53 protein-coding genes, 1 tRNA gene and 1 pseudogene (2 of these 55 only partly in view) are annotated in these 57,671 nt (G+C 57.0%); 30 read left to right on the top strand and 25 right to left on the bottom strand.

Going from position 1 to position 57,671, the window contains the following annotated elements:
* The 4 genes from purK to ppiB form a co-directional block, all read right to left on the bottom strand.
* Positions 1-40 carry the 5' end (the start) of a 5-(carboxyamino)imidazole ribonucleotide synthase gene (gene purK, locus IM291_RS05095; RefSeq protein ID WP_192986278.1) on the bottom strand. 1,028 nt of this gene lie to the left of the window's left edge, so the window shows 40 of its 1,068 coding nt (coding positions 1-40); it begins with the start codon at positions 38-40; its stop codon lies beyond the left edge, outside the window.
* Positions 37-546: a 5-(carboxyamino)imidazole ribonucleotide mutase gene (gene purE, locus IM291_RS05090; protein ID WP_006809824.1), complete on the bottom strand. Its 510-nt coding sequence runs from the start codon at positions 544-546 to the stop codon at positions 37-39. Before purE ends, purK begins: the two co-directional genes overlap by 4 nt.
* A 119-nt stretch (positions 547-665) precedes the next feature.
* Positions 666-1,388, bottom strand: a complete 723-nt coding sequence (gene lpxH, locus IM291_RS05085; protein ID WP_192986276.1) for a UDP-2,3-diacylglucosamine diphosphatase — start codon at positions 1,386-1,388, stop codon at positions 666-668.
* Positions 1,389-1,391: 3 nt separating this feature from the next.
* Positions 1,392-1,886: a peptidylprolyl isomerase B gene (gene ppiB / locus IM291_RS05080; protein ID WP_000256009.1), complete on the bottom strand. Its 495-nt coding sequence runs from the start codon at positions 1,884-1,886 to the stop codon at positions 1,392-1,394.
* Between the two features lie 175 nt (positions 1,887-2,061).
* Between ppiB and cysS the strand changes: the two genes are divergently transcribed.
* Positions 2,062-3,447, top strand: a complete 1,386-nt coding sequence (cysS, locus tag IM291_RS05075) for a cysteine--tRNA ligase (RefSeq protein WP_045260709.1) — start codon at positions 2,062-2,064, stop codon at positions 3,445-3,447.
* 42 nt (positions 3,448-3,489) lie between these two features.
* Here cysS and IM291_RS05070 read toward each other — a convergent pair whose 3' ends face one another.
* The 5 genes from IM291_RS05070 to folD form a co-directional block, all read right to left on the bottom strand.
* A complete protein-coding gene (locus IM291_RS05070; RefSeq protein ID WP_028012221.1) occupies positions 3,490-4,011 on the bottom strand; it encodes a metal-dependent hydrolase in 522 nt (173 codons plus the stop codon).
* A gap of 73 nt (positions 4,012-4,084) precedes the next feature.
* Positions 4,085-5,101 carry a Mal regulon transcriptional regulator MalI gene (malI, locus tag IM291_RS05065; protein WP_192986274.1) on the bottom strand — a complete coding sequence of 339 codons (1,017 nt, stop codon included), beginning with the start codon at positions 5,099-5,101 and terminating at the stop codon, positions 4,085-4,087.
* A gap of 83 nt (positions 5,102-5,184) precedes the next feature.
* Positions 5,185-6,684: a PTS transporter subunit EIIC gene (locus IM291_RS05060; RefSeq protein WP_028012223.1), complete on the bottom strand. Its 1,500-nt coding sequence runs from the start codon at positions 6,682-6,684 to the stop codon at positions 5,185-5,187.
* Between the two features lie 223 nt (positions 6,685-6,907).
* Entirely contained in the window at positions 6,908-7,120 is a 213-nt protein-coding gene (gene ybcJ / locus IM291_RS05055) for a ribosome-associated protein YbcJ (protein WP_045356450.1), read from the bottom strand.
* 1 nt (position 7,121) lies between these two features.
* Complete coding sequence (gene folD, locus IM291_RS05050) at positions 7,122-7,988, bottom strand: bifunctional methylenetetrahydrofolate dehydrogenase/methenyltetrahydrofolate cyclohydrolase FolD (protein WP_028012225.1); 867 nt, start codon at positions 7,986-7,988, stop codon at positions 7,122-7,124.
* A 310-nt stretch (positions 7,989-8,298) separates the two neighbouring features.
* On the opposite strand from folD, the gene fimA reads away from it, so the two are divergent.
* The 6 genes from fimA to sfmF all read left to right on the top strand — a co-directional run bounded on the left by fimA (position 8,299) and on the right by sfmF (position 14,310).
* Positions 8,299-8,862, top strand: coding sequence for a type 1 fimbrial major subunit FimA (gene fimA / locus IM291_RS05045; protein WP_028012226.1), 564 nt, complete (start codon positions 8,299-8,301; stop codon positions 8,860-8,862).
* Between the two features lie 68 nt (positions 8,863-8,930).
* Positions 8,931-9,476 carry a type 1 fimbrial protein subunit FimI gene (gene fimI, locus IM291_RS05040; protein ID WP_028012227.1) on the top strand — a complete coding sequence of 182 codons (546 nt, stop codon included), beginning with the start codon at positions 8,931-8,933 and terminating at the stop codon, positions 9,474-9,476.
* A gap of 34 nt (positions 9,477-9,510) precedes the next feature.
* Complete coding sequence (gene fimC / locus IM291_RS05035; protein WP_192986272.1) at positions 9,511-10,203, top strand: type 1 fimbria chaperone FimC; 693 nt, start codon at positions 9,511-9,513, stop codon at positions 10,201-10,203.
* Positions 10,204-10,217: 14 nt separating this feature from the next.
* Positions 10,218-12,779 carry a fimbrial biogenesis usher protein gene (locus tag IM291_RS05030; RefSeq protein WP_041911034.1) on the top strand — a complete coding sequence of 854 codons (2,562 nt, stop codon included), beginning with the start codon at positions 10,218-10,220 and terminating at the stop codon, positions 12,777-12,779.
* Positions 12,772-13,779, top strand: coding sequence for a type 1 fimbria D-mannose specific adhesin FimH (fimH, locus tag IM291_RS21875; RefSeq protein WP_059355415.1), 1,008 nt, complete (start codon positions 12,772-12,774; stop codon positions 13,777-13,779). Before IM291_RS05030 ends, fimH begins: the two co-directional genes overlap by 8 nt.
* A gap of 9 nt (positions 13,780-13,788) precedes the next feature.
* Positions 13,789-14,310: a fimbria assembly protein gene (sfmF, locus tag IM291_RS21870; RefSeq protein ID WP_028012231.1), complete on the top strand. Its 522-nt coding sequence runs from the start codon at positions 13,789-13,791 to the stop codon at positions 14,308-14,310.
* A 51-nt stretch (positions 14,311-14,361) separates the two neighbouring features.
* Here sfmF and fimZ read toward each other — a convergent pair whose 3' ends face one another.
* The 3 genes from fimZ to IM291_RS05010 all read right to left on the bottom strand — a co-directional run bounded on the left by fimZ (position 14,362) and on the right by IM291_RS05010 (position 17,246).
* Positions 14,362-14,994, bottom strand: a complete 633-nt coding sequence (gene fimZ, locus IM291_RS05020) for a fimbria biosynthesis transcriptional regulator FimZ (protein ID WP_028012232.1) — start codon at positions 14,992-14,994, stop codon at positions 14,362-14,364.
* Between the two features lie 812 nt (positions 14,995-15,806).
* On the bottom strand, positions 15,807-16,523 hold the full coding sequence (locus tag IM291_RS05015; protein ID WP_028012233.1) for a response regulator transcription factor: 717 nt from the start codon (positions 16,521-16,523) through the stop codon (positions 15,807-15,809).
* Positions 16,524-16,547: 24 nt separating this feature from the next.
* The gene (locus tag IM291_RS05010; protein WP_059357448.1) at positions 16,548-17,246 is read right to left on the bottom strand and encodes an EAL domain-containing protein; all 699 of its coding nucleotides are present in this window, start codon (positions 17,244-17,246) and stop codon (positions 16,548-16,550) included.
* Positions 17,247-17,524: 278 nt separating this feature from the next.
* Here IM291_RS05010 and IM291_RS05005 point away from each other — a divergent pair.
* From IM291_RS05005 to IM291_RS04965, 8 genes are all read left to right on the top strand, one after another.
* Positions 17,525-17,601 (top strand) — tRNA-Arg (locus IM291_RS05005).
* A gap of 288 nt (positions 17,602-17,889) precedes the next feature.
* Entirely contained in the window at positions 17,890-20,073 is a 2,184-nt protein-coding gene (locus IM291_RS04995; protein WP_192986270.1) for a TonB-dependent siderophore receptor, read from the top strand.
* Positions 20,074-20,200: 127 nt separating this feature from the next.
* Positions 20,201-22,174 carry a PhoX family phosphatase gene (locus tag IM291_RS04990; RefSeq protein ID WP_192986268.1) on the top strand — a complete coding sequence of 658 codons (1,974 nt, stop codon included), beginning with the start codon at positions 20,201-20,203 and terminating at the stop codon, positions 22,172-22,174.
* 102 nt (positions 22,175-22,276) lie between these two features.
* A complete protein-coding gene (gene pheP / locus IM291_RS04985) occupies positions 22,277-23,665 on the top strand; it encodes a phenylalanine transporter (RefSeq protein WP_063438281.1) in 1,389 nt (462 codons plus the stop codon).
* 244 nt (positions 23,666-23,909) lie between these two features.
* Positions 23,910-25,145, top strand: a complete 1,236-nt coding sequence (locus IM291_RS04980) for an MFS transporter (RefSeq protein WP_136342948.1) — start codon at positions 23,910-23,912, stop codon at positions 25,143-25,145.
* Positions 25,146-25,160: 15 nt separating this feature from the next.
* On the top strand, positions 25,161-26,186 hold the full coding sequence (locus IM291_RS04975; protein WP_192986267.1) for a sugar phosphate isomerase/epimerase: 1,026 nt from the start codon (positions 25,161-25,163) through the stop codon (positions 26,184-26,186).
* Positions 26,179-27,321, top strand: a complete 1,143-nt coding sequence (locus IM291_RS04970) for a Gfo/Idh/MocA family protein (protein WP_047367644.1) — start codon at positions 26,179-26,181, stop codon at positions 27,319-27,321. Before IM291_RS04975 ends, IM291_RS04970 begins: the two co-directional genes overlap by 8 nt.
* A 75-nt stretch (positions 27,322-27,396) precedes the next feature.
* Complete coding sequence (locus tag IM291_RS04965; RefSeq protein WP_192986265.1) at positions 27,397-28,368, top strand: LacI family DNA-binding transcriptional regulator; 972 nt, start codon at positions 27,397-27,399, stop codon at positions 28,366-28,368.
* On the opposite strand, the gene IM291_RS04960 is transcribed toward IM291_RS04965, so the two are convergent.
* Together IM291_RS04960 and IM291_RS04955 are read right to left on the bottom strand one after the other, a co-directional pair.
* Positions 28,369-29,613 (bottom strand): mechanosensitive ion channel family protein, encoded by a 1,245-nt coding sequence (locus tag IM291_RS04960; protein ID WP_041911005.1) that lies wholly within the window; start codon positions 29,611-29,613, stop codon positions 28,369-28,371.
* Positions 29,614-29,678: 65 nt separating this feature from the next.
* Complete coding sequence (locus IM291_RS04955; RefSeq protein ID WP_192986263.1) at positions 29,679-31,115, bottom strand: MFS transporter; 1,437 nt, start codon at positions 31,113-31,115, stop codon at positions 29,679-29,681.
* Between the two features lie 107 nt (positions 31,116-31,222).
* Here IM291_RS04955 and IM291_RS04950 point away from each other — a divergent pair, with 107 nt between their 5' ends.
* The 4 genes from IM291_RS04950 to IM291_RS04935 all read left to right on the top strand — a co-directional run bounded on the left by IM291_RS04950 (position 31,223) and on the right by IM291_RS04935 (position 33,510).
* Positions 31,223-32,092, top strand: coding sequence for a helix-turn-helix transcriptional regulator (locus tag IM291_RS04950; RefSeq protein WP_047367648.1), 870 nt, complete (start codon positions 31,223-31,225; stop codon positions 32,090-32,092).
* Between the two features lie 139 nt (positions 32,093-32,231).
* Entirely contained in the window at positions 32,232-32,561 is a 330-nt protein-coding gene (locus IM291_RS04945; RefSeq protein ID WP_028012246.1) for a type II toxin-antitoxin system RelE/ParE family toxin, read from the top strand.
* Positions 32,542-32,829, top strand: a complete 288-nt coding sequence (locus IM291_RS04940) for a helix-turn-helix domain-containing protein (protein ID WP_028012247.1) — start codon at positions 32,542-32,544, stop codon at positions 32,827-32,829. The genes IM291_RS04945 and IM291_RS04940 overlap by 20 nt, the downstream gene beginning before the upstream one ends.
* A 78-nt stretch (positions 32,830-32,907) precedes the next feature.
* Positions 32,908-33,510, top strand: a complete 603-nt coding sequence (locus IM291_RS04935) for a hypothetical protein (protein ID WP_045260722.1) — start codon at positions 32,908-32,910, stop codon at positions 33,508-33,510.
* A 27-nt stretch (positions 33,511-33,537) separates the two neighbouring features.
* Here the strand turns inward: IM291_RS04935 and nfsB are convergent, their stop codons facing one another.
* The 3 genes from nfsB to IM291_RS04920 all read right to left on the bottom strand — a co-directional run bounded on the left by nfsB (position 33,538) and on the right by IM291_RS04920 (position 35,260).
* Positions 33,538-34,191, bottom strand: coding sequence for an oxygen-insensitive NAD(P)H nitroreductase (nfsB, locus tag IM291_RS04930; RefSeq protein WP_047367650.1), 654 nt, complete (start codon positions 34,189-34,191; stop codon positions 33,538-33,540).
* Between the two features lie 120 nt (positions 34,192-34,311).
* The gene (locus IM291_RS04925) at positions 34,312-34,680 is read right to left on the bottom strand and encodes an MmcQ/YjbR family DNA-binding protein (protein WP_136486460.1); all 369 of its coding nucleotides are present in this window, start codon (positions 34,678-34,680) and stop codon (positions 34,312-34,314) included.
* Positions 34,670-35,260 (bottom strand): TetR/AcrR family transcriptional regulator, encoded by a 591-nt coding sequence (locus IM291_RS04920; protein ID WP_028012251.1) that lies wholly within the window; start codon positions 35,258-35,260, stop codon positions 34,670-34,672. The genes IM291_RS04925 and IM291_RS04920 overlap by 11 nt, the downstream gene beginning before the upstream one ends.
* A 189-nt stretch (positions 35,261-35,449) precedes the next feature.
* Between IM291_RS04920 and IM291_RS04915 the strand changes: the two genes are divergently transcribed.
* Both IM291_RS04915 and IM291_RS04910 read left to right on the top strand, forming a co-directional pair.
* On the top strand, positions 35,450-36,553 hold the full coding sequence (locus IM291_RS04915) for a RomA family MBL fold metallo-hydrolase (RefSeq protein ID WP_192986261.1): 1,104 nt from the start codon (positions 35,450-35,452) through the stop codon (positions 36,551-36,553).
* Positions 36,554-36,585: 32 nt separating this feature from the next.
* A complete protein-coding gene (locus IM291_RS04910) occupies positions 36,586-36,927 on the top strand; it encodes a RamA family antibiotic efflux transcriptional regulator (RefSeq protein WP_028012253.1) in 342 nt (113 codons plus the stop codon).
* 56 nt (positions 36,928-36,983) lie between these two features.
* On the opposite strand, the gene IM291_RS04905 is transcribed toward IM291_RS04910, so the two are convergent.
* The gene (locus IM291_RS04905) at positions 36,984-37,232 is read right to left on the bottom strand and encodes a DUF1158 domain-containing protein (RefSeq protein ID WP_041910998.1); all 249 of its coding nucleotides are present in this window, start codon (positions 37,230-37,232) and stop codon (positions 36,984-36,986) included.
* Positions 37,233-37,720: 488 nt separating this feature from the next.
* Here IM291_RS04905 and IM291_RS04900 point away from each other — a divergent pair, with 488 nt between their 5' ends.
* The 3 genes from IM291_RS04900 (at position 37,721) to IM291_RS04890 (ending at position 44,721) form a co-directional block, all read left to right on the top strand.
* Positions 37,721-40,429, top strand: a complete 2,709-nt coding sequence (locus IM291_RS04900) for a cation-transporting P-type ATPase (protein ID WP_192986381.1) — start codon at positions 37,721-37,723, stop codon at positions 40,427-40,429.
* Positions 40,430-40,512: 83 nt separating this feature from the next.
* Positions 40,513-41,577 carry an efflux RND transporter periplasmic adaptor subunit gene (locus IM291_RS04895; RefSeq protein ID WP_028012255.1) on the top strand — a complete coding sequence of 355 codons (1,065 nt, stop codon included), beginning with the start codon at positions 40,513-40,515 and terminating at the stop codon, positions 41,575-41,577.
* Positions 41,578-41,586: 9 nt separating this feature from the next.
* Positions 41,587-44,721, top strand: coding sequence for an efflux RND transporter permease subunit (locus IM291_RS04890; protein WP_192986259.1), 3,135 nt, complete (start codon positions 41,587-41,589; stop codon positions 44,719-44,721).
* Here IM291_RS04890 and IM291_RS04885 read toward each other — a convergent pair.
* A complete protein-coding gene (locus IM291_RS04885; RefSeq protein ID WP_041910994.1) occupies positions 44,672-45,793 on the bottom strand; it encodes a YbdK family carboxylate-amine ligase in 1,122 nt (373 codons plus the stop codon). The two genes, IM291_RS04890 and IM291_RS04885, sit on opposite strands and share 50 nt — an antisense overlap.
* Positions 45,794-45,898: 105 nt before the next feature.
* Here IM291_RS04885 and IM291_RS04880 point away from each other — a divergent pair, with 105 nt between their 5' ends.
* Positions 45,899-46,789, top strand: coding sequence for an oxidoreductase (locus IM291_RS04880; protein ID WP_192986258.1), 891 nt, complete (start codon positions 45,899-45,901; stop codon positions 46,787-46,789).
* A 53-nt stretch (positions 46,790-46,842) separates the two neighbouring features.
* Here the strand turns inward: IM291_RS04880 and IM291_RS04875 are convergent, their stop codons facing one another.
* Both IM291_RS04875 and IM291_RS04870 read right to left on the bottom strand, forming a co-directional pair.
* On the bottom strand, positions 46,843-47,277 hold the full coding sequence (locus tag IM291_RS04875; RefSeq protein ID WP_192971443.1) for a hypothetical protein: 435 nt from the start codon (positions 47,275-47,277) through the stop codon (positions 46,843-46,845).
* A 278-nt stretch (positions 47,278-47,555) separates the two neighbouring features.
* Positions 47,556-48,019 (bottom strand): annotated as a pseudogene (locus IM291_RS04870) (type II toxin-antitoxin system HigA family antitoxin).
* A 111-nt stretch (positions 48,020-48,130) separates the two neighbouring features.
* Between IM291_RS04870 and IM291_RS04865 the strand changes: the two are divergent.
* A complete protein-coding gene (locus IM291_RS04865; RefSeq protein ID WP_192971442.1) occupies positions 48,131-50,098 on the top strand; it encodes an SIR2 family protein in 1,968 nt (655 codons plus the stop codon).
* Between the two features lie 628 nt (positions 50,099-50,726).
* Here the strand turns inward: IM291_RS04865 and IM291_RS04860 are convergent.
* Together IM291_RS04860 and IM291_RS04855 are read right to left on the bottom strand one after the other, a co-directional pair.
* Positions 50,727-51,182, bottom strand: a complete 456-nt coding sequence (locus IM291_RS04860) for a hypothetical protein (RefSeq protein WP_192971441.1) — start codon at positions 51,180-51,182, stop codon at positions 50,727-50,729.
* A 192-nt stretch (positions 51,183-51,374) separates the two neighbouring features.
* Positions 51,375-52,256, bottom strand: coding sequence for a LysR family transcriptional regulator (locus tag IM291_RS04855; protein ID WP_192971440.1), 882 nt, complete (start codon positions 52,254-52,256; stop codon positions 51,375-51,377).
* A 105-nt stretch (positions 52,257-52,361) separates the two neighbouring features.
* Here IM291_RS04855 and budA point away from each other — a divergent pair, with 105 nt between their 5' ends.
* From budA to IM291_RS04835, 4 genes are all read left to right on the top strand, one after another.
* Positions 52,362-53,141 carry an acetolactate decarboxylase gene (gene budA, locus IM291_RS04850; RefSeq protein ID WP_028012263.1) on the top strand — a complete coding sequence of 260 codons (780 nt, stop codon included), beginning with the start codon at positions 52,362-52,364 and terminating at the stop codon, positions 53,139-53,141.
* Between the two features lie 13 nt (positions 53,142-53,154).
* Positions 53,155-54,834 (top strand): acetolactate synthase AlsS, encoded by a 1,680-nt coding sequence (gene alsS, locus IM291_RS04845; RefSeq protein ID WP_028012264.1) that lies wholly within the window; start codon positions 53,155-53,157, stop codon positions 54,832-54,834.
* A gap of 20 nt (positions 54,835-54,854) precedes the next feature.
* Positions 54,855-55,625, top strand: coding sequence for a (S)-acetoin forming diacetyl reductase (locus IM291_RS04840; protein WP_192971439.1), 771 nt, complete (start codon positions 54,855-54,857; stop codon positions 55,623-55,625).
* Positions 55,626-55,756: 131 nt separating this feature from the next.
* Positions 55,757-56,230, top strand: a complete 474-nt coding sequence (locus IM291_RS04835; protein WP_045260739.1) for a cold-shock protein — start codon at positions 55,757-55,759, stop codon at positions 56,228-56,230.
* A gap of 43 nt (positions 56,231-56,273) precedes the next feature.
* Here the strand turns inward: IM291_RS04835 and IM291_RS04830 are convergent, their stop codons facing one another.
* Positions 56,274-56,978 (bottom strand): ABC transporter ATP-binding protein, encoded by a 705-nt coding sequence (locus IM291_RS04830; RefSeq protein WP_048998940.1) that lies wholly within the window; start codon positions 56,976-56,978, stop codon positions 56,274-56,276.
* Positions 56,965-57,671 carry the 3' portion of an ABC transporter ATP-binding protein gene (locus tag IM291_RS04825; RefSeq protein WP_192971438.1) on the bottom strand. Its footprint extends 130 nt past the window's final position, so only the last 707 of its 837 coding nucleotides appear in the window; the start codon falls outside the window, past its right edge; it ends in the stop codon at positions 56,965-56,967. Before IM291_RS04825 ends, IM291_RS04830 begins: the two co-directional genes overlap by 14 nt.

Here is a 57,671-nt window from a genome sequence, read left to right as displayed (position 1 = left end):
GGCCCAGCTGGCCGTTGCCGAGGACGCAAACCTGCTTCATGCCGCACCCCGCGGGTCCGGGTTATCCAGCACCTCGTCGGTCTGGGCTTTACGCCACTCCGCCAGGCGCTGGTGTAAATCTTTGTCGTGCGTTGCAAGAATTTGCGCGGCCAGCAGGGCGGCGTTCGCCGCGCCCGCTTTGCCAATTGCCAGCGTACCGACAGGAATACCGCGCGGCATCTGGACGATGGAGTAGAGGCTATCGACACCGCTTAACGCGGCGCTTTGAACAGGGACGCCCAGAACCGGCACCAGCGTTTTGGCGGCAATCATGCCCGGCAGATGTGCTGCGCCGCCCGCACCGGCAATAATCACCTCATACCCGTTCTCTTCGGCGCTTTCGGCGAAGCTGAACAGTTTGTCCGGCGTACGGTGTGCGGAAACCACTTCAACGTGGTGCGGAACATTCAGGATTTCAAAGATTTCGGCGGCGAACTGCATGGTAGCCCAGTCGCTTTTGGACCCCATCACGATGGCGACACGCGCCGGATTATTGCGGGAAGACATGCGTCTTAAAACTCCTGTGGTGCGAAACACACTGCTTTCGAGGGCACAGAGAATAGCATGTTATACGGGCAAGGAAAACGGTTGCGTGGCTGAGAAACAAGCGAAACGACGAGAAAACGTTAAAACGGAAAAGCGATCAGTTCGACACCGTCGGGAGTGACTTTGACCATCGAACCCTCAGTATGCCATGCGCCCAATACCACGCGATGGGCCGGTTCACCGTTGGCGCTCAGAGAATGCACGTCAGGGCGATGGGTATGACCGTGGATCAGCCACTGAACGCCATGCTTTTCCATCACGCTCACCACAGCTTGCGGGTTGACGTCCATGATGGTCAGGGATTTGCTGCTGTTGGCGGCTTTGCTGCCCGCACGCATTCTGGCGGCGATGCGGTTGCGGATAAACAGCGGCAGGGCAAGGAACACCTTCTGGATCCACGGGGTGTGGACCTTGGCGCGAAACGCCAGGTAGCCGGTATCGTCGGTGCAGAGCGTGTCGCCGTGCATGATCAGCACCTTGCGGCCATAGAGATCGAGCACCTGCTCTTCCGGCAGCAGCGTCATACCGCTTTCGCGGGCATAGCGCTTACCGAGCAGGAAATCACGGTTGCCGTGAATGAAGTAGCAGGGGACGCCGGAATCTACCAGCGTTTTAATGGCGGCAGCCATTTCACGATACAGCGGGTTAGGATCGTCGTCGCCAATCCAGGCTTCAAACAGATCGCCCAGGATGTACAGCGCGTCGGCGCTTTTCGCTTCACCGCGTAAAAAACGCAGAAAACCGGCGGTTATCGCCGGTTCTTCTGTTTGCAGATGCAGATCCGCAATAAAGAGTGTCGCCACGAATTACTCGCTGACGGTCACGCTTGTAATTACAACGTCTTCTTTAGGAACGTCCTGGTGCATGCCGCTGCGGCCGGTAGAAACGGCTTTGATCTTGTCGACCACGTCCATACCTTCAACCACTTCTGCGAACACGCAGTAGCCCCAGCCCTGCAGGCTTTCGCCGGAGAAGTTCAGGAAGTCGTTGTCCGCTACGTTGATGAAGAACTGCGCGGTGGCAGAGTGAGGCGCCTGAGTACGGGCCATTGCCAGCGTACCGCGGGTATTTTTCAGGCCGTTGTTCGCTTCGTTTTTGATCGCCTCTTTGGTCTCTTTCTGGCGCATGCCAGGCTCGAAACCGCCGCCCTGGATCATAAAGCCGTTGATCACACGGTGGAAAATAGTGTTGTTGTAGAAACCTTCGCGGCAGTAGTCCAGGAAGTTTTTAACTGTTTCAGGCGCTTTGTCATCAAAGGTCTTGATTACGATATCGCCATGATTAGTGTGGAAAGTAACCATTTTTGCATCCTGTTCCGTTATTGTGGTACGTCGACCCGCCTTCGGGTCATATATAGGGGCTTGTTATAGCATAACCACAGGACGCGATCACCTTGCATTGTGTGCTGATCCTATTCCGAATTATGGGTATTATATGGAACAAACAACTCACACACGTGTTTACATGGAATCTTCGATGTTAAAAATCTTTAATACAATGACGCGCCAGAAAGAGGAATTTAAACCTATCCATGCCGGGGAAGTCGGCATGTACGTGTGTGGTATTACGGTTTACGATCTCTGTCATATCGGCCATGGCCGTACCTTTGTTGCGTTCGACGTGGTCTCTCGCTACCTGCGCTTCCTGGGCTATAACCTGAAGTACGTGCGTAACATTACCGACATCGACGACAAAATCATCAAGCGCGCTAATGAAAACGGCGAAAGCTTTGTTGCGCTGGTGGATCGCATGATTGTTGAGATGCACAAAGATTTTGACGCCCTCAATATTCTGCGTCCGGACAGCGAGCCGCGTGCGACCCACCATATCCACGAAATTATCGAGATCACCGAAAAGCTGATCGAACGCGGTCACGCCTATGTGGCGGACAACGGCGACGTGATGTTCTCCGTCCCGACGGACCCAACCTACGGCGCGCTTTCCCGTCAGGACCTGGACCAGCTGCAGGCCGGCGCGCGCGTGGACGTGGTTGACGTGAAGCGTAACCCGATGGACTTCGTGCTGTGGAAGATGTCCAAAGAGGGCGAGCCGAGCTGGCCATCCCCGTGGGGCGAAGGCCGTCCGGGCTGGCACATTGAATGTTCCGCGATGAACTGCAAGCAGCTGGGCAATCACTTCGACATTCACGGCGGCGGTTCGGATCTGATGTTCCCGCACCACGAAAACGAAATTGCGCAGTCCACCTGCGCCCACGGCGGCGAGTACGTTAACTACTGGATGCACTCCGGGATGGTGATGGTTGACCGCGAGAAGATGTCGAAATCGCTGGGCAACTTCTTCACCGTGCGCGACGTGCTGAAGTATTACGATGCGGAAACCGTGCGCTACTTCCTGATGTCTGGCCACTATCGTAGCCAGCTGAACTACAGCGAAGAGAACCTGAAGCAGGCGCGCTCGGCGCTGGAGCGTCTGTACACCGCGCTGCGCGGCACCGACAAATCTGTGCCTGCGGCGGGCGGCGAGGCATTCGAAGCGCGCTTCGTTGAGGTGATGAACGACGACTTCAACACGCCGGAAGCCTACTCCGTGCTGTTCGACATGGCGCGTGAGGTCAACCGCCTGAAGTCAGAAGATATGGCGGCGGCGAATGCGCTGGCGTCCCATCTGCGCAAGCTCTCTTCCGTGCTTGGCCTGCTGGAGCAGGAGCCGGACGCGTTCCTGCAGAGCGGCGCGCAGGCGGACGACGGTGAAGTGGCGGAAATTGAAGCGCTGATTAAAGCGCGTCTGGAAGCGCGTCAGGCCAAAGACTGGGCGGCGGCAGATGCGGCGCGTAACCGTCTGACCGAGATGGGCATCATTCTGGAAGACGGCCCGCAGGGGACGACCTGGCGTCGTAAGTAAGTCTGTAACGCCCGGTGGCGCTAACGCTTACCGGGCCTACTTTTACCTTCTTTTCCACCACAACATCCCCATCAGCACCACCCCCGGTAGCCACACCCACAGCAGTTCCGAGATAATGACCTCATGCCCGTACGGCGTGGCGTAGCGCGATAGCGCAAACGGCGCGACCTTAATCACCTGCCACGGCGCAAAGAAGCGCTCGTCTGACCACGGCCACAGCCAGCCGACGCCTTTTCCGCCGGTGGTAACGGAATCCAGCAGGCTGTGCGACAGCAGTGAAACGGTTAAGAACAGCCAGCAGCGCGTCAGGCTGGCCCGGAACCATCGTCGGCCAATCAGCACGCAGAGTATCGGTACCGCAAAGGCAAACAGCAGCGAATGGGTAAAGCCGCGGTGGCCGAAAATATTCCCGTAGGCGACGCCGAATTTGAACGCCAGCACGTCGGCGTCCGGCAGCATGGCGAGCACGATCCCGGCAAACAGCAGGCGGGGAGGGATGACTTTCGTTCCCAGACCTAAGCCCAGGCAAAGGGGAACAGCAGCGTGAGTGATAACGGTAGGCATTGCAATTATCCATGGCAAATCACAGCAATATAGCAGCGAATCCGCTGCAGCAAACCTGTGTCAAATTCTGATTTTACGCCGACTCGCGGGCGATAAGCTGCCCGGACAGCGTAATGCGCTGGGTTTGCAGATCCGGCTCCTTCAGCTTGCGGATAATCAGCCCCGCCGCCTGTCGTCCTGTTTCATCGCTGGCCGAAGAGACATAGGTGAAGGAAGGGGAGGTGAGGTTGACGTGGAGCATATCTTCAAAACCGATCAGCGCCACCTGCTGGGTCAGGAACACGTCTTTCCCCACGGTGCGGCCCACCTGGTGAATGCCGGAAATGGAGCCGATCATCGCATCCGGGGAGTGGCAAAGCAGGGCGGTGATGGAGCTGTTTTTCTCCAGCAGCTGGCGCGTTGCCATCGCGGCGGCCTGGGTGTCGTCGCTGCAGGCCGGTGAATAATCATCGCGCCAGACCAGCCCGTTTTGCGTCATCGCGCTGCGAAAGCCGAGCAGGCGCTGCTCGCGGATAAGACAGCCCTCGCGTCCGCCAATGTAGGCGATCGCGCGGTGTCCGCGTTCGATAAGATAGCGTGCGGCAAGGTTCGCCGCCTGGCGATTATCGCGCATGACCAGATTGCATTTTTCGTCCAGCAGAGACTGCGAGACCGCCACCAGCGGCAGCGGGCACTGGCGGATCTGCTCCGGTAAAGCGGCGTTACGGGTGTCAGACGCCAGATAAATAACGCCCGCGACGCCCTGCTGCTTAAACGACAGCAGGGTCCGTTCCAGATATTCCTGGTCGTTCAGCGGCTGGCCGAGAAACACCATATAACCCTGCTTCTCCAGCTCCTGAACGATGCTCGCCATCACCTTGATGGAAAAGCTGTCACTGAAGTCGCGCAGGATCAGGCCGATAAGATTGGAGGTGTTGGCGCGGAGGTTGGCAGCGGCAACGTTATGAACATAGCCCAGCGTCGTGATGGCGGCATTGACCTTCTCGATCGTCGCCTCTGAGATTTTCCCTTTCTGACGTAGCACCAGCGACACGGTAGAGACCGAGACGCCCGCGTGCTTTGCGACATCAATGATGCTGACTTTCTTCAAAACCGCTCCCTGAAATTTACCGATTATCAGCCGGATAAAACACGTCTCCCAGCGTACAGGAGACGTGTCGTTCAGGCATCTTATTATTTGCCGATCATGGTGGACATGGTCTGGGCGATAAACTGTGCTCTGGCACCGAAAATCACCTGGATCCCGTTGTCGCCGACGAAGACCACGCCGCGTGCGCCAAGCCCGTTCAGTCCGTCCCTGTCCACCGCATCGCTCTTCGCCACTTCCAGACGCAGGCGGGTGATGCAGGAGCCGACGGAGTCAATGTTCTGCGCGCCGCCCAGCAGGCCGATGATTTCGGTGGCAAGTTCGGAATCGGACTTGTCATTCGCGCTGGCGGTCACCTCCGTACGGCCCGGCGTTTTCACGTCGAAACGACGGATCACGAAGCGGAACGTGAAGTAGTAAATCAGCGCCATCGGAATGCCGATGATAATGGCACTCAGGAAGTTGGTCTGATAGCCGTTAAACGACGGCAGGATCCCGAACGACAGGTAGTCGATAAAGCCCGCCGAGAACGATTTGGCGATATGCGCGTGCAGCAGGTACATGGTCATGTACGCCAGGCCCGCCATGATGGCGTTGAAGACGTACAGAATCGGCGCCACGAAGATAAAGGTGAACTCTACCGGCTCGGTGATCCCCGTCAGGAAGCAGGTGAGGGCAGCGGAGAAGAGAATACCGGCCGCGATTTTCTTATTCTTCGTATGCGCTTCGTGGTACATCGCCAGGCATGCAGCAGGCAGCGCGAACAGCATCAGCGGGAACTCGCCCTGCATGAACTTACCGGCGTTCTGGTAGGTGTCGCTGCTGAAGGATTTCACCCCCTCTTCGAGCATCTTGAACCAGATGGTCTGGTCACCGTGGATCACCTGGCCCGCCTGGGTGGTGTAATCCCCGAACGAATACCAGAAGGACGGATACCAGATGTGGTGCAGGCCGAGCGGGATCAGCGCGCGCTCCACCAGCCCGAAGATAAAGGTTGATGCCGCCTGGTTATCACCGTTTACGATCACGGAGAGCGCGTCGATACCGGCCTGAATATGCTGCCAGACGTACGGTAGCAGCAGCCCCATCAGGAAAGAGAGGAACGCCGTGGCGATCGCCACAAAGCGCTTCCCGGAGAAGAAGCCGAGGAACTCCGGGAGCTGCATGGTGTGGAAGCGGTTGTAGCACCAGGCTGCGAGAATGCCGCAGATAAGCCCGCCGAAGACACCCATCTGCAGCGTCGGGATGCCGACCACCATGGCATATTTTCCGCCCTGTGAGGCCATTTCCGGCGTAATGCTTAATACGGTACTGATGGTGATGTTAGTGACAAACACCGACACCGCCGCGGACAGCGCCGCGATACCGGATTCCGAGGCCAGACCGACAGCAGAGCCGATGGCAAACAGCATCGGCAGGTTATCAAAGATAACCCCGCCGGCGTTCATCATCAGCGGCAGGTGGAACTTATCGCCGAAGGCCAGCAGCAGGCCCGCAGCGGGAAGCAGTGAAATTGGCAGCATTAAGGCGCGACCAATCATCGATAACTTAGACAGCGATTTAACAAACCCTGATATCAGACTCATGCTGATTTCCCCCGAGTAGCGCTTTTTAAGCGCTGTTATTGTAAGTAGAACGTTTTAGTAGAACGTTCTACTTATCGTGGGGAAAGAGTGAAAAACGCGCAACTGAAATCTCACCTTTCAACAGATGAAATAGTGATTATTTGAAGTTGATCGATAAATAACCGTGATGGATATGGGGGGATTTTTGATCCCCTCTCCCCTTTGGGGAGAGGGTGAGGAGGACTCAGGCCGTCACGGTCACGCTCTGCCCTTCAAAGCTCACGGTCTGGCCGGCGACAATCTTGCAGCGCTTGCGGGTTTCCACCACGCCGTCGACTAAAACCCGCCCGTCGGCGATAACGATTTTCGCCTGCGCGCCGCTTTCGCTCCAGCCTTCGAGCTTGAGCAGATCGCACAGCTCAACGTGCGGGTGTTTGCCTAATGAAAATGTGGCCATCTTATGCTTCCTCTACATCGTGGTACTCTTCGCATGCCTGCAAAGTATTCTGAATCAGCGTTGCTACAGTCATCGGGCCAACGCCGCCCGGCACTGGTGTAATGTAAGAGGCGCGAGCCGCGGCATCTTCATACACCACGTCGCCGACCACTTTGCCATTTTCCAGACGGTTAATCCCGACGTCCACGACAATCGCGCCCTCTTTGATCCACTCGCCCGGAATAAAGCCCGGCTTGCCGACCGCGACGATCAGCAGATCGGCGTTTTCAACGTGGTGACGCAGGTTTTTGGTAAAGCGGTGGGTCACGGTGGTGGTGCAGCCGGCCAGCAGCAGCTCCATGCTCATCGGACGGCCCACGATATTGGATGCGCCGATGACCACGGCGTTCAGGCCGTAGGTGTCGATGTTATAACGCTCCAGCAGCGTCACGATGCCGCGCGGGGTGCACGGGCGCAGACGCGGCGCGCGCTGGCACAGGCGGCCCACGTTGTACGGATGGAAACCGTCGACGTCTTTATCCGGCGCGATACGCTCCAGCACCTTCACGTTGTCGATGCCCGCAGGCAGCGGCAGCTGAACCAGAATGCCGTCGATCTCTTTATCGGCATTCAGGGTGTCAATAAGTTCCAGCAGTTCCGCTTCGCTGGTGGTTTCCGGCAAATCGTAAGAGCGGGAGACGAACCCCACCTCTTCACACGCTTTGCGTTTGCTGCCGACATAAATTTGTGATGCCGGGTTGCTGCCAACCAGCACAACGGCCAGCCCGGGAGCGCGTTTTCCGGCGGCTTTACGCGCCTTCACTTTTTCCGCGACCTCAGAGCGCACCTGCTGCGCAATCGTTTTACCGTCAATAATCTTTGCTGCCATCAGAGAGAAGATTCCGTCTGTAACGTTTGAAAGGGGGGATTGCCTGTATTTTGTCAGAAGCGAGCGCCGCTGTCAGTCACCCTTTACGAGTTTTCATCCGTGAGGCGCAAAAACCCTTCTTAAGTGATGGTCAATTTCTTAGACGGGATTAGGATGTGACCTGGCGAAATGGCAGTGTTTTGACATATTTAAAAATTACATCCTGAGCTACTTTGTCTCCTCCGAAATAAGTTTTCAATTATGCAATTGAACGTATTTCTTATTCCCGATTTTTCGCGGGAAGGGTTATTTACATTTTAAAGGAATAGACATGAAACTCAGCAACATTGCTTCTTCTGTTATTGCAACACTGGCCCTGGTCGCGGGTGCCGCTAATGCAGCCGATCCCGTTACGCCGGTTACCGTAAATGGCGGTACCGTGCATTTTAAAGGTGAACTGGTTAATGCTGCTTGTTCAGTAAATACCGATTCTTCCGAGCAGACGGTTAATCTCGGTCAGTATCGTACCGCGAAATTCACCAAAGTGGGCGACACCACCTCTAATATTCCGTTCAACATTGAACTGAATGACTGCGATCCGCTGGTTGCGAAAACCGCTGCCGTTGCTTTCACCGGCCAGATCGACGCGACCGACAAAACCCTGCTGGCCGTGACGTCCGGTAACAACGACAACACCGCGAAAGGCGTGGGTATCGAGATCCTCGACAGCAAATCCAGCGTGCTGACCCCGGACGGTGCCACCTTCTCTGCCGCGAAAGACCTGATTAAAGGGACTAACACCCTGCAATTCACCGCGCGCTACAAATCAACGGCTGCAACCACCGAGCCAGGCCAGGCGAACGCTGACGCCACCTTCGTAATGAAATACGAATAATACCCTCGCACAGGGATGTTCAGGCCTCAGGGACGAGGCCCGTCATACGCTACTGCCAGGAACGAAGGATGACAAGGACTGGAACACTACTGCTGTTAACCCTTGCGATGGCCTGCCCGGCATCGGCGCATACCGTGGTGATCGAAGGCGGCAAGGTGCATCTTCGTGGGGAGCTGGTAAACGGCGGCTGCGCCGTGGCGCCCGACAGCCAGAATATGCGCATCGACATGGGGCAGTACCGAACCAATTCATTTTCCGGTGTGGGCAGCTTTTCAACGGTTAATGTGCCGTTCACCGTGCGGCTGCTGGACTGCAGCGTGGATGTCTCCCGCATCGTGGGGATCCAGTTTCAGGGCGTGACGCCCGCGGAAGATCCGCAGGTTTTTCTGGCGACATCGCGGCCAGGTGAAACGCCTGTCAGCAGCGGCGTAGGGCTGGCGCTTTTTGATGAGCAGCAGCGTCAGATTATCCCGAATGCGACGGCCGTCAGCTGGTTGCCCGTGAATACCAGCGAGCTCGCATTTCATTTTAGCGCCCGCTATCGCGCTATTTCCGAACACCTCGTGCCAGGCAATATTCAGTCGGATGTCTGGTTTACGTTGATTTATCCATAACACCTGCGAACACATTATTAAAGGTACGGTTTTGATGAATATGCTAATTAAACCAGGACTGCTTTTATCGTTTATTTTAATGATGGTTTCTGCTTGCGCGAATGCTTCCGGCGGTATTGCGCTGGGGGCCACGCGCGTTATTTATCCGGCGGATGCGAAGCAAACGTCGCTGGCGATCACCAACAGCAATAAACAAGAACGCTACTTAATTAACGCGTGGATCGAAAATGCCAGCGGGCAAAAGGAAAAAACCTTTGCCGTCACGCCGCCGCTGTTCGTTAGCGAGCCGGACAGCGAAAACACGCTGCGTATTATTTACGCCGGGCCCGCGCTGCCCGCCGATCGCGAATCGCTCTTTTACATGAACGTGAAGGCGATCCCGTCAGTGAACAAAGCGAAAACAGAAAACAATAACGTGCTGCAGCTGGCGATCCTTTCGCGCATCAAGCTGTTTGTGCGCCCGAATAACCTGGCGATGCAGCCGGATGAGGCGCTTTCCCAACTGCGCTTTGAGCGCGTGGGGAACCATCTTAAAGTCAGCAACGCCTCGCCGTATTACATCACTCTGGTCAACCTGAAGCTGGGCGGTCATACGCTGGAAAACCTGATGGTCGCGCCGAAAAACTCGGCTCAGCAGGTGCTGCCCGCCGGGGCCGGCGGTACGCTCTCCTGGCAGAGCGTGAATGACTACGGCGCCATTACACCGGCGCGCAGCGTCAACCTGTGAGCAGAGTCAGGGCGATGAAAAACCACCAGGGACGTTACTGCCCGGTTGCACTGGCGTTGATGGCCGCGCTCTGGCCGCAGGCTGGCTGGAGCGAAAGCTACTTCAACCCGGCCTTCTTATCCGACGACACCGCCAGCGTGGCGGATTTGTCGCGTTTTGAACAGGGGCACCAGCAGGCACCCGGCATCTATCGCGTGGATATCTGGCGTAACGATGAGTTTATCGGCACCCAGGACGTGCGTTTTGAACAGGCCGAGAACACGCCGCCGGTGGCGGGCGGCCTGTCGCCGTGCATTACGCGCGCGATGCTCGATCGCTTTGGCGTCAACGTTGCCGCATTTCCCGAGCTGGCGAAGGTGCAGGGTGAAACGTGCGTTCCATTGACCACGGCCATTCCCGGCAGCGAAACGGTATTTAACTTTGCTTCACAGCGCCTGAACGTCAGCCTGCCGCAGGTGGCAATGCAAAACAGCGCGCGCGGCTATATTCCGCCTGAACAGTGGGATGAAGGCATTCCCGCCGCGCTGGTGAACTACAGCTTTACGGGCAACCGGGGAAGCGAAGACGACAGCTATTACCTGAACCTGCAGAGCGGGCTGAACTATGGTGCCTGGCGTTTACGCAACAACGGCGCATGGCGCTACACGCAAAATAACGGGAAGCGGCGCAGCGAGTGGCAGAATATTGGCACCTGGGCGCAGCGCACCGTTATCCCACTGAAAAGTGAGCTGGTGCTGGGCGACAGCAACACCGGGAATGACGTTTTCGACAGCGTCGGTTTTCGTGGCGGGCGGCTCTATTCGTCTGACAGCATGTACCCCGACAGCCTGCAGGGTTACGCGCCGACCGTGCGCGGTATTGCCCGTACGCCTGCCAAAGTGGTGGTTCGCCAGAACGGCTACGTTATCTATCAAAGCTACGTCCAGCCCGGCGCGTTCGCCATTACCGATCTTAACCCGACCTCCTCCAGCGGTGACCTTGACGTCACGGTGGAAGAGAAAGACGGCAGCCAGCAGCGCTACACCGTGCCGTACTCCACCGTGCCGCTCCTGCAGCGTGAAGGGCGCTGGAAATATGACCTCGTGGCGGGGGATTACCGCAGCGGTAACAGCGACCAGGATACACCGTTCTTCGCCCAGGGCACCCTGATTACCGGCCTTGCCAACGGCTTTACGCTCTATGGCGGCACCCAGCTGGCGTCACGCTATACCGCAGTGGCCGTCGGGGCCGGGAAAAACCTCGGTGACTGGGGCGCAGTCTCCGTCGATATCACCCACGCCCGCAGCCAGCTCGCGGACGACAGCAAACATGAAGGTCAGTCCCTGCGTTTTCTCTATGCAAAATCGCTGAACGGGTTTGGCACCAACTTCCAGCTGCTGGGCTACCGCTACTCAACGAAGGGGTTTTACACCCTGGACGACGTGGCCTGGCGCTCAATGGAGGGCTACCAGTATGCCGATAGCCAGGACGATAACGATGTGCCGGACGTGCAGAGCTATCACAACCTGACGTGGAATAAAAAAGGCCGCTTCCAGCTCAACATTTCCCAGTCGCTGGGGGATTACGGCTCGGTCTATATCTCCGGGAGTGAGCAAACCTACTGGGGGACGGACGAAACGAACCTCTGGTATCAGCTGGGCTATGCGGGGGGCGTGAAGGGGATCAACTACTCCCTGTCATGGTCGTGGAACAAATCCGTCGGGATCGACGGTACCGACCGGATCGCGTCGTTTAACGTCTCCGTACCGTTTAGCCTCTTTACCCGCCAGGGCTATCGCCGGGACAGCGCGATCGATCGCGCCTATGCCACCGCATCCGCCAGCCGAAACAGCGATGGCGACACGAGCTGGCAAACCGGCGTCAGCGGCACGCTGCTTGAGGACCGCAACCTGAACTACAGCGTGACCCAGGGACACGCCAGCACCAACGGCTCAAGCGGAAGCGCCAGCGCCAACTGGCAGGCAACCTACGGCACGCTGGGCGTGGGCTACAACTATTCCCGCGATCAGCACGATCTCAACTGGCAGCTCTCCGGCGGGGTGGTTGGCCATTCAGACGGCGTGACCTTCAGCCAGCCGCTGGGCGATACCAACGTGCTGATTAAGGCGCCGGGGGCATCAGGCGTCAGCGTGGAAAACCAGACCGGCGTGAAGACCGACTGGCGAGGCTACGCGGTCATGCCGTATGCCACCGTCTACCGCTATAACCGCGTGGCGCTGGATACCAATACCATGAGCAACAATACCGACATCGAAAACAACGTGAGCAGCGTGGTGCCGACCAAAGGCGCGCTGGTCCGCGCCAGCTTTGATACCCGCATTGGCGTGCGCGCCCTGCTGACGGTAACGCGCGGCAACCAGCCGGTGCCGTTCGGCGCCGTGGTGCGCGAAACCCAGAGCGGCGTGACCAGCATGGTGGGGGATGACGGGCAAATTTACCTGAGTGGGCTGCCGCTGGAAGGCGAACTGCTGGTCCAGTGGGGTAACGGGGCGCAGTCCCAGTGCCGTGCGCCTTACAGCTTGCCTGAAAAGAGCCTGCAACAGGCGATCACACTTAAGGGGATCCGCTGTGATTAAAATCCATATCTTTGCCTTGTCGCTTCTGGCACTCCTGCCCGCGACAAACGCGTTAGCCACCGTGTGCGTCAATGAAAAGGGCGTGCCGACGGAGGTGCATTACGACCTGACGGATAAATTCAACAGCTCGAATAACCAGGTTGGGCAGGTTGTCACCCTCAGCGAGAAATCGCAGTGGGTGGGGGTAAACGCCGTCTGCCCGAAGGGCACCGTCGGGAATACCACCAAGCGCAGCTACGTGACGGATTACCCGATCACCGGGACCAGCGATGGCTATCAGTATCTGAAGCTTAACGACTATCTGGACGGGGCGATGAAGATCACGGACAGCTATGCTGGCGCGTTTTATCCACCCAAAAGCTATATCCAGATGGGGAGCCATCCGAACGTTTCAAAAAACAAACCGTTTGGCGTGCAGGATTCCAGCCTTATTTTCCGTCTTAAGGTGACCCGACGCTTTATCAATATGGTGGTGATCCCGCGTGCCACCATGTTCCGCGTTTACGTCACCACCACCTCCTCCGATCCGTTGACCACGCCGGTCTACACCATCAGCTACAGCGGAACCATTCAGGTGCCGCAGAGCTGCGCCATCAACGCCGGCAATGTGGTTGAATTTGATTTCGGCGACATTGGCGCCTCCCTGTTCAGCAAGGCGGGCGTGGGTAACAAGCCGGAGGGCGTCTCATCGCAAAGTAAAACCATCGCGATTAAATGCACCAACGTGGAGGCAAACGCCATGCTGACGATGCGCGTCGAAGCTGAAAAGGTCTCCAATAATGTGGTGGTGTCGGATAACCCGGATGTGGGGTTTATCATTGCCAACGAGAGCGGTGCGCCGCTCACGCCTAACAACCTGACGAGCAAAATTCCGTTCCGCCTGGACGACAGCGCGCAGGCGCAGGTGGGGATCCGGGTCTGGCCGGTGAGCGTGACGGGCAACAAGCCAGCGGAAGGACGCTTTACCTCACGCGGATATTTGCGTGTGGATTACGACTAAGGAGCAGACATGCGAAACGGGATCCGTTTTATCACCGTGGCGCTCTTTGCGCTTTGCACCCAGGCTCAGGCGGAAACCGCATTGGGCGAAATTAATATTCGGCTCTACGGCAATATTGTCGATTTCACCTGCGTGGCAGAGGGTAACGATAGCGACAAAACGGTCACGCTGGGCACCTGGCCCACGAAGCAGCTCAACACCACGGGGAGCCGCACGCAGCCTATGCCCTTCACGCTGAAGTTGACCGGCTGTCCGCCCGGGGCGGCGTCCATTACGTTCTCGGGTAAGGCTGACGGGAGCAATAGCGGGTTGCTGGCGCTGAATGATGCCAGTACAGCGAGCCACGTCGCCGTCGAGATCAGGGATGCGGATAAAACGCGTCTGGCGCTTCAGCAGGCCAGCCAGCCGGTGACGGTTGATGCACAGGGGAATGCGACCCTATCATTTTATGCCAATTATATTGCTACGGCCGATAACCCTCAGCCCGGACGGGCTGATGCGGATGCTACCTTCATGATTAATTATAATTAGCACTGACCGCACTCCCTGCAGCTCGGATAAACTGCAGGGAGTGAATTCAGGTTATAGCAGCTCGTGCGCTTTGGCGTAATCTATTAATTCCACGATGCTTTGTACGCCAAGCTTGGAATAAATATTGGATTTGTGCGCACTGATGGTCTTATTGCTCAACAGTAACTGTTCAGCAATCTCCTTATTGGATAATCCATTCGCCAGATAACGTAATACCGTGACCTCGCGATTCGATAATGGCATATCCGCTGCCATCCCTTTTCCCGAACCCATATGGTTTATAAAATTCAGCGTTTCCGACGGGAAAAAAGAATAGCCCATCAAAATCATCTCTACGGCGTTGTAGATCTCACCCAAATCTTTTCGTTTACTGACGAAGCCGTTGGCCCCGGCGCGAATCGCACGACCCGCGTAAAATAACTCTGATTTAGAGGAGAGAAACAGAATCTTGATGTCTTTGTTTAAGTTTCTGATTCTCTTAAGTAAAGCGAAGGCGTCTGTGCCCGTAAGTTCGATGTCAAGGATCACCAAATCGATAGGATGATTACGAATACAGTCAAGAACTTCATGGCTATCGCCAGACTTAAGCTTGACTGTGATATTTTTATTTTTCTGTAGCAGGACCTCTATCGACATTCTGACGATAGGATGTTCGTCCATAATGATAACGGATGCCGGTTTCATTTTTAATGCCTCAGATTGTTAAAAGCGTTATGCAGAGTTTTGTAAAACTCTCGAAATGCCGGAAGGATATAAAGTGCAGATCCCTATACCGTAGTATTTCCCTGGAAAGAGCGAAAGCATCCTTGTTTACGTAATGAAAAGAACAGTGCCTCAGCGCGGTCATCTCATTTGGCTGGTGTTGGCAAAAAGATTTTTCTTATTCAGATTTGGTACGCATCTTATTATACAGAGTAAGTTTTTTCCGAAAACCCTGTAAATTAGTCTCCGCTTATTGGTTTGTATTATCTTCTGGATCTTAATGGCTATGTTTTTAAATTTAGCGGAAATATCCTGTTATCCCATTTACCGCATCTTTTCATCTTTATGTAATAACAAAAAATAACAGATGTCTCTTTATGTTGCGTAATTGTTAATAAAAAAGGCCGTCGATTCGGATGGCGACCCAGGGTAAAAGAGGCGAAAAAGTGCCCTCGCAAGGTGTCAAACCTTCATCTGAAAGTGCTTAAGGCGCATCAACGTCACGCCATCATCGCGCAGGAGAACATGCTATTCACTTTGCTTTCCGCTCCTGGAGAGTGAAGCGAAGCTGCTTGTTTTTACATCATTATCATCTTATTAACGCCTTCTGCATTCACTTAACGGATGGAGGAAAGTGCTGCCTTTGGTTCATTCTGTGACATTTCACATGGTTCCGAACCATAAATTAGGAATAGTTATAAAATCGAATACATTGTTAAAATTTAACCATTTCATAACATGTGTGGTAAGTAAATTCCTAAAGCGCTTTAGGAAATAAGAAGTTAGTGCGTAAGTTAAAACGTGCAGTCAGAGAGGTTATTAAGAAGGTGTAACAATTCCTGGCGATGGCTCAGCCCCAGCTTAAGCAGGATGCAGCTGAGACGATAGATAATGCGGCTATAGGGGCGATTCTGCAGAAGGGCAATCTGACGCAGCGTCTTACCGCGGGCAAGCTCCTGCAAAATGGGCCATTCATTGCGGGAAAACCAGTCTTTATCGGACCCCTGCGGCGGGCGGGCATCCATCAGGCTGTGTTGAAGCCCTGCCGCGTTCATCTGACGTTCCAGCACGTGAAAAGGCCCCGCCGCTTTGCAGAAGAGGCGGGTATCATAATTATCTGCCCGGACCAGTAGCCACGGCGTCAGGAAGGGGGGATACAGGCTATGCCTTCTTAACTGATCCAGTTGATCAATCAGCCCGGTGGAACGGCTTTCTACATCCACCACCAGACGCGCTGAAGGCCATTGTGCCTGAGCACCGAGCGCATCATCCAGTGAGATATAGTCGCAACAGCTGCTCAGGGGAAACTGCCCATTGAGAAAACCGGTGCGCAGAAAATGATCCTCCGTGACCAGAATGATAAACGGAGCGTCGGTTTTTCGGGGCTGGCTGATGGACTGGCTCAAAAACTCGAGCCGGTCGAAAAAGGGGGGAGCAAAAGGTGAGCGCGTAAATCCCAGTGCATCACTTCCTGTACGCCGCCGCCGGTAACGGCGCACTGTCATTCGCATGGTCTCCCTCCTGGAAATGGCTCTTTAATCCTCCGGCCATGTCCAGGACGGCCAGTAATATCCCTGGCCGAGATCTGCGCCTGCCTGCAGTGCCCAGGTGCGATCGCGTTCAGTCTCAATACCTTCGATGAGCACGCTCCCGGCCAGCTGAAAGCAACGTGAAACCAGCTGCCTCAGCGCGGGTGTGGCGCGTAAACGCCAGAATGCGCCCTTATCAATTTTGATGCCGTTCAACGGTAATCGACAAAATAAAAACGGCTGAATAACCGTTTCGTCGATGTCATCCAGCCATATACTGTGCCCCTGTTCCCGGAGTTTCGACAGGTTTTGAATGACGCGCTGCTTCTGTGCGGCAGAGAAAGCCAGAAAGACAGAGAGATCAACAATCTCGATATTCAGCGGCGTGTTTTTCAGATTGATGAGCCGCTGAAAGGACGCTGGCTCTGTCAGAACGGTTATCGGCAGATTAATAAAAAGATTTTTACCGTGCGGCGTCTTTTTTAGTGCAGCAAGCTGCGCTTCAAGCAGCGTCATTGACCAGCCTGCCGACTGATGGCGGAAAAAATCCTCGCTGTGCTGCGTTTCGGACAGAATGCTAAGCACCTCCACGCCAACCTGACGCTGAGAGGTGAGGGCGACGACAGGCTCCAGTTTGATGCCGACGATGTCCTGAGACATAAACTGTAACCGGGGGGGCGTATCGAACGGGTTGTGCGCTGTCACTCCATTGTCCTGTTGTCTGTCAGCCTCCAGGCGGCCGGGAAACCTCGCTCTAGTGTGACGAGCCGACGAGCAGGAAAACAGCAGGCGTTACTTAAATGCAACTAAGCCTTTTCGCAGCGCTAAATTTTACGGTGAAACAGCGAGAAATGTTGAGAAAATAGCCGTATTTACAATCGGCTAGCGGTAATTGCCCCCGAAAACGGAAAAGGCATTGACTCACCTGCCATTGACCGTATAATTCTTCGCGTTTCACCACCGCGAAGTTCACTCTTCTCAGTGCGCCCTTAGCTCAGTTGGATAGAGCAACGGCCTTCTAAGCCGTAGGTCGTAGGTTCGAATCCTACAGGGCGTGCCATTTAGAAACAGGCACTTACGCCAGTTTCAAACCATCCTGATTTTCTCCTTGTGTCGTATTTGCGTCATGGTTGCCAAAATGGCATCCATTTTCCGTGCGTGTTCACTTAAATGGTTCAGCGCAAGGTGAGCATCCCCTTTTATCACGCATTAACTTGAGCAGGATCCTGCAGAGATTTGCGCTTGCCAAAGCATAGATAATGCGTATAGTTCTCATTTGCATTGCAACCAATATATTCTAAGGCCCGTCCACGGGCTATTTTTGCGCGCACTTTCAAACGAGTTAACGATGAACAACACCAAAATGCATAAAACGCTGCTGGCGCTCGCCATTGGCGCGGTTACACATTCCGCCTGGGCGGCAGAGGATAAAAAAGAAGACACCATCGTTGTGCAGTCTGCACCTGCCGGCGACTTTAAACCCGGTGGCGACCAGCTGGTGCCGGCCTTCCTTGACGGACAGGTGGCGAACGGCGGGCGAATGGGGATGCTCGGCCAGCAGAACGCCATGGACGTGCCGTTCAACATCATCAGCTACACCTCAAAGCTGGTGGAAGATCAGCAGGCGAAAACCATTGCTGACGTGGTCGCCAACGACGCGGGCGTGCAGTTTGTTCAGGGTTACGGCAACAGCGCAGAAACCTTCCGCATTCGCGGCCTGAAGTTTGACGGCGACGACATGACCTTCGGTGGCCTCTCCGGCGTGCTGCCGCGTCAGGTGGTGGATGCCCAGATGGTTGACCGCATTGAGATCTTCAAAGGGGCCAACTCCCTGATGAACGGCGCGGCAAGCTCGGGCGTGGGCGGGATGATTAACCTTGAGCCTAAACACGCGGGCGACACCCCGCAGGCGAAAGTGGGCGTGGACTACACCTCGGATTCCCAGATTGGCACCACGCTGGATGCGGGGCGTCGCTTTGGCGATAACGACCAGTTCGGCGCGCGCGTGAACCTCGTGCATCGTGAAGGGGAAACCGGCGTACCGAACGATCGCCGCCGCACCACGCTGCTCTCCACCGGCCTGGACTACAAAGGCGACCGCTTCCGCACCTCGCTGGATCTGGGCTATCAGAAAAAAAACTTCCACGGCAGCCCGACCAGCGTCAACATCTCGGCGGTGGACTTCGTGCCTGAACCACCGAAGAACGATCGTAACTTCTCGCAGAAGTGGGCCTACAGCGATATCGAAAACGAGTTCGGGATGTGGCGCAGCGAGTACGACATCACCGACAGCTGGACGGCCTATACCGGCCTGGGCGCGCAGCACGCGCATGAAGAAGGGATCTACAGCGCACCGAAGCTGGTGGACAAGAGCGGCAAGGCGACGGCCAGCCGACTGGATACCAACCGCATCAGCGATTCCGTCAGCGGCATGGCGGGCATTCGCGGCAACTTCAACACCGGCTTCGTCTCGCACAAGGTCAACGTCGGGTATTCCGCAATGACCAAAAACGAAAAAATCGCGTGGAAAATGTCGGCGACGGCGGATAACCCGACCACCAACATCTACCACAACACCGGCGTGGATATGCCGGACAGCACCAACTTCAACGGCTCCGGCGGTAAATACAGCGATCCGCTGACCAGCGGGCGCACCCGCACCCAGGGCTGGCTGCTGAGCGATACCCTGGGCGTGCTTGATGACAAGCTGCTGTTCACCGCAGGCGCGCGCCATCAGAAAGTGGTCGTTCGCGGGTATAACAAAATTACCGGCGCAGAGAACGACGCGGACGGCTTCGACGGCAGCCGCTGGATGCCAACCTACGGCGTGGTTTACAAACCGTGGGAAGAAATTTCCCTCTACGCCAACCACACCGAAGCGCTGCAGCCGGGCAAAACCGCACCTAACACCGCCACCAACTACGGCCAGAGCACCGGCATCGTTCACTCTAAGCAGAACGAAGTGGGCGTGAAGGCGGACTTCGGGCGCGTGGGCGGCTCTCTGGCGCTGTTTGAGATTAAAATGCCCTCGGCGATCCTCGATGCTAACAATCACTACGGCCTGGACGCTGAACAGCGCAACCGTGGCGTGGAGCTGAACGTCTTCGGCGAGCCGATGCTCGGGATGCGTCTGAACGCCAGCGCCACCTGGCTGCAGGCGGAGCTAACCAAAACCAAAAACGGCGTGAACCAGGGCAACGATGCAATTGGTATTCCGAACTTCTACGCCGTGCTGGGCGCGGAGTACGACATCAAGCCGGTTGACGGCCTGACAGCGACCGCGCGCGTGAACCACTCCGGCACGCAGTATGCCGACCTCGCGAACAGCAAAAAGCTGGATAGCTACACCACGCTGGATCTGGGCATGCGCTATCGCTTCGCGGTGAACCACAACGCAAACCAGATGACCGTGCGCGCGGGCATCGACAACGTGACCAATGAGAACTACTGGGCCAGCGTGGACGATTCCGGTACCTACATCACTCAGGGCGAACCGCGTACCTTTAAGGTCTCGGTTGGCTACGAGTTCTAAGCGTTCCACCTCGTTATCCGGGGCACGGATGCCCCCATCCTTCCGTCATCGTGTTATAAAATTGTAATAAAAGCTTCTTACACTGGTCGCCAACTCTTTACCTCTTGGCCAATGACAGGAAGCCGCTATGGGCAGACCCCTCAAATCCGTTTTTAAAAAAGAACATCGCGACGACATCGCTAACCGCAGCGCAAACCCGGTATTCTCCGAGGTGGCAGATGTGTTCCTCTCCCGCCGCCGTTTTCTCCAGATGGGGGCCGTTGCGGGGGCCGCCGTATCATTCCCGTTTCTGATCAAACCTGAGATCGCCATTGCCGCGGTATCGAAACCTTCCGCGCTGGCAAAAGCGGTTTCCCTGGGCTTTACCAGCATCGACGTCTCCACCGAAGATACGGTCAGGGTGCCGGAAGGCTATATTGCCCGCCCGTTCTATCGTTGGGGTGACCCGACGGGGATCAAAAACAACATGCCGGCCTTTAAGCCGGACGCCAGCAACACCACGGACGAACAGGCTGTGCAGGCGGGTATGCACCACGACGGCATGGCGTGGTTTAGCCTGCCGCAGGGGGAGCAAAACCCGGAGCATGGCCTGCTGGCGATGAACCATGAATACATCGACAACGGGATGCTGTTTACCGACGGTACGGCGAACTGGAGCCTCGACAAGGCCCGCAAGGGGCAGAACGCGATGGGCGTCTCGGTGGTGGAAGTGAAAAAAGCGGGCAGCGACTGGCAGGTGGTACGCCCGTCTTCATATGCCCGCCGCATCACCGTCAATACGCCGATGCAGCTTACCGGCCCGGCGCGGCATCAGGACTTAATGAAAACCGCCGCCGACCCGCAGGGGGAGCGCGTGCTGGGCACCATGCAAAACTGCGCTAACGGCCACACGCCGTGGGGCACCTATCTCACCTGCGAGGAAAACTGGTCGGATATTTTTGTCAAAAAAGCCGATCTCAATCCGCTGGAAAAACGCTACGGCATCAGCGACAGCGATGAATCCTACCGCTGGAACGAGGTGGACGAGCGGTTCAGCGTCGATAAAACCCCTAACGAACCCAACCGTTTCGGCTGGGTCGTGGAGATCGATCCCTACAACCCCACCTCCACACCGCGCAAGCACACCGCCCTGGGCCGCTTCAAGCATGAGGGGGCAGCCGTCACGCTCGCCGCCGATAACCGCGTGGTGGTCTACATGGGGGACGATCAGAAGTTTGAGTACATCTATAAGTTTGTCTCGGACAAAAAATACGATCCCGCGAACCGTGAAGCCAATATGCAGCTGCTGACCTCCGGCACGCTGTACGTCGCCAGGTTCAACGAGGACGGGAGCGGAGACTGGCTGCCGCTGATCTTCGGGCAAAATGGCCTGGATAAGAGTAAAGGGTTTGAAAGCCAGGGCGATCTGCTGATTAAAACCCGCCTGGCGGCCGACGCGGTGGGGGCGACCAAAATGGATCGCCCCGAATGGATAGCCGTCGATCCGCACGCCAGCGGCAGCGTCTACTGTACGCTCACCAACAACAGCGATCGCGGGAAAGAGGGGAAAGCGCCGGTGGATGCCGCCAACCCGCGCGCCAACAACGTGTTTGGGCATATCATGCACTGGCACGAAGACGGCGCGGACCCTGCTGCCGCACGCTTTAAGTGGGATATTCTGGTCATGGCCGGACGCACCGACGGCGACGATCCGAAGGCCAAAGGCTCCATGCAGGGCGCGGCATTCGGCAGTCCGGACGGACTCTCTTTCGATCATCAGGGCGTCCTGTGGATCCAGACCGACGTCTCCTCCAGCACCATCAATAAGAAAGCGTACGAGGGAATGGGCAATAACCAGATGGTGGCGACCATTCCGGGCACCAACGAGTATCGCCGTTTCCTGACCGGGCCGCGCGGGTGTGAGATCACCGGCATTGCGTTTACGCCGGACAACCGCACGCTGTTTATAAACATTCAGCACCCAGGGGAGGGCGGGGATGATATTACCGACCCGGCCAATCCTCGCGCCGTCTCTAACTGGCCGGACGCCAGTCCGAACGGACGCCCGCGATCGTCCACGGTGGTGATCGTGAAAGCGGACGGCGGAATTATCGGGTCGTGACGTTTATCCGCCGGGCGCACTCGCTGGCCCGGCGTTAAGCTTGCTACCACCAGCATGAAGTGTTAAAACGTGCCCCTTCTAAAAAAGAGACAGGGGTAGGGCGTGAAAGACGCGTCATCCGCTTCAGGCCATGGTCGCGCTGAAGCCTCGTCGGATCAGAATCCGACGCTGCAACGTGGTTTGCAAAATCGACATATTCAGTTAATTGCCCTCGGCGGCGCAATCGGTACCGGGCTGTTTCTCGGCATCGGCCCCGCCATTCAGATGGCCGGCCCGGCGGTTCTGCTGGGTTACGCTATCGCCGGGATTATCGCCTTCCTGATCATGCGCCAGCTCGGCGAGATGGTCGTTGAAGAGCCGGTGTCAGGCTCCTTCGCGCACTTTGCCTATAAATACTGGGGCCCGTTCGCAGGCTTCCTCTCCGGCTGGAACTACTGGGTGATGTTCGTGCTGGTGGGGATGGCGGAGCTGACCGCTGCAGGCATCTACATGCAGTACTGGCTGCCGGACGTGCCCACGTGGATCTGGGCGGCGGCCTTCTTCATCATTATTAACGCCGTTAACCTCGTCAACGTGCGTCTGTATGGTGAAACCGAGTTCTGGTTTGCGCTGATTAAGGTGCTGGCAATTATCGGCATGATCGGCTTTGGCCTGTGGCTGCTGTTCTCCGGCCACGGCGGCGAGCGTGCCACTATGGACAACCTTTGGCAGCACGGCGGCTTCCTGGCGACCGGCTGGAAAGGGCTCATCCTCTCGCTGGCGGTGATTATGTTCTCCTTCGGCGGTCTGGAGCTGATTGGCATTACCGCGGCCGAAGCGCGCGATCCGCACAAAAGCATTCCGAAAGCGGTCAACCAGGTGGTGTACCGTATTCTGCTGTTCTATATCGGCTCGCTGGTGGTGCTGCTGGCGCTTTACCCGTGGGTGGAAGTGAAATCCGACAGCAGTCCGTTCGTAATGATTTTCCACGATCTGAACAGCAACGTGGTGGCTTCGGCACTGAACTTCGTCATTCTGGTGGCCTCTTTGTCGGTGTACAATAGCGGGGTCTACTCCAACAGCCGTATGCTGTTTGGCCTCTCCGTACAGGGCAACGCGCCGAAGTTCCTCACCCGCGTCAGCCGCCGCGGCGTGCCGGTGAATTCGCTGTTCCTTTCCGGCGCGATTACGTCTCTGGTAGTGCTAATTAACTACCTGCTGCCGAAACAGGCCTTCGGCCTGCTGATGGCGCTGGTTGTCGCCACGCTGCTGCTGAACTGGATCATGATCTGCCTCGCGCACCTGCGTTTCCGCGCGGCGATGCGCCGTAAGGGACGCGAGACGCAGTTCAAAGCGCTGCTCTATCCGGCGGGGAACTACCTCTGTATCGCGTTCCTGGCGTTGATTCTGGTGCTGATGTGCACCATGGATGAGATGCGGCTTTCAGCAATGCTGCTGCCGGTATGGGTGGTGTTCCTGTTTATCGCGTTTAAGCTCTCACGCAAAAAGTAGCCCGTTTTTCTCCCTCTCCCTGTGGGAGAGGGCCGGGGTGAGGGCAACAGACCGCACCAAACCAGACCGCACCTGCCTTCACGCCCGGTGGCGCTGCGCTTACCGGGCCTACAAAACACTGCTTCATCTTTATCGTGACCCCCCTCCCAAATCTTCTACGATCCACAGGATCTTTATTTTGTAATCGATTACTTTTCATTTGAGTTGTTTTGTAATCGATTACTTTTTCCGGGTGAGGCTTATCATGGTGTCAACTGAAAGTAGTGAAAAGGCGATAACACAGCACCGGCTACTGGTGCCGCGGCTGTCGCTGATGATGTTTCTGCAATTTTTTATCTGGGGTAGCTGGTCGGTCACGCTTGGCCTGGTGATGACCCAGCACAACATGTCTCTGCTGATTGGCGATGCCTTCTCCGCCGGGCCCATCGCCTCGATTCTTTCGCCGTTCGTGCTCGGGATGCTGGTGGACCGCTTCTTCGCCTCGCAGAAGGTGATGGCGGTGATGCACCTCGCGGGCGCGGCGATCCTCTGGTTCGTGCCGGGGGCGCTGATTGCCGAGAACGGCGCGCTGCTGATTGGCCTGCTGTTTGGCTACACGCTCTGCTACATGCCGACGCTGGCGCTGACCAACAACATCGCGTTCCATAGCCTGGCGAACGTGGATAAAACCTTCCCGGTGGTGCGCGTGTTCGGCACCATCGGCTGGATCGTGGCGGGCATTTTCATCGGCGTCACCGGCGTGGCGTCCAGCGTTACCATCTTTAAGGTAGCGGCGGCCAGTTCCGTGCTGCTGGCGCTTTACAGCCTGACGCTGCCGCACACGCCTGCGCCCGCGAAAGGCCTGCCGGTGAAGGTGCGGGATCTCTTCTGCGCGGATGCCTTTGCGCTGCTCAAAACCCGCCACTTTTTCGTCTTCTCCGTCTGCGCGATGCTGATCTCCGTCCCGCTCGGCACCTATTACGCCTACACCGCCTCGTATCTGGCGGATGCAGGAATTGCCGACGTCAGCACCGCCATGTCTTTCGGGCAGATGTCCGAGATCTTCTTCATGCTGGTCATTCCGCTGCTGTTCCGCCGTCTGGGCGTGAAGGTCATGCTGCTGATCGGCATGCTGGCGTGGTTCGTGCGCTACGCCATGTTCGCGCTGGGCGTCAGCGAGGAGGGGCGCATTCTGCTGTATCTCGGCATTCTGCTCCACGGCGTCTGCTACGATTTCTTCTTTGTCGTCGGCTTTATCTACACCGACCGGGTGGCAGGCGAAAAGGTGAAAGGCCAGGCCCAGAGCATGATCGTGATGTTCACCTACGGCATCGGCATGCTCCTCGGCTCGCAGATTTCCGGCGCGCTCTATAACCGCCTGGTGGCAGGGCAGGCCGTGCCGCAGGCGTGGGTGACATTCTGGTGGATCCCGGCGGTAGCGGCCGCGGCGATCGCGCTGATTTTCCTTCTCACGTTTAAGTATGACGATGACAAGGCGTAACGTTCAGGAGGTGGTATGAGGACGATGAAAGGACCCGGCATTTTTCTGTCGCAGTTTATTGGCGCAGAAGCGCCGTTTAATTCGCTCGACGGGCTGGCTGAATGGGCGGCAGGTAAAGGTTATAAGGCGGTGCAGATCCCCTGCAACCATCCGCACATCTTTGACGTCGAGAAAGCCGCAGAGAGCCAGGCCTACTGCGACGACATCGCCGCTACGCTGGCCGCGCACGGGCTGGTTATCAGCGAACTGTCGACCCATCTGGAAGGGCAGCTCGTGGCGGTGAACCCCGTCTACAGCGACGCGTTTGACCACTTCGCGCCCGCGTCCGTGCGCGGTAACGATGCTGCCCGTCGGGCGTGGGCCACGGAGAAGCTGAAGCAGGCGGCGGTCGCCTCGGCAAGATTAGGTCTGAAAGCGCACGCCACCTTCTCCGGCTCGCTGGCGTGGCCGTTTTTCTATCCGTGGCCGCCGCATAACGAGCAGCGTTTTCAGGAAGCGTTCGAGGAGCTGGCAACCCGCTGGCGGCCAATACTGGATACCTTTGGCGAGCAGGGGGTGGACGTCTGCTTTGAGCTGCATCCCGGGGAAGATCTGCACGACGGCGTGACCTTCGAGCGTTTTCTGGCGCTGGTGGATAACCATCCGCGCTGCAACATCCTCTTTGATCCGAGCCATATGCTGCTCCAGCAGATGGACTATCTGGCCTTTATCGACATCTTCCATGCGCGCATCAAGGCGTTCCACGTGAAGGATGCCGAGTTTCGCCCCAGCGGGCGCAGCGGCGTGTACGGCGGCTACCAGCCGTGGATCAACCGCGCCGGTCGCTTCCGTTCGCCCGGTGACGGGCAGATCGACTTTAAGGGCATTTTCAGCAAGCTGACCCAGTACGACTACGACGGCTGGGCGGTGCTGGAGTGGGAGTGCTGCCTGAAGGATGGCGATACCGGCGCGCGCGAAGGCAGCGAATTTATCCGCCGCCATATCATTCCCGTTTCCGGACGGGCGTTTGATGATTTCGCCGCAGGGGGCAGTCATGATTAACGTCGGGATCGTCGGCAGCGGGTTTATTGGCCCGGCGCATATCGAGGCGCTCAGGCGCCTCGGGTTTGTTCAGGTGGTCGCGCTGTGCGACGGCTCGCTCGTTAAGGCGCAGGAAAAGGCGCGCCTGCTAAACGTACCGCACGCGTACGGCAGCGTTGAGGAGCTGCTCGCGCACCCTGATTTGCACGTGGTGCACAACTGCACGCCGAACCACCTGCATGCACAGATTAACCGCCAGATCCTGCGCGCGGGCAAGCACGTGTTTTCCGAAAAGCCGCTGTGCATGACGCCTGAGGAGGCGCGCGAGCTGGTGGCGCTGGCGGAGCAGGCGGGCGTGGTGCATGGCGTGAGCTTCGTCTATCGCCAGTTTGCGATGGTGCGTCAGGCGGCGAGCATGCTGCGCGCAAGCAGCCTCGGGCGGATTTTTGCCTCACACGGCAGCTACCTACAGGACTGGATGCTGCTGGAAACCGACTACAACTGGCGGGTGGATGCCGCGCTCGGCGGCGCATCGCGGGCGGTGGCGGATATCGGCTCCCACTGGTGCGACACGGTGCAGTTCGTCACCGGGCGGCGCATTACCGAGGTGATGGCTGATTTATCCATCGTCTGGCCGACGCGCAGGGCCAGCAAGGGCGGGAATCAAACCTTCTCCCATGACGAACAGGCGGAGTATGAAGACAAACCAGTCACGACCGAAGACTTCGGCTCGGTGCTGTTCCGCTTTGACGACGGCAGCAAGGGCTGCTTTAGCGTCTCGCAGGTGAGCGCCGGGCGTAAAAACCGCCTGACGTTTGAGATCAACGGCAGCGAGCGCTCGCTGGCGTGGGACCAGGAGGTGCCGCAGCAGCTGTGGATCGGCCATCGTGCGCAGGCCAACCAGACGCTCACCGACGATCCGGGCCTGATGAACCCTGACGTAGCCGACAGCGCCCACTTCCCTGGCGGGCATATTGAAGGCTGGCCGGATGCCTTCAAAAATATGATGGCGCAGTTCTACCGCGCCGTGCAGGCGGGCGCAATGCCGGAGACGCCGCAGTTTGCGACGTTTCACGATGGCGCAAACGTGATGTATATCATTGATGCCATTGTGAAAAGCCATCAGCAGCAGCGCTGGGTGCGCGTGGAATGCTGACGCATTGCCCGGTTCGCCGGGCAACAAATTTATGGTAGCCTGCACAAAACGCTAACCGCAGGATGTATCGTCGCTATGTCAATTCAGAAAATCGCTCAGCTGGCCGGGGTTTCCGTGGCGACGGTCTCCCGCGTGCTGAATAACAGCGACACCGTGAAGGCGAAAAACCGCGAGCGCGTTCTGCAGGCGATTCAGGAGAGCAACTACCAGCCAAACCTGCTCGCCCGTCAGCTGCGCACCTCCCGCAGCTATATGATCCTGGTGATGGTGTCCAACATCGCCAACCCGTTCTGCGCTGAAGTGGTGAAGGGCATCGAAGCCGAGGCGGAGAAAAACGGCTACCGCATTCTGCTGTGTAACTCCGGCTCGGACATCGAGCGCTCCCGCTCGGGCTTGAGCCTGCTCTCCGGCAAAATCGTCGACGGCATTATCACCATGGACGCCTTCTCGAAGCTGCCGGAACTTGCCGCGCTGATTGGTTCTGCACCGTGGGTGCAGTGCGCCGAATACGCCGATGCGGGCGCGGTCTCCTGCGTCGGCATCAATGATGTGGACGCTTCACAGCATGCCGTCAGCCAGCTGGCCGACGGCGGCCGCAAGCGTATCGCGATGATCAACCACGATCTCAGCTACAAATATGCCCGCCTGCGCGAACGCGGCTACAAGAGCGTGATCCACCTGCGGGATCTGGACTATCAGGCAGTGGAGTATGCCAGCGATCTCAGCTCGGGGGCGGGCATGGCGGCGATGCAAAACCTGTTAAAAGATAATCCACCGGATGCAGTATTTGCCGTTTCCGATACGCTGGCGGCGGGCGCGCTGTGCGCCATTCAGCAGGCAGGTCTGCGGGTGCCAGAGGATATTGCCGTGGTCGGCTTTGACGGTACGGAGCTGGCGGACATGATTTCACTTACCACCATCGAACAGCCGTCGCGGGATATCGGGCGCAAGGCGGTCAATCTTCTCTTAAACAAAATCGACAACCCGGATGCGCCCACGGAAAGGGTGATGATGGACTGGCGCTTTATTTCCCGCGCCAGCACCTGATTATCTGGCAATAACGCCTGCCAAGGAGCGAATATCGTTCCCGGTAGGCGACTGGTGAATACGCAGGCCAAACTCATCCACTACCGCGAAAATATGGTCGAAGATATCGGCCTGAATATCTTCGTATTCCGCCCAGATTACCGTATTGGTAAAGGCATATATTTCAATCGGCAGCCCGTTGGCATCCGGCGCCAGCTGGCGCACCATCAGCGTCATATCTTTACGAATACGCGGATGGTTACGCAGATATTCATTCAGGTAAGCGCGGAAGGTGCCGATATTGGTCATCTTGCGCAGGTTTAATACCGATTCCCCTTCGCCGTTCTGCTGATTCCACAGGCTAATTTCTTCATGGCGCGCGGCCAGATAAGGCTTCAGCAGTTTTGCCTGAATCAGCTTCTGCTGCTCCTGCTCGTCGAGAAAATGAATGCTGGTGGTATCGATATTCAGGCTGCGCTTGATGCGTCGCCCGCCGGAGGCGGACATCCCACTCCAGTTGATAAAGGCGTCGGAGACCAGTGCCCACGTCGGAATGGTGGTGATGGTGTTATCGAAGTTGCGTACTTTAACGGTCGTCAGGCCGATGTCCGTCACCGTACCATTAGCGCCGTACTTTGGCATCTCCAGCCAGTCGCCGAGCTTGAGCATGTCGTTGGCGGAAAGCTGAATACCCGCCACAAGGCCGAGTATCGGGTCTTTAAACACCAGCATCAGGACGGCGGCCATCGCACCCAGACCGCTGATCAGAATCGCCGGGGACTGGCCGATCAGCAGGGAGATAATCAATATCCCCACCAGGATAGCGCTCACCAGCTTGATGCCCTGGAAGATCCCCTTCAGCGGCAGCTGCGAGGCGGTCGCCATCTTTTGCGACAGATTAAATATCACGTCCAGCAGCGAGAAGAAGGAGAGCAGGGCATACACCATCACCCACAGCTTCGCGCAGGTGGTGAGTATTTCCGCCGCTTCGCTGCCTTTTTGCAGCCACAGTACCGCCTGAACGTTGACGATTATCCCCTGCAGGGTAAAGGCCAGACGGTGAAATAATTTATTCTGGGTAATAATTTGCAGCCATAAATGGCTACTGGCCTGCGCGCGTTTCTCGAATGCGCGCAGCACCAGTTTGTGCAAAATAAAATGAACAATGATGGCGGTGAGAAAAATAATACCAAAGATAATCACTAAAGAGGTGGTGTGATTAATTTCAATCCCTAACTCTTCAACCTGAGCAATTAATTCCTGCATAACGTCTCCTGTATTGTTGCAGCCCCATAATGGCGGCTGCGGATCTATTATGCAAATTCACAGGGTTATTTGGCGGCCTCACAGACCTTCACAACCGGCAGGCAGAGACGATGACGCATGCGCAGCGTCGCCAGCGCCAGGATAACCATCAGGCCGGTTTCCACCGCCAGGAAAAGGTCAATCGCCTGCGCGTAATCCCCGTGGTAATTCTGCAGCCCGTGCAGCAAAATCGCCCCGAAAATGGCCGGGCCCAGACCCAGCGCGGCCTGCTGCAGCGTGCTGAGAATGGCGCTTGCGGCCCCTGCGTCGTCAGGCTGGATGTCGCGCATCCCGATGCGGTAGAAGCTGTTTACAATCAGCGCCTGGCCGTAGCCGACCAGCCCGGTGGCAGGGGCCAGCGTCAGCGCGGTGTTGTTCACGCCCCAGAGCCGGAACGTCGCGATGAGCGCCAGCAGGCCGATTATCTGAATTGCCAGACCCGTCAGCAGAATCGTGCTGGTACTGTAGCGGGCAATCAACCGCGGCGCGAACCAGGCAGAGATAAAATAGGTCACGCCCAGGGCGATAAAGCTGTTCCCGGACTGCCACGGCGCCATCCCCAGACCGGTCTGCATGGTCAGCGCCATACAGAACATAAACCCGGACCAGACGCTGAAAAAGAGCAGCGCAATCACGATGCCAAAGCGAACGCTGCGAAGCTGAAGCAGGCGTGGCGGGATCAGCGGATGGGCATTCTCTCTCTCCTTTTTGCGTGCGTTCTGCGCCATCAGCCAGGCCAGCGGAATAATGGCAAGAAGCATAACCTTCAGCGACCACGGCCAGTGCCACTGCGGACCGAGCGCCATCGGGAACAGCAGGCAGCAAAGAATGAGGGCCAGCAGCACGGTGCCTGTCCAGTCGATGCGCGACGGCGTTTCACGACGGGTTTCTGGCACGTAGCGGCGGCTTAACGCCAGCACCACCAGACAAATCGGCACGTTGATAAAGAAGGCGTTACGCCAGCCCAGCCCGGCGATATCCGCCGACACCAGCCAGCCGCCGCCCATCTGCCCGACGATAAACGCAATCCCGCCAATGCCGCCAAACAGGCTAATGGCCTTCGCGTGGGCGCTACCTTTTAGCGTGACGTGCAGCGTGGCGAGGATCTGCGGCATGATGAGCGCTGCCCCCGCGCCCTGAACGATGCGTGCGGCCAGCAGTTGTTCAATATTTCCCGCCATCCCGCACAGCAGCGAGGCCAGCCCAAAAACTGCCACGCCCCACATAAACAGGCGACGGCGGCCAAGGTTATCCCCCAGCTTGCTGCCGAGCGCAAGGCAGACGGCAAAGGCCACGCCGTAGAGAGCGACAATGAGCTCCAGCTCGGTGGCGGTGGCGTGCAGCGAATGGGTGATGGCGTCCAGCGCCACGTTGGTGATTGAGGTATCAATCATCGGCAGCATCTGGCCGGTTAACAGCAATATCAGGCCTGCGCGACCCGGTGAAACAACTGACGTATTCATGGTAACTCCATTGCGTCATTCATCAGATGGTCGTAGCATCAACCATCTGATAAACGGGTACCAGTTCTTGCTTATACTGGTACTGGCACTACCATGCAGGGGGATTTATGGCCTTGATGTCTGAACCCGTCACCTCACTTCAGGATGACACCCGAAAACAGCTGGGGGCATTTTTACGCGCCCGGCGGGAAAGCCTCGATCCCCAGCGTCTCGGCCTGCCGCGCAGCGGTCGGCGGCGCACGCCTGGCCTGCGCCGGGAAGAGGTGGCGATGCTCGCTGACGTGGGCGTGACCTGGTACACCTGGCTTGAGCAGGGCAGGGACGTCAACCCCTCCAGCGCAGTGATGGCCGCCATCGCAAAAGCGCTGCAGTGCACCCCGACCGAGGCCCGGCATCTTTTCGTGCTCGCCGGCTTGCCGCCGGGAGAAGCCCCGCAGGCGGTCTGCTGCGAGGGCATCAGCGAAGGCACGCGCCGCCTGCTGGATACCCTGATGCCTAAACCCGCCAGCATTCAGAAGCCCAACTTCGACATCGTCGCGTGGAATGACAGCTTCGGGCATCTCATGGGCGTCGATTTCAACGCCATCCCGCCGGAAGACCGCAACTGTATTTACCTGTTCCTTACCCATCCGGCGTGGCGTGCGCGTCTCGGCAGACGCGACGACGTGCTGCCGATTTTCGTTTCCTATTTCCGCGCGGCGATGGCCGAGCACCGGGGCGACCCGCTCTGGGAAGCCAAACTGGCGCGTTTTTTTGCGGTTTCCGAGGAGTTCAAAACCCTGTGGCACCAGCGCAACGACGTGCGCGGCGTGGAGAACCAGCTCAAGCTGTTTACCCATCCAGAACTGGGAGATTTTACGCTGCAGCAGATGTACTGGTACTCCGCGCCGCGAAACGGATCGCGGCTACTGGTGTATCTCCCGGTGGATGAGGCGGGGGAAAGGGCGATGGAATGGCTGGCGGCGCAGGGGAAGTAAGTTTTTTGCGAGGCGCTTTCAGGTAATCAAAGCGGCTCCGGTTCTTCCTGTTAAAAATGGGTAAGGTGGGACACGAAAAGCTAAATTAGCCTTTAATGCAAATTGCCTTATATGCTAATATCATCAGGGATGAAATATCGTGTTCAGACTTATCGTTCATGAGGCGGTAAGGGAAGAGATTCTCTTACTACCTGCTGGGGTGAAGGCGAAGCTGATTCGCCAGCTTGATAAATTGCGTTTAAACCCGACGGCTCTTCGGGAACCTGACAGCAAACCATTGCCGCATGGCCTGTTTGAAATAAGGACCGTTGGGCTGATCCATACCCGAGGTATCTATGTTTACCAGCGGGAAAAGACGATTTTTCTTTTGCGCGTGTTTGTTAAGAAGACGCAAAAAACGCCCTCTGCTGAACTTCGTCTGGCACTGAAGCGACAACAGGAGATGTTGGATGAGCAAGAAGATTATTGACTGGGATGAACTCAGGGCTGAACTGTTAAGCGATTCAGAGGTTCAGGCTTCCTTTGATGCAGAAGAGCGCAAGGAGCGTTTGCGGGAGATGCTGGCGCAATGGCGCAATCATGCTGGCCTGACGCGCGCCCAGGTGGCGGAGCGGATGGGCGTCAGCGCACCAACGGTATCAAGAATGGAAGCGAATATTACCCGGGCGAGTCTCGATACATTAACGCGTTATGCGCTGGTGTGCGGGATCAAGCATCCGCAGATTACGCTCTATTGACGCTTAATCAACTTGCTGAATTTACGCGATTTCTATTGGAAGTTAAGTTGACTATACTTATGCGATGAGAAACAACTAATGTCGCCACTAATGATTGATTCCGCAGAGTTCAGCCAAAAACTTGGGCTTATCTCCCGAAACGTCGAACATACCGAAGCATTTCTGGCGCGGGGTACTGCGGATTTTCATCTGCCGGGGTTCTTGCTGCCTGTCGGATACCGGCTTTTAAAATCGCGTTATGGTGATGAATATCGTCTCGTGACTACCGATGACGGTAAGCCTTATACGGCGTATGCCGTGAAGCTTACATTTCATAAAGAAATTACCTTTCCCCACGGTGCCGCCACGCAGGTGATGGTATGGCGCACCCCGCGCGCCGTCCACCAGCGCGTAATAAGCGGATTACCGCAATTATTTTTCCAGTGGGTGCTCAGCGAATACGACATCGTAGTCTCCGACAGCGAGCAAACGGGGGACGGGCAACGGTTTTGGCTGCGCATGATCGACTGGGCGTTCACCATGAACTATCGCATTAGCGTGGCAGACGGTACAGTGGGAGAAGAATGGACGTTAACGCCCGTAAACTCTTACGCCGAGCTGGAAGAGCGCTGGATTGCCTTTGCCTGGGGAAGCGATCGCGATGTACATCCACACCGCAGGCTGGTTATCAGTAAAACGTAACGGGCCGCGTGCAGCGGCCCGTTTGAATCAGCACTCGGTCACAATCGTGCTCAGCGGCAGACGAGACTTCGGCAGCGTGGCGTTAAAATCTTCCACGCTGTGGTGCCCGACCGGGACCACCACCAGGCTGGTGAAGCCTTTCTCTTTCAGGCCAAACTCTTCATCCAGAATCGCCGCGTCAAAGCCTTCAATCGGCACCGCGTCCAGACCCATCGCGCCCACGCCCAGCAGGAAGTTACCGACGTTCAGGTAAACCTGTTTCGCCATCCACTGGTCGTCATCTTTCAGATCCACGCGGTGCATATCGGCGAAGTAGGTGCGGCCCTTATGGTTCGCGGCTTTAGCTTCCGGCGTGTTGAAACGGCCATCGGCCTCTTCCTGGTCGACAACGCGTTCCAGCCAGGCGTCGTCCATCGCGGTTTTCGCGCAGAACACCACCACGTGAGAGGCGTCCAGCATTTTGCGTTCGTTGAACACGTAAGTGCCCGCCGCGGATTTCGCCACGCGGGCTTTACCTTCCTCGGTGCTGGCCACAATAAAGTGCCACGGCTGGGAGTTGGTGCTGGATGGGCTGTACTGCAGCAGGGTTTTGATTTTCTCTGCTTCTTCAGCGGTCAGTTTTTTGGTTGGGTCGAACGCCTTGGTAGAGTGGCGTTTCAGGGCGACAGAAATGATATCCATAACTACTCCTGGTAATGAAATTCGCCCGTGCGCGGGCGCGAAAGGAGAGCAGATTACCGCGCGAAGCGGCAAAAGATAAGTGCGATTCGAGCGGTTATACTGTTCGGCACAGACGAACAATCAGGCAGGGCGTATCCATTTCTGGTCTTTTTTCGGCAGCTTATCGACGACCAGGTTCCACGAATCCGCGATCAGGTCGGCGACCAGTTCTGGCGTGATGTCCTCGGTGCCGTAGAGCGAAATCCAGTGTTTTTTATTGAGGTGGTAACCCGGCTCAACGCCACGGTAAATGTGCTGATTTAACAAGGATTTTTCCGGGTCGGATTTCAGGCTAACGTGGGGGCGTCCGTGCGCGGTGGCCATCAGCATAAAAATTTTCCCGCCCACCTTAAACACGTCGTACTCGGGGCCAAACGGCCAGCAGTGTTCGGTGAAAGGCATCTCCAGCGCGACGCGTTTTGCGTGCGCCTGCAGGGATTTACTGTCCATCGTTATCCTCCTGAGCCAGCCCGCGCCACATGGCTTCGAAACCCAGCGCTTTAAAATCGGTGGCGCGGGACGGATCGCGGGTGGCAAACTCCATGGTGGTTTCCGCCAGCGATAAGAAAAGCGCATCGCCAAACGTTTTGAATTCATCGGACATAAACACCGGGCGCACCGAACGGCGGCATAGCTCGTGAAGTTCCGGGAACATCTCTTTCACCGCCTGTTCCGTTTCAGCGCTTAGCTTTTCACTCACGCCAATCTGGCGGATCGCCGCATGCGCCACGGGGTTACGAATCCCCCAGTCCACGTAGCTGTTCCAGATATTGCGGGTATGCTCTTTAGGAAGCGTGAGGGTGCGATCGAGGTTCGCCAGCATGGTCTGGCAGAGATCCTGCTTGAGGTGCAGGTAAAGGGCATTCAGCAGATCGTCTTTAGTAGCAAAGTAGCGAAACAGCGTGCCTTCAGCGACGCCCGCATTACGGGCAATTAACGCCGTTGAGGCGGCAATACCTGACTGTGCAAATGCCACCGTCGCGGCTTCCAGTAAGGCCTGTTTTTTATCTTCACTCTTCGGACGTGCCACTAAATTTTTCCCCCTTTCAATTATAAAAACCCTGATTGAAACACGTGCTTTGACACGCTGCAACGCGGAATGTCAAAGATCGAAAACGTCTTGACGACTTTATCATCATATCTATAATGAGTGCTTACTCACTCATAATCAAGTTTCCCCGCGTAAACCATCGGATGGCGCGCGTTTTCGGGTCAGGATATGAAAAAGCCTCTCTTCATCTGCGTGGTGTTCCTCATGATTATTGCTTCAGCTGCGAGTTTACCGTTTGTTCTGAATGCCGGATTTGGCCAGTCGCCGCAGGGTGCGCAGCTCACCGAAGTGGAGGCTTCTCCGCACTATCGCGACGGGAAGTTCCACAACGCGCTCCCGACGCCTGGCTTTACCGGGCAGCAAAACATGCTGGTGGCGTGGTGGCAGTTCCTGACCCGTAAAACCGAAAACGCTCGTCCGGCGCAGCCGCTGCCGCTGGTGAAAACCGATCTGGCGAGCCTGCCTCTGGAGCAGGATACGCTGGTGTGGCTCGGCCACTCCTCGTGGTATATGCAGCTGGCGGGAAAACGCATTCTGATCGACCCGGTCCTTGGCAACTACGCCGCGCCGTTCTCGTTCCTCAATAAAGCGTTTGCGGGAGAGTATCCGTGGCGCGCGAAGAGCATGCCGGAAATCGACCTGCTGATTATCTCGCACGATCACTACGACCATCTGGACTACGCCACCATCCGGGCGCTGCTGCCGAAGGTGAAGCGCGTCGTCACGCCGCTCGGCGTGGGATCCCACCTGCGCTACTGGGGAATGAAGCCTGAGATTATCGACGAACGGGACTGGAACCAGTCGGTGCACATCAGCGATGCGCTGTCGGTTCATGTCCTGCCCGCGCGCCACTTCTCGGGGCGCGGCATTAAGCGTGACCAGACCCTGTGGGGCAGCTTCATGTTTGTCACGCCAGAGCAGAAGGTCTACTACAGCGGCGATTCCGGTTATGGCCCGCACTTTAAGGCCATCGGCGAGCAGTTTGGCGAAGTGGATTTAGCCATCATGGAAAACGGCCAGTACGACCAGGACTGGAAATACATCCACATGCTGCCGGATGAAACGGCGCAGGCCTCGGCGGACCTCAATGCGAAAGCGGTGGTGCCGGGGCATAACGGACGCTTCGTGCTGGCGAAACACACCTGGAACGATCCGCTGATCCAGCTGGCGCGGGCCAGCAAGGACAAAAACTATCGGCTGCTGACGCCGGAGCTGGGTGAGCCGGTCCGGGTGAGTGATAGCACGCAACAATTTCGTGAGTGGTGGGAATAATGTTGAACCAAGAAACAGAGGGGGAGAGCAGCATGACGATTTCCGCTCAGGTCATTGATACGATTGTCGAATGGATCGATGACAACCTACACCAGCCGCTACGCATCGAAGAGATCGCCCGCCACGCGGGTTACTCCAAGTGGCATTTACAGCGGCTGTTTATGCAGTACAAAGGCGAAAGCCTGGGGCGCTACATCCGCGAGCGCAAGCTGCTGCTGGCGGCGCGGGATCTGCGTGAATCTGACGAGCGCGTGTACGAAATCTGCCTGCGCTACGGCTTTGAATCGCAGCAGACCTTTACGCGCATCTTTACCCGCACCTTCCATCAGCCGCCCGGGGCTTACCGCAAAGAGAACCATAGTCGGGCGCATTGAAATTGACGAAACAAAGGCCGGGTAAGGCATCGCTGCTACCCGGCTTTTTTATTGGCCTACGACGCCAGTGAAAACCAGCGGCGCCAGACGAAACGCAGGATGAAGAATTCGATAGCGCCGAGCAGTAAAAACCACACGCAGAACAAAATGGTGTAGAGCTGGTTCAGATCGACCATATGAAAGGTTTGAACCAGCTTCTGCGCCAGCACCAGACCCAGCGACGGCGCGGGTAGCAGTAAGCAAGAGATCAGGGCCATCAATAAAATGCCCCCCGCAGTCAGCAGCGATTCCAACGGGTGTTTCATCGTAATGTTAATCGTCAGTTAAAAATGTCATTGTCCGGCATCCTTTAACGTAAAGCAATATCAACCCGTCGGCCCTTTTTTAATTAAATAATTCCTTCCCCCGAAGAATAATGCGCGGAAGGAGAATAATTTAATCCTGATGATTAAATTAATATCGCGCTATGTAAATAAATGTCTGCATCACGAAAATAATTTTACAAACATATAGGTGCTATATCCAATTAACGTCGCAATAACAATGGCTGCGACAATGTATAACGCCAGGCGCCGTCCGCGATAAATACCAAACATGGTTCCCCCTCGTTTAGGATTGGTTTAGAAATATTTTGTAAAAATCAGCTCGTCGAAATAATTTTAATCAATTTTGAATAACCCAGTGGTAAATATATTGCGGTAGATCAATTTTACCCGCAAGACTTTATAATCAATTTATTTAAGCCAGAAAGGAATTCAGGCTTCTGTTCACCGGATATTGAAGGAAAAATATGATGACCGAAAAAAAATACTCCCCAAACGTGCCGCCTTCCGGCGGGCTGGCATACCAGCAGACCGCAGAGCAGGTGCTTACCCACGTGCAGAGCCAGGCCAGCGGTCTGGATCGTGCAGAGGCGCAGGCGCGTCTGCAAAAAACAGGGCCGAACGCGCTGCCGGAGAAAAAAGGTAAACCCGCCTGGCTGCGTTTTTTGGCCCATTTTAACGATGTGCTGATTTACGTTCTGCTGGCCGCCGCGGTATTAACGGCGGTAATGGGTCACTGGGTCGATACGCTGGTAATTTTGGGCGTGGCGGTCATCAATGCGCTAATTGGCCATATTCAGGAAAGCAACGCGGAAAAATCGCTGAAGAGTATTCGCAATATGCTTTCCAGTGAGGCGCGCGTTATTCGTAACGGCAACCATGAAACTATACCGACGACGGAAATAGTTCCGGGCGATATTATTGTATTGCGCGCGGGGGATCGTATTCCGGCGGATATGCGTTTAATCGAGGCGCATAATTTACGCGTGGAGGAGGCGATTCTCACCGGTGAGTCCACCGTGGTGGATAAACACACGAATCCGCTGAGCGGCGAATTACCGCTGGGCGACCGCACCAATATGGTCTTCTCAGGAACGACCGTGAGCGCGGGCGGCGGAATCGGCGTGGTCATTGCCACCGGTAAGGATACGGAGCTCGGCCACATCAACCAGATGATGGCGGGCATCGAAAAGCACCGTACCCCGCTGCTGGTGCAGATGGACAAGCTGGGTAAAGCCATCTTCGTCATTATTCTGGCGATGATGGCCGCGCTGTTCGTCTTCAGCCTGATGTTCCGCGAGATCCCGATGGGCGAGCTGCTGCTCTCCCTGATTAGCCTGGCGGTCGCCTCCGTACCGGAAGGCCTGCCGGCGATTATCTCCATCATCCTCTCCCTGGGCGTGCAGGCGATGGCGCGCAAGCGGGCGATTATCCGCAAGCTGCCGACGGTTGAAACGCTGGGCGCGATGACCGTGGTCTGCTCGGATAAAACCGGGACCCTGACCATGAACGAGATGACGGTAAAAGCCATCATCACCGCCGACGTCTGCTACCGCGTGGACGGCAACAGCTACGAGCCGGTAGGCAATATCTACCTGGAAGGCAGCGATGAGCCGGTGCAGGTCCAGCCGGGCACCGTCCTGGAGCAGTACCTGCGCACCGTTGACCTGTGCAACGACAGCCAGCTGATTCAGGACGAGCGTGGCCTGTGGGGCATCACCGGCGGGCCAACCGAGGGCGCGCTGAAGGTGCTGGCGGCCAAGGCCCACCTCGAGCCGGTCGTGACCACGCTGGTTAACAAGATTCCGTTCGATTCTCAGTACAAGTACATGAGCACCCACTACCAGATTGGCGGTGAGGAGCAGATTTTGATTACCGGCGCGCCGGACGTCATTTTCGCCCTGTGCAACCAGCAGCAGACGCGTAACGGTGCGCAAGCGTTCAACCGTGCGTACTGGGAAACGGAGATGGAGCGCTATGCGCGTCAGGGGCTGCGCATGGTCGCCGCGGCGTTCAAGCCGGCGAACGGCGGGCAGGAGCTGACGCACGACGACCTGAGCCACGGCCTGATCTTCCTCGGCATCGCCGGAATGATGGATCCGCCGCGCCCGGAAGCGATTGATGCGATTAACGCCTGCCAGCAGGCGGGGATCCGCGTCAAGATGATCACCGGCGATCACCCGCAGACGGCGATGAGCATCGGCCAGATGCTGGGGATCAGCAACAGCGAGCAGGCGGTCACCGGCTATCAGCTGGAGAAAATGGACGACGCCGAGCTGGCGGAAGCGGCGGTGAAGTATGACATCTTCGCCCGTACCAGCCCGGAGCATAAGCTGCGCCTGGTGAAAGCGCTACAGGACAAAGGTGAAATCGTCGGCATGACCGGTGACGGCGTAAACGATGCCCCGGCGCTGCGCCAGGCGGACGTCGGCATCGCGATGGGCATTAAGGGCACGGAAGTCACCAAAGAGGCGGCGGACATGGTCCTGACGGACGATAACTTCGCCACCATCGCCAGCGCGGTGAAAGAGGGGCGTCGCGTTTACGACAACCTGAAGAAAACCATCCTGTTCATCATGCCGACCAACCTGGCGCAGGGGCTGCTGATCGTGATTGCGCTGCTGGCGGGGAACATCATTCCGCTAACGCCAGTGCTGATTCTGTGGATGAACATGGCGACCTCCGCCACGCTCTCCTTCGGCCTGGCCTTTGAGGCCGCCGAGCGCAACATCATGCGCCGCCCGCCGCGCCAGACCGGGCAGCACGTGATGGATGCCTACGCCGTATGGCGCGTGGCCTTCGTCGGCACCATGATTGCCATCGCCGCCTTTGCGCTTGAAGCCTGGCTGGCCCCGCGCGGGCACAGCGCGGAGTTCATCCGCACCGTGCTGCTGCAGATGCTGGTCTGCGCCCAGTGGGTGTACATGATTAACTGCCGCAACACCGAAGGGTTCTCCCTGAACCGCGGCCTGCTGGCGAACAAAGGGATCTGGCTGGTGACGGGCGTACTGTTCCTGCTCCAGGCGGCCATTATCTACCTGCCGTTTATGCAGATGCTGTTCGGCACCGAAGCGCTGCCGCTGCGCTACTGGTTCGTGACGCTGGCGGTGGCTGGGGTGATGTTCTTCGTCGTCGAAATCGAGAAGCGACTGACCCGCAGGTTCCGTAAGGCTGCATAACGAAAATCTTACCCCTCACCCTAACCCTCGCCCCTTTGGGGAGAGGGCCGGGGTGAGGGGAGAAACAACGCTGAGGTACTCCCATGAAACTTCCACTCCTGTTCGCCCTTCTTGTCAGTACCCTGCAACCCGTCTTCGCCGCCGCGGTCCCCGTTCGCGTCGCCACCGTGGAGCAGACCGCCCACGCCGCCGAGCGCCAGATTCCGGGCCGCATCGAAGCCATTCACACCGTTGAGCTGCGCGCGCGTACGGAAGGCGTGATAACGAAAATCAACTTCCGCGACGGGCAGTACGTGAAAAAAGGCGACGTGCTGTTCGAGCTGGACGACGCCGAGCCGCGCGCTGCCCTGCGTCTGGCGCAGGCTGAAGTGAGAAGCGCTGAAGCCACGCTGCGTCAGGCGCAGCAGCAGCTTTCCCGCTTCGAAAGCCTGGGCAGCAGCAACGCCATCAGCCGTCACGACGTGGACAACGCCCGCATGCAGCGCGACGTGGCGAGCGCCGCGCTGGAGCAGGCGAAAGCCCGGCTCGACACCCGCAGCGTCACCCTGAACTACACCCGCATCACCTCGCCGATTGACGGTCGCGTGGGCCACAGCCAGTTCCACGTGGGCAGCCTGGTGAATCCTGCCAGCGGCGTGCTGGTGGAGGTGGTGCAGCTCGATCCCATCCGCATCGCCTTTGCGCTGGAAGAGGGGGCGTTTGCCACCAAAGTCGGACAGCACGCGGATATCAGCGCCATGAAGCAGGCCTGGCAGGCGCTGATCGACAGCAACGGCCAGCGCGTCGGCGGGGAACTTACCTCCGTGGACAACCGGATCGACCCGCGCACCGCCAGCGTGATGCTGCGCGCCGAGTTTGCTAACCCGCGCCACCAGCTGCTGCCCGGCGGCAACGTGAACGTCTACCTGCGTCCGGCGAGCGAGCAGCCGGTGCTGACGCTGCCTGCCGCCGCGGTTCAGCAGAACGGCGACGGGTTCTTCGCCTGGGTGGTTAACGCCGACGGCAACGCCGAAAGGCGCCCGCTGAACGTGGCCGGCCAGATCGGCCAGCAGTTTCAGATTGCCTCCGGCGTGAAGCCCGGTGAGCGAGCGATTACCGACGGCGCGCAGCGCGTGCAGCCCGGCGCTGCCGTCCAGATACTCAATTAAGGAGCCATCATGCTGACGTTTTTTATCAAACGCCCGCGCTTCGCGATGGTGATTGCGCTGGTCATCACCCTGCTGGGGGCCATCGCGCTGAGGATCATTCCGGTGGAGCAGTACCCGCAGATCACCCCGCCGGTGGTGAATGTCTCTGCCAGCTGGCCGGGCGCCAGCTCGGCTGACGTGGCGGAGGCCATCGCCACGCCGCTGGAGACGCAGCTTAACGGGGTGGATCACATGCTCTATATGGAGTCCACCAGTTCGGATGAAGGCACCTACAGCCTGAATATCACCTTTGCGGCGGGGACCGATCCGGACCTCGCCGCCATCGACGTGCAAAACCGCGTGGCGCAGGCCGTGGCGCAGCTGCCGACCGAGGCACAGCAAAACGGGGTACAGGTGCGCAAGCGCGCCACCAACCTGATGATGGGAGTAAGCCTTTACTCACCGAACAACACCCACACGCCGCTGTTTGTCAGCAACTACGCCAGCACGCAGGTGCGCGAGGCGCTGTCGCGTCTGCCGGGCGTGGGACAGGTGCAGATGTTTGGCGCGCGGGACTACAGCATGCGCATCTGGCTGCGTCCGGACCGCATGAACGCCCTGAACGTGACCACCGATGACGTGGCGCAGGCGCTGCGCGAGCAGAACGTGCAGGGGGCGGCAGGTCAGGTGGGCACGCCGCCGGTGTTCAACGGCCAGCAGCAGACCCTGACCATCAACGGGCTGGGGCGCTTAAGCCAGGCCGACGACTTTGCCGACATCATTATCCGCGCGGGCGAGATGGGCCAGCTGGTGCGCCTGAAGGACGTCGCCGCCATCGAGCTCGGCTCGCGCAGCTACAGCTCCGGCGCGCAGCTGAACGGGCACGACTCTGCTTACCTTGGCATCTACCCAACGCCGTCCGCCAACGCCCTGCGCGTGGCCGACGCGGTGCGCGCGGAGCTGGAGCGTCTCTCGACGCGCTTCCCGGACGACCTGGTCTACGAGGTAAAATTCGACACCACTACCTTCGTTGCCGCCACCATTAAAGAGATTGGCGTCTCGCTGGCGCTGACCATGCTGGCGGTTGTGGTGGTCGTTTCTCTGTTCCTGCAAAGCTGGCGCGCGACGCTGATTGTCGCCCTCGCCATTCCGGTGTCGCTGGTGGGCACCTTTGCGGTGCTCTACGCGCTCGGCTACTCCGCCAACACGCTGAGCCTGTTCGCCATTATTCTGGCGCTGACCATGGTGGTGGATGATGCCATCGTGGTGGTTGAGAGCGTCGAAACCCTGATGGCGGAAGGGCAGAGCCGCACGGCGGCGACCGCGCTGGCGCTGCGCCAGATCGCCGGGCCGGTGATTGCCACCACGCTGGTGTTGCTGGCGGTGTTTGTGCCGGTGGCGCTCCTGCCGGGAATTGTGGGCGAGCTGTACCGCCAGTTCGCGGTGACGCTCTCCACCGCCGTCACGCTCTCAAGCCTGGTGGCGCTGACCCTGACGCCCGCGCTCTGCGCGATGCTACTGCGCCCGCGTCCGGCGAAGCCTGCCGCCATTTTCCGTGGGTTCAACCGTGGGCTGGACGCCACGCGCACGCTTTACACCCGGATAGTGAGCGTATTCAACCGGCGTCCGTGGCTGGCGCTGCTCGCCACCGCAGGCGCGGCGGCGGTGGTGGCGTTCAGCTTTATGTCGATGCCAAAGGGCTTCCTGCCCCAGGAAGATCAGGGCTACTTCTTCGCCAGCGTCCAGCTGCCGGAAGCGGCCTCGCTGGAGCGCACCGAAGCGGTGATGGCTACCGCGCGCGAGCTGATTGCTAAAAACCCGGCGGTGGAAGACGTCATTCAGGTCTCCGGGTTTAACATCCTCAATGGTACCAGCGCGTCGAACGGCGGGTTTATCTCCATCATGCTGAAGGACTGGAGCGAGCGCCCGCCGCTGGATGAGGTGATGGGCACCCTTCAGCGCCAGTTGCTGGCCCTGCCGGAAGCGACCATCATGACCTTCGCGCCGCCGACGCTGCCGGGGCTGGGCAACGCCTCTGGCTTCGACCTGCGCATTCAGGCGCAGGCGGGGCAGAGCCCGGCGGAGCTGGAGCGCGTCACGCGTGAGGTGCTGGCAAAAGCCAACCAGCATCCGCAGCTGAGCCGCGTGTTCACCACCTGGAGCAGCAACGTGCCGCAGCTAACGCTGACCGTTGACCGCGAGCGTGCGGCTCGCCTCGACGTGCCGGTGTCGCGCATCTTCAGCAGCCTGCAAACCGCCTTCGGCGGCACGCGCGCCGGGGATTTCAGCGTCAACAACCGCGTCTACCACGTGGTGATGCAGAACGAGATGCAGTGGCGCGAGCGCGCGGAGCAAATCAGCGAGCTGTTCGTGCGCAGCAACAGCGGCGAGCGGGTGCGTCTGAGCAACCTCGTCACCATCACGCCGACCGTCGGCGCGCCATTTATTCAGCAGTACAACCAGTTCCCGTCGGTATCGGTAAGCGGTTCGGCAGCGGAAGGGGTAAGCAGCAGCACCGCGATGGCGGCGATGGGCGAAATTCTGGCGCAGAGCCTGCCTGCCGGGTACGACTACGCCTGGAGCGGCATGTCGTATCAGGAGCAGCAGACCGGCAACCAGGCGGTATGGATTGTGCTGGCGGCGGTGGTGATGGCGTGGCTATTCCTCGTCGCCCAGTACGAGAGCTGGACGCTCCCGGCGAGCGTGATGCTTTCGGTGCTGTTCGCCATCGGCGGGGCGCTGGTCTGGCTGTGGCTGGCGGGCTACGCCAACGACGTGTACGTGCAGATCGGTCTGGTCTTGCTGATCGCGTTAGCGGCTAAAAACGCGATTCTTATCGTGGAGTTCGCCCGCGCGCGGCGGATGGACGGGATGGCGATTGTCGATGCCGCGCGGGAAGGGGCATCGCGCCGCTTCCGCGCGGTGATGATGACCGCCGTGTCGTTCATCATCGGCGTCCTGCCGATGATGCTGGCGACCGGGGCGGGTGCCCAGAGCCGCCGCATCATTGGCACCACGGTGTTCAGCGGCATGCTGGTGGTAACCGTGGTAGGGATTGTGTTTATCCCCGCGCTGTTCGTGCTGTTCCAGCGCCTGCGCGAGTGGGGCCACGGCCTTACGGACTCGTCGCCCACAGCTCGCAGTGCTTCTGAACCAGAGAAATAAGCGAGCCGCCGTCGGCGATGAAGTCCCGCATGCGCTGCGCCTCGCTCTTGCCCTGCTTTAACAGCAGGGCAATTTCCTTGATGGCGCTCGTTGCGCCGAGCTTTTCGGCCGACGGCGCAACCTGCTCCAGCAGCCAGGCGATATCCTCCGCCACGGTTTTGTGCTCGCCGGTATGCACGTCCGTCAGAACCCCCTCCAGCCCGTAGCGACACGCCTGAAAACGGTTAAAGCGGTACAGCAGAAAATCCCGCTCCTGATGCTTATACGGCCGCGTGGTCAGCAGCCAGTGGGACGTCGCCTGGATCAGCCCGGCGATATTAATCGCGTGGCCGAGCGTCAGCGGGGTATCCATCACCCGTACCTCCACGGTGCCAAAGTGCGGGCTGGGGCGGATGTCCCAGTGCAGATCTTTAATGCTGTCGATCATGCTGGTAGCGCTCAGGCGGCGGAACAGCCCCTCGAACTCCTGCCAGCTGTTAACCCACGGCATCTGGCCGTTATCCGGGAACCCGGAGAAGATGTTGAGCCGCGACGAGGAGAACTTCGTGTCTGTGCCCTGCATGTACGGCGAGGCGGCCGCCAGGGCGATAAAGTGCGGCACGAAGCGCGACAGGCCGTGCAGGAGATAAATGGCGTCATCCCCGGTCCGGCAGCCGACGTGCACGTGCTGTCCGAACACCGTTGCCTGCAAAATCAGGTAGCCAAAGCGCTCCAGCGTGACGTTATAGCGCTCGTCGTCGCACACCTCCTGACGCTGCCACTTCTGGAACGGGTGCGTCCCGCCGCCGCAGATCTGGATGTGCTGCTCCGCCGCCGCGCGAAGGATGCTCTGCTGCATCACCGAGAACTGCGCCGCCGCCTGGTCAATGTTCTGGCACACGCCGGTGGCGATTTCGAGCATGCTTTCGGTGATATCGTGTTTGACTTCACCGCCTTTGATGTCGTCTTTGACGGCGGCGATGAGGGCTGAGGAGTCCTGGCTCAGATCGTAGCCCGGCGGGTTAACCACCTGCAGTTCGAGTTCGATGCCGAGGGTGAACGGTTCAGAGGATTTGAAATCAGGTAAAGGCATGGCGCACTCCGTTGTCTGTTGTGTGTTGAGTATAGACAACGACGTGGCGCTCACTTTTCAGGGTGGTATAACTGTTAGCAGGCTTAGCGAAAAGAGGGGTTAACCATGACTGAGAATCCAGTGATTGCGCTGATTGGTCCCGGCGCGATTGGCACCACCATTGCCGCGGTGTTGCATGACGCTGGCCGCACGCCGCTACTCTGCGGACGCACCGCGCATCCGGAATTACGCCTGCGTTACGACGAGGGGGAAACGGTTGTGTCCGGTCCGGTATTCACCGATCCGTCCGTCATTACTCGCCCCGCAGATCTTGTTTTTGTGGCGGTAAAAACGACGCAAAATTCCGACAGCGCCGGATGGCTGCGCGCGCTGTGCGATGAAAACACCGTGGTCTGCGCCCTGCAAAATGGCGTGGAGCAGAAGGCGCAGCTTGAGCCTTTGGTCAGTGGCGCAACGGTGCTGCCGTCGGTGGTCTGGTTCCCGGCGCAGCGCGAGCCGGATGCCTCCGTCTGGCTCCGGGCGAAGCCGCGCCTGACGCTACCGGACGCGCCCCAGGCGCAGCGGGTGGTCGAAGCGCTTCGTGATACGCGCTGCGCGGTTGAGCTCTCGGAAGATTTCGCCACCGTCGCCTGGCGCAAGCTGCTGCAAAACGCGGTCGCCGGGCTTATGGTGCTGGCCAACCGCCGCGCCGGGATGTTCAGGCGAGAGGATGTCAGCGAGCTGGCGCTGGCCTACCTGCGCGAAGGGCTGACCGTCGCCCGCGCTGAAGGGGCGAAGCTGAACGATGACGTGGCGCAGGAGATTCTGGCGAACTTCCAACGCGCGCCCGTGGATTTGGGTACGTCGATTCTCGCTGACCGTCAGGCGGATCGCCCGATGGAGTGGGATATCCGCAACGGCGTCATCCAGCGCTACGGCCGCAAACACGGCATTGCGGTGCCCATCAGTGACGTGGTGGTGCCGCTGCTGGCGGCGGGGAGCGAGGGGCCGGGGTGAGCCTGGGTCTGGAGTGAAGGAAAGACCCGGCCGTTGTGCGCCGGGTAGCGTCTCTACTTAGCCTGACGGGCTTTCTCTGCTTTCAACTCTTCCATGGTTGCCTCCAGGATCCAGAGGCACTGAGCACCGTCAAACGTTTCCAGCAGCGCCTGGCGGGTACGCTGATAGAACGCGTCGATTTCTTCGGGGGATTTCTCTAAAGGCGGCGTGCAGACAATATCGCTGCCTACCATATGCGGCCACTTTCCGGCGTCAATGGCGCGGAGCGCTTTCAGCGTTGCGTTCGTGTTTGTTATGAGCGCTGCGGCTAAGGCGTCCTCCAGCTGTTGCGCCTGCTTGACGTCAGCCGTAGCAGACAGGGCAGGAGCTTGTTCAATCCAGTGTGCATCACCAGAGGCGATTCCATTAAGTGCTGATGACCAGTCAGTGCTGGCTGCAATGGCTGGGACGGTGAGCGCCGATAGCAATAGAACGATTGAGTATTTCATCGCGCTATTCCCCGCTCGCCGACATCGTTTTTGCACCATACATAAACGGTTATAGACATGTGCTTAAACTCCATTTAAGAAAATCCTGATAAATTCTTCTATTACAGCAAGTTAAAACAGGTGGGACGTTATCGTTTATAAAAAATCCCGTCAATGATGGCGCAACAGGGATATGAAATATATCAACTTCCGTTGATACAGATTATGAAAGCCGACGTATTGCAATTTGATAATGCAAACATTGGCTTGGTGATTTACCAGGATTTTTTAACTGTCAATTATTCAAATAGCTCTCGGAATGACCGCACAGAGCCTACTTTCCATCTATCTCCCACAAACGCGCTCACCGGCACGTCAAAACGCTTCGCCAGCGCTCGCATATGCTCCTGCGTTAACGTGCGCTGTCCATTCAGGATCCGACTCACCAGAGACTTCTTACCAATCTCGTTCTCGAAATCGCTCTGAGTGAGTTGGTACTGATCCATCAGCGTTCGCAATAACGCAACGCCTGACAGAATGCTGGCAATACGCGCGTTAAATTCGGCAAACTCCGGGGATTCATTTTCGTATTTATCGATTTTGGAAGTGAATATCTCTACCAGCGGGTTATCGGGGTCGTGCTCGATCAGATACTCCACCAGCGCCAGCGCATCCTCGTAGTCTTGTCGCGACGGGCTTGAACCCAGGAAGGGAGCTCGTTTGTCAGAGCGTTTGCCGCTTTGATGGCTGCTGCGTAATTCATTATCATTTGTGTCGCATAAGTCATTGTTTTATGTTGAAATTAATAATATAATCTGTTTGTAATTCAACTTTATATGGTGATGAAATCGCCACTGCTCACTGAGAACCTTGGATGAAAATTAAACCTCAAAAGCATTTAATCAACATACTAACGTCAACTAAAAACCATCATCCAAATTTCACTCTTTTTTTAGGTGCCGGCTCTAGTATAACTAGCGGTGTAAAAAGTGCGGGGGGGATGATACAAGATTGGCGTGATGCATATGATGATATGCATGGTGAAGGTGAGGTGCGTAAACAGGTTTGGTTTGACAAAGATAATGAATATTCAGAGTTATTTGAGTCATTGTATGATCAACCAACTCAGCGGAGAGAATATATTGAAAGTTGTATAACAGCCGCTAATCCATCTTGGGGGTATGTTTACTTAGTCAATTTACTCAAAGAAAAACATTTTAATACAGTATTTACAACAAACTTTGACGATCTCCTTAATGAAGCATGCTACACATTTTCTGATAGCCTAAGGCCTGTAGTATGCGCTCATGATTCGAGTATAAACAGCGTAAGGCTCACGTCTTCAAGACCGAAGATAATAAAGCTTCATGGTGATTTTCTTTTTGATAATATAAAAAATACTATTCGAGAACTTGAGTCCCTTGAGGATAATATGCGGTCTAAGTTCCGTCAGTTCGCAAATGAATTCGGTATGATAGTCATTGGCTACTCCGGTCATGATCGCTCTATAATGGATACGCTTAATACATTATTGCATAGCAAAAATTGTTTCCCTCATGGTATTTATTGGTGTACACGTGATAAGTTTGAGGACTTACCTGATGGTCTCAAAAATCTAGCTCGCTTCCCGCGCTTTCATTTAATACAAATCACAGGTTTTGATGAATTTATGGCTGAACTTCATCTCGCACTAGGGTGTAAATTACAAGATGAAGTTGTTAACCCATATTCTGCTTTATCAAAAAAATTGGATAAATATTTTACGTCCCTGCAAGACACTGATGGGGATGAATTGTCAACTCATCCATTAATTAATTCTGATATGATCAATTTGGCCGATCATGTTAGGCAGGTAAACTCAGTAAGTCAGTTTGTTAGAAAAATAAAAACCCTTCTACCATCGGAAAGAACCAGTATCGATGACGCATCTATTACACAATCACTAGAAATTATGCTTAAAGAAACACGTTTTGCTGGAGGAAGGGATAATATTTTATTTTATAACACACCTAATTTTCTTATTGCTAATTCAGCATTTCGTGCAGAAGAATATGATGAATGCATAGAATATTGTCTTAAGCATCTTGAAAATGGTCCATTCATTGAGGCTGTAATACTTATTTGTAGAGCTGCCTTGAAAAAAAGAGATTTAACTTTACTTGATGATAATATCAAACTGCTTAAATCTTACGCGAAAATAAAAGATAGTGAAGTTAGCAAGGCAGTAAATTTCTGCGTTGAGCTCATTTCGGACGAAGATTATCCTAGAGCACTTGATATCCTTGAATATATCGAGTCCCTTCCTATAAATGTAAATCATAAAGATATGATTTTAATTAATAAAGTCTTGGTTGCCAAGTTGACAGAGCAGCAAGTTTCTGATAAGCAAAAGTCCAGTCTTAGGGATATTTACAATCAGTCAATCGATAATAATTCTTATTGGGTTGCATTTGGCGCAGCTGTCTTACTCGACGATGATGAAGCTGCATTTGGTGTCGCAGATCAGCTTTCGGAAAGCTCATTCAGAAGCATTTTATGGATTGAAATGCCTATATTCACACTTGTATCAACACCATTGTATGAAAAGCTTATCGATTTGGCTCTAACTAAAGGTTTTGAAGTACCAGATGTTGAAGAAACAGAAGAACCAGTTGAAAGTGAGAGTATATCCAATAATCAAGTGGCTGATAACCAAATAAAAGTAGAAGATCTACCAACAAGTACGATGATGGATGAGAACGAGATCAGCGGCTCATTGACTCCCACGATATCAAGTGGTATTGATGAGGTAAAAGATACTGAATCCACACACACGATGCATAACTCGGGCACTGCAATCTAAAATTTGAACTAAACTGTTAACAAGTAAGTACAGATGGACACAAGGAGCCTTTTATGAAAGAAAAAAACTTAAATTCCCCAAAACTTCCAGAAGCTAATAAAGATAGACTTAAAGCATTGTTAACGAAATAAGGCAAAGGCCGCTAAAGCGGCCTTTTTCTTATTTATCAGAAGGTTAGGTTGTGTTATCTTGTTCTCTTAGCATGATGCAGCAGCTTTTCGGTAGAAGTTACAAGCCTACTTTGTTAACGATCTAAGCGTACTTTTCCGAAAAAAAGTAACCGTTACTAATATGATGGGATTTCTTCCCTGAAAGTAAATATAACTAAATCCTAGCGAGCGCATTAAACTCACTCACTTCGTTCGTGCAATGAGTTGTGTTTACCTGACATGAGTTAACAGTTACAGGGATCGACAAAGCGAATGCATACTGTCGATTGGGTTAACAATCAATAGCCTCAAGTCAAAATCGTTCAAATTCTAGTAAACATATGTATGCTTAGGTGGCTTACGATTACACAACACATTAATTATCTTTTACGGTAATGAGAACGACTTGGCGCAGTAATGATACCGTTTGAAAGTCATGGCCTACATTCTATAAAAATGCCAGTCTCCCATCGCCCGCTTCAGAGCGCCGTTATATACGGCTCCTTCACAAACTCCGCCAGCAGCCAGACCATATCATGCAACAGCCCGGTGAGTTCTTTCGCCACGTTCGCAGGCAACGTCCCGCCCATTATCGCCAGCGTTAACGCCACGGCATAATCCACCTGTAGCGCCGTTTCTTGCCAGCATTCCGGCACGCAGGAGGCGATCTTTTCTCCCGCAATGAGTCGTTCGACCAGATACGGCGGAAGTTCCGAGTCACAACTCTTGCGCAGCCGTTTCAGCGCAGCCAGCAGTCGCTCGCAAAGGGTGGCAAAGGTCACTGCGTCGTCAGTTTCCACCAGTACGCTGACATACGCGGTACAGGCATCGACCAGTTCAAAAAGATCCGCAGAATCGGAAATTGAAGCGTTGATGAGGTGATGAACAGCGCTTTCTTCAGAGAGCGCGTAAGAAAATCCTGGGGTAGTGGCCATTTAGCATCCTCTTTGTCTAAAAAACGTCATGTTATGCTAACGGGTTCCTACGCCCGGTTACGGTTGTGCCGCAACGCAGGCACTTTACGACCATAAACAAGGGATGAAAAGCGATAACCCTGAATTACATAAGGTTGCTTGCAGGTTTGCGAGGCGGCTTCCAGAACGGCATTTCCGGGCACCGCCGCACCATTAATCCTCGCTCATCATCGCCAGAAACCGCTTCACCGTCCGCGAACGTTCGAAGCGCCGCCAGCAGAGCGCGATGTCGGTATACAGCTCCGGTGAGCTCAGCGTGTGATAGGTGACATTCGGCGGAGAAATGGCCGCCATGGATTTCGGCACCAGCGCGAACCCGCCGCCGGCAGAGACCATGCTCAGGGAAGAGGAAAGCTGCGACGACTGCAGCGCGCGCTGCACGTTTATTCCGGCCCGCTCGCAGCAGCCGTGAACCCGGTCGTACAGGCCTGGCGCGACCTCCTGCGGGAACAGTACCACCGGCGTATCCCGAAGCTGCTCTAATGCCAGCGAATCGCACGTCGCCAGGGGATGATCGCGATGCAGCGCCACCACCATTGGCTCCCGGTCGAGGATTTTTAATTCGAATACCTTGCTGCTTTCGCACGGCAGGCGCACGAAGGCGATATCCAGCTCACCCTCCGCCAGCATCGTGGTCAGCGACGACATGTTGGCTTCCACCTGGTGAACCTGCACTGCCATGTTCTGCACCTGAAACTGGCGGATCAGGGCGAAGATTTTGGGATGAAAAGCATCCGAACTGGTAATGCCAATCGACAGGCTGCCGTTCAGCCCGCGCGCGATGCCCCGGGCTTTCTCCAGCGCGGCGTCGCTCAGCGCCAGGATCTTACAGGCGTCCTCATAGAAGGCTTCTCCCGCCTCGGTCAGCTCCACGCCCCGCGTCAGGCGCCTGAACAGCGGCGTGCCCACTTCCTCCTCAAGCCGTTTGATCTGCTGGCTCAGAGGAGGTTGTGAAATACCCAGCGCGTTGGCCGCCCTGGTGAAGTGTCGCTCGCGTGCTACCGCGACAAAATAGCGCAGATAACGAAGTTCCATATCAAAAACGTCTCAAACCAGCATGGATTCTATATTGGAACTCTCTGCTGAATCGGGTCAACATTTATTTAACCTTTATAAATAAAGTTGAAGAGGACGAGCATGATGATGCATTCATCTGCATGCGACTGTGAGGCGAGTTTATGCGAAACCCTGCGCGGGTTCTCGGCTCAACATCCTGACAGCGTGATCTATCAGACATCGCTAATGAGCGCCCTGCTAAGCGGCGTCTACGAAGGGGAGACCACCATCGCCGACCTGCTGGCACACGGCGATTTTGGCCTCGGCACCTTTAACGAGCTGGACGGCGAAATGATTGCCTTCAGCAGCCAGGTGTACCAGCTGCGCGCCGACGGCAGCGCCCGCGCCGCGAAGCCGGAGCAAAAAACGCCGTTCGCGGTGATGACCTGGTTCCAGCCGCAGTACCGCAAAACCTTCGACGGGCCGGTCAGCCGTCAGCAGATCCACGACGTGATCGACCAGCAAATCCCCTCCGACAACCTGTTCTGCGCGCTGCGCATCGACGGCAATTTCCGCCACGCGCACACCCGCACCGTACCGCGCCAGACGCCGCCGTACCGGGCGATGACCGACGTACTGGACGACCAGCCGGTGTTCCGCTTTAACCAGCGCGAGGGCGTGCTGGTGGGGTTCCGCACGCCGCAGCATATGCAGGGCATCAACGTGGCGGGCTATCACGAACACTTCATCACCGACGACCGACAGGGCGGCGGCCATCTGCTCGATTACCAGCTGGAGAGCGGCGTGCTCACCTTCGGTGAAATTCACAAGCTGATGATTGACCTGCCCGCCGACAGCGCGTTTTTACAGGCCAACCTGCACCCCAGCAACCTTGATGCGGCTATCCGCGCCGTCGAAAACTAACAGGAGAACTACCGTGAACAGTGAGAAACAGTCACGTCAGTGGGCGCACGGCGCCGATATGGTTGTCGGCCAGCTGGAAGCGCAGGGCGTGAAGCAGGTGTTCGGGATCCCGGGGGCAAAAATCGACAAGGTCTTTGACTCCCTGCTGGACTCCTCCATTGAGATCATTCCCGTACGCCACGAGGCCAACGCGGCGTTTATGGCGGCGGCAGTGGGGCGTCTGACCGGCAAAGCCGGGGTGGCGCTGGTCACCTCCGGACCGGGCTGTTCGAACCTGATCACCGGTATTGCCACCGCCAACAGCGAAGGCGACCCGGTGGTAGCGCTGGGTGGGGCGGTGAAGCGGGCGGATAAAGCGAAGCTGGTGCATCAGAGCATGGACACCGTCGCGATGTTCAGCCCGGTGACGAAATACGCCGTAGAAGTGAACTCCCCGGACGCGATTGCCGAGGTGGTGTCCAACGCGTTTCGCGCCGCCGAGCACGGCAGGCCGGGCGGGGCGTTTGTCAGCCTGCCGCAGGATATTGTCGACCAGCCCACCACGGGGGCGATTTTGCCCGCCAGCGGTCCCGCGCTGATGGGGCCGGCACCGGAATCCGCCATTAACGACGTGGCGAAGCTTATTGAAAAGGCCAAAAACCCGGTCATCTTACTCGGCCTGATGGCCAGCCAGCCCGCCAACAGCGCCGCGCTGCGCAAGCTGCTGGAGAAAAGCCGTATCCCGGTCACCAGCACCTACCAGGCCGCCGGGGCGGTGAATCAGGAGCACTTCACCCGCTTTGCCGGACGCGTCGGCCTGTTTAACAACCAGGCGGGCGACCGGCTGCTGCATCTGGCGGATCTGATTATCTGCATCGGCTACAGCCCGGTGGAATACGAGCCGTCCATGTGGAACAGCGGCGACGCTACGCTGGTGCACATTGACGTGCTGCCCGCCTATGAGGAGCGCAAGTATGTTCCCGATCTGGAGCTGGTGGGGGATATCGCCGCCACGCTGAATCTGCTCGCCAGCCGCATTGAGCACAAGCTTGAACTGAGCCAGCGCGCCTCGGAAATTCTGGTCGATCGCCAGCATCAGCGGGACCTCCTCGACCGCCGCGGCGCATCGCTTAACCAGTTTGCCCTGCATCCGCTGCGCATTGTGCGCGCCATGCAGGACATCGTGAATAACGACGTGACGCTTACCGTCGATATGGGCAGCTTCCACATCTGGATCGCCCGCTACCTCTACAGCTTCCGCGCGCGTCAGGTGATGATCTCCAACGGTCAGCAGACCATGGGCGTGGCGCTGCCGTGGGCGATTGGCGCGTGGCTGGTCAACCCGGGCCGCAAGGTGGTGTCGGTCTCCGGCGACGGCGGATTTTTACAGTCGAGCATGGAGCTGGAAACCGCCGTACGCCTCAACGCCAACGTGCTGCACATCATCTGGGTGGATAACGCCTACAACATGGTTGCCATTCAGGAAGAGAAAAAATACCAGCGTCTTTCCGGCGTCGAGTTCGGCCCGGTCGATTTCAAAGCCTATGCCGACGCCTTTGGCGCGAAAGGCTTTGCCGTGGAGAGCGCCGACGCGCTCGAACCGACGCTGCGTGCGGCGATGGATGTCGATGGCCCGGCCGTGGTGGCCATTCCCGTCGACTACAGCGATAACCCGCTGCTGATGGGCCAGCTCCATCTCAGCCAGATTTTGTGAATCAACATAAGGACAGAGAAATGCAAAAAGTGGCTCTCGTAACAGGCTCAGGCCAGGGGATTGGTAAAGCGATCGCGCTTCGCCTGGTGAAGGATGGGTTTGCCGTCGCCATCGCCGACTATAACGAGGAGACGGCGAAAGCGGTCGCCGATGAAATCACCCGCAGCGGCGGGAAGGCCGTTGCCGTGAAGGTGGACGTCTCTGACCGCGAGCAGGTATTTGCGGCGGTGGAGAAAGCCCGCACCGCGCTGGGCGGCTTCAACGTTATCGTCAACAACGCCGGGGTCGCGCCGTCCACGCCAATCGAATCCATCACGCCGGAGATTGTCGACAAGGTCTACAACATTAACGTGAAAGGGGTGATCTGGGGGATCCAGGCCGCGATTGACGCGTTCCGCAAAGAGGGGCACGGCGGCAAAATCATCAACGCCTGCTCCCAGGCGGGCCACACCGGCAACCCGGAGCTGGCCGTCTACAGTTCCAGTAAATTCGCGGTTCGCGGCTTAACCCAGACCGCCGCACGGGATCTTGCCCCGCTGGGGATCACCGTTAACGCCTACTGCCCGGGCATCGTTAAAACGCCGATGTGGGCGGAGATCGACCGTCAGGTTTCCGAGGCGGCGGGTAAACCGCTCGGCTACGGGACCGAGACCTTTGCCAAACGCATTACGCTTGGCCGCCTGTCCGAACCGGAAGATGTTGCCGCCTGCGTTTCATATCTTGCGGGGCCAGATTCTGACTATATGACCGGCCAGTCTCTGCTCATCGATGGTGGGATGGTGTTCAACTAAATTCTAATAAGCTCTGACATGAGTTTTCCCCTGCCTCCGAGCAGGGGCTTTTTTTTGTCTCCTCCGCCATTGTGCATTACACTGCGCGCTGCAAAACTTTAGTCATTACGATCTGACAGGCGGTAACAGCGATGAACGGTACAATCACAACGTGGTTTAAAGATAAAGGCTTCGGATTTATCAAAGATGAAAACGGCGACAACCGCTATTTTCATGTGATTAAGGTCGCGAACCCCGATCTGATTAAAAAAGACGCTGCGGTGACCTTCGAACCAACCACCAACACCAAAGGCCTTTCCGCGTATGCGGTGAAGGTGATCCCGGAGAGCAAGCATCTCTATATCGCGGGCGAGCGCGTGAAGCTCACCTCGATCAAATCCTTCGTGGTATTCAGCGAAGAAGAGCCCGTTGAGACCAAAATCGACAAAGAGAACGCGGTGCTGTCGGTGGGGCTACTGATGAACAGCATCAAACCAAAATCCGACAAGAAGCCGGGCGAAATGCGTACGGTGAAGAAGCTGGCGATCACTACCTTCCAGAACACGACGATGATCTTTACCGAAGATGAAATCGACATTGATGCCACGGTGAAGCTGCTGAAGTGATGGTTTGCCGGGTGGCGGCGATGCCTTACCCGGCCTGCAAAACTTAACCCATTCTGTGCTCGCCCCGTAACATCGCCTCACGGTCAAACACCTTCTGAATCGCCCCGTGCGCCATAAACGCTGCCCGGTCGGACATATGGGCAATCACGTCCGCGTCGTGGCTCACCAGCAGATAGGTCATCTCATGCTCGGCCTTCAGGCGGTTAAGCAGGTTCAGGATTTCCGCCTGCACCGACATATCCAGCGCCGAGGTCGGTTCATCCAGCAGCAGAAGCTGCGGGCGCAGCAGCAGCGCCCGGGCAATGGCAACGCGCTGGCGCTGGCCGCCGGAAAGCTGGTGCGGGTAGCGCCTGCCCGCCTCGGCGGAAAGCCCCACCTGCTGCAGCGCATCCGCCACCTTTTCCGCAACCTGCGTTTCACCGTGGAGGCTTAACGGCTCCGACAGGGTGCGCGCAATGGTGTGGTTTGGATGCAGCGACGCCCACGGATCCTGAAACACCATCTGCACGTTGCGGCGAAGATTGCCTTCAAAGCGGCGCCCTGGCGTTAACGTTTCTCCCAGCAGCGCAATACTGCCGCGCCACTCGCGCTGTAGCCCTGCCAGCACGCGCAGAAGGGTCGATTTGCCGCAGCCGGATTCGCCAATCAGGCTGAACGTCTCGCCTCTCTCTATGCTAAAGCTGGCGGCAGAGACCGCCGTTTTTTCCCCGAAGGTGACCTGCACCTGGTTAACCTCAACGAGCGCCATCGCTGGCCTCCTTCCACGGCTGCGAACGATCGAGCGTCGGCAGCATCTGTCCATAAGTATGGGCGTCTGGACGACAGGTCCACAGGGTGCGCGTGTACGGATGCGTCGCCTGCGGAAGCTGGCTTGCCGCCATCTCATCGACCTTTTCACCCTGATACATCACCAGCACGCGGTCGCAGTGCTCCGCCACCAGCGGCAGATCGTGGCTGATTAACAGCATCGCCATCTGGCGTTCTTCGCACTGCTGCACCAGCAGCTCGAGGATCTGGTTGCGCAGGCGGGCGTCCAGCGCGGAGGTCGGTTCGTCGGCAATCAGCACCTGCGGGTTGTTGATCAGCGCAATCGCAATCATCACCCGCTGGCCCATGCCCCCGGAAAGCTCGCCGGGATAGCGTGACAGCACGTTCTCGTTCAGCCCGACGGCGCTGATGATGTCGTGAATGCGCGCCGCACGCTCCGGGCGCGTCAGGCGCTGATGCAGCGTGAGCGCCTCATCAAGCTGGGCGGCGACGCTTTTCACGGGGTTTAGGGCGTAGCGCGGGTCCTGCAGGACCATCGCAATCCCGTTGCCGCGCAGCGCCTGCCAGCGGCGGGCGTTCAGGGTCAGCAGATCGTTGCCAAGCACGTTAAGCCGGTTCGCGCACACGATACCGGGTTTACGCACCAGACCCATCAGGGCGCGGGCGGACATCG

This window comes from Enterobacter cloacae complex sp. P27C, from assembly GCF_014895705.1.
Taxonomy (GTDB): domain Bacteria; phylum Pseudomonadota; class Gammaproteobacteria; order Enterobacterales; family Enterobacteriaceae; genus Enterobacter; species Enterobacter bugandensis.
This window is presented reverse-complemented; position numbering and strand designations above follow the sequence as displayed.

Bases quoted from the DNA above. Each gene is read 5' to 3' on its own strand.
- IM291_RS04975 (WP_192986267.1), top strand. From the start codon at position 25,161: ATGAGGACGATGAAAGGACCCGGCATTTTTCTGTCGCAGTTTATTGGC.
- IM291_RS04885 (WP_041910994.1), bottom strand. From the start codon at position 45,793: ATGCCTTTACCTGATTTCAAATCCTCTGAACCGTTCACCCTCGGCATC.
- fimA (WP_028012226.1), top strand. From the start codon at position 8,299: ATGAAACTCAGCAACATTGCTTCTTCTGTTATTGCAACACTGGCCCTG.
- IM291_RS05030 (WP_041911034.1), top strand. From the start codon at position 10,218: ATGAAAAACCACCAGGGACGTTACTGCCCGGTTGCACTGGCGTTGATG.
- IM291_RS04880 (WP_192986258.1), top strand. From the start codon at position 45,899: ATGACTGAGAATCCAGTGATTGCGCTGATTGGTCCCGGCGCGATTGGC.
- IM291_RS04950 (WP_047367648.1), top strand. From the start codon at position 31,223: ATGGCCTTGATGTCTGAACCCGTCACCTCACTTCAGGATGACACCCGA.
- IM291_RS05060 (WP_028012223.1), bottom strand. From the start codon at position 6,684: ATGAGTCTGATATCAGGGTTTGTTAAATCGCTGTCTAAGTTATCGATG.
- IM291_RS04940 (WP_028012247.1), top strand. From the start codon at position 32,542: ATGAGCAAGAAGATTATTGACTGGGATGAACTCAGGGCTGAACTGTTA.
- cysS (WP_045260709.1), top strand. From the start codon at position 2,062: ATGTTAAAAATCTTTAATACAATGACGCGCCAGAAAGAGGAATTTAAA.
- folD (WP_028012225.1), bottom strand. From the start codon at position 7,988: ATGGCAGCAAAGATTATTGACGGTAAAACGATTGCGCAGCAGGTGCGC.
- IM291_RS04925 (WP_136486460.1), bottom strand. From the start codon at position 34,680: ATGGACAGTAAATCCCTGCAGGCGCACGCAAAACGCGTCGCGCTGGAG.
- fimC (WP_192986272.1), top strand. From the start codon at position 9,511: ATGAATATGCTAATTAAACCAGGACTGCTTTTATCGTTTATTTTAATG.
- IM291_RS04970 (WP_047367644.1), top strand. From the start codon at position 26,179: ATGATTAACGTCGGGATCGTCGGCAGCGGGTTTATTGGCCCGGCGCAT.
- fimZ (WP_028012232.1), bottom strand. From the start codon at position 14,994: ATGAAACCGGCATCCGTTATCATTATGGACGAACATCCTATCGTCAGA.
- IM291_RS04830 (WP_048998940.1), bottom strand. From the start codon at position 56,978: ATGGCGCTCGTTGAGGTTAACCAGGTGCAGGTCACCTTCGGGGAAAAA.
- IM291_RS04865 (WP_192971442.1), top strand. From the start codon at position 48,131: ATGAAAATTAAACCTCAAAAGCATTTAATCAACATACTAACGTCAACT.
- IM291_RS04900 (WP_192986381.1), top strand. From the start codon at position 37,721: ATGACCGAAAAAAAATACTCCCCAAACGTGCCGCCTTCCGGCGGGCTG.
- IM291_RS04840 (WP_192971439.1), top strand. From the start codon at position 54,855: ATGCAAAAAGTGGCTCTCGTAACAGGCTCAGGCCAGGGGATTGGTAAA.
- IM291_RS04835 (WP_045260739.1), top strand. From the start codon at position 55,757: ATGAACGGTACAATCACAACGTGGTTTAAAGATAAAGGCTTCGGATTT.
- IM291_RS04995 (WP_192986270.1), top strand. From the start codon at position 17,890: ATGAACAACACCAAAATGCATAAAACGCTGCTGGCGCTCGCCATTGGC.
- IM291_RS04860 (WP_192971441.1), bottom strand. From the start codon at position 51,182: ATGGCCACTACCCCAGGATTTTCTTACGCGCTCTCTGAAGAAAGCGCT.
- IM291_RS04855 (WP_192971440.1), bottom strand. From the start codon at position 52,256: ATGGAACTTCGTTATCTGCGCTATTTTGTCGCGGTAGCACGCGAGCGA.
- IM291_RS04875 (WP_192971443.1), bottom strand. From the start codon at position 47,277: ATGAAATACTCAATCGTTCTATTGCTATCGGCGCTCACCGTCCCAGCC.
- IM291_RS04890 (WP_192986259.1), top strand. From the start codon at position 41,587: ATGCTGACGTTTTTTATCAAACGCCCGCGCTTCGCGATGGTGATTGCG.
- IM291_RS04910 (WP_028012253.1), top strand. From the start codon at position 36,586: ATGACGATTTCCGCTCAGGTCATTGATACGATTGTCGAATGGATCGAT.
- IM291_RS04895 (WP_028012255.1), top strand. From the start codon at position 40,513: ATGAAACTTCCACTCCTGTTCGCCCTTCTTGTCAGTACCCTGCAACCC.
- IM291_RS04960 (WP_041911005.1), bottom strand. From the start codon at position 29,613: ATGCAGGAATTAATTGCTCAGGTTGAAGAGTTAGGGATTGAAATTAAT.
- purE (WP_006809824.1), bottom strand. From the start codon at position 546: ATGTCTTCCCGCAATAATCCGGCGCGTGTCGCCATCGTGATGGGGTCC.
- IM291_RS04935 (WP_045260722.1), top strand. From the start codon at position 32,908: ATGTCGCCACTAATGATTGATTCCGCAGAGTTCAGCCAAAAACTTGGG.
- IM291_RS04955 (WP_192986263.1), bottom strand. From the start codon at position 31,115: ATGAATACGTCAGTTGTTTCACCGGGTCGCGCAGGCCTGATATTGCTG.
- IM291_RS04980 (WP_136342948.1), top strand. From the start codon at position 23,910: ATGGTGTCAACTGAAAGTAGTGAAAAGGCGATAACACAGCACCGGCTA.
- IM291_RS04990 (WP_192986268.1), top strand. From the start codon at position 20,201: ATGGGCAGACCCCTCAAATCCGTTTTTAAAAAAGAACATCGCGACGAC.
- budA (WP_028012263.1), top strand. From the start codon at position 52,362: ATGATGCATTCATCTGCATGCGACTGTGAGGCGAGTTTATGCGAAACC.
- sfmF (WP_028012231.1), top strand. From the start codon at position 13,789: ATGCGAAACGGGATCCGTTTTATCACCGTGGCGCTCTTTGCGCTTTGC.
- IM291_RS05070 (WP_028012221.1), bottom strand. From the start codon at position 4,011: ATGCCTACCGTTATCACTCACGCTGCTGTTCCCCTTTGCCTGGGCTTA.
- IM291_RS04965 (WP_192986265.1), top strand. From the start codon at position 27,397: ATGTCAATTCAGAAAATCGCTCAGCTGGCCGGGGTTTCCGTGGCGACG.
- IM291_RS04915 (WP_192986261.1), top strand. From the start codon at position 35,450: ATGAAAAAGCCTCTCTTCATCTGCGTGGTGTTCCTCATGATTATTGCT.
- fimI (WP_028012227.1), top strand. From the start codon at position 8,931: ATGACAAGGACTGGAACACTACTGCTGTTAACCCTTGCGATGGCCTGC.
- nfsB (WP_047367650.1), bottom strand. From the start codon at position 34,191: ATGGATATCATTTCTGTCGCCCTGAAACGCCACTCTACCAAGGCGTTC.
- ybcJ (WP_045356450.1), bottom strand. From the start codon at position 7,120: ATGGCCACATTTTCATTAGGCAAACACCCGCACGTTGAGCTGTGCGAT.
- IM291_RS04905 (WP_041910998.1), bottom strand. From the start codon at position 37,232: ATGAAACACCCGTTGGAATCGCTGCTGACTGCGGGGGGCATTTTATTG.
- ppiB (WP_000256009.1), bottom strand. From the start codon at position 1,886: ATGGTTACTTTCCACACTAATCATGGCGATATCGTAATCAAGACCTTT.
- IM291_RS05015 (WP_028012233.1), bottom strand. From the start codon at position 16,523: ATGCGAATGACAGTGCGCCGTTACCGGCGGCGGCGTACAGGAAGTGAT.